The organism is Microbacterium sp. CH1, assembly GCF_001595495.1.
Lineage (GTDB): Bacteria > Actinomycetota > Actinomycetes > Actinomycetales > Microbacteriaceae > Microbacterium.
Genome location: NZ_LOSO01000004.1, coordinates 198,242 through 250,170 on the forward strand (window position 1 = coordinate 198,242; position 51,929 = coordinate 250,170).

Annotated in this window: 46 protein-coding genes (1 of these 46 cut by a window edge); 25 read left to right on the top strand and 21 right to left on the bottom strand. The window is 70.1% G+C overall.

The features are described from left to right. From AUV07_RS02910 to AUV07_RS02935, 6 genes are all read left to right on the top strand, one after another. Positions 1-497, top strand: partial view of a CDP-glycerol glycerophosphotransferase family protein gene (locus tag AUV07_RS02910; RefSeq protein WP_062633712.1) — the 3' portion only. It extends 784 nt beyond the left edge of the window; the window shows 497 of its 1,281 coding nt (coding positions 785-1,281); the start codon falls outside the window, past its left edge; its stop codon occupies positions 495-497. Next, positions 494-1,264 carry a biotin--[acetyl-CoA-carboxylase] ligase gene (locus tag AUV07_RS02915; protein ID WP_062633714.1) on the top strand — a complete coding sequence of 257 codons (771 nt, stop codon included), beginning with the start codon at positions 494-496 and terminating at the stop codon, positions 1,262-1,264. Before AUV07_RS02910 ends, AUV07_RS02915 begins: the two co-directional genes overlap by 4 nt. 58 nt (positions 1,265-1,322) lie before the next feature. Next, on the top strand, positions 1,323-1,871 hold the full coding sequence (locus tag AUV07_RS02920) for a PH domain-containing protein (protein WP_062633716.1): 549 nt from the start codon (positions 1,323-1,325) through the stop codon (positions 1,869-1,871). Positions 1,872-1,937: 66 nt separating this feature from the next. Further along, the gene (locus AUV07_RS02925) at positions 1,938-3,062 is read left to right on the top strand and encodes a 5-(carboxyamino)imidazole ribonucleotide synthase (RefSeq protein ID WP_062633718.1); all 1,125 of its coding nucleotides are present in this window, start codon (positions 1,938-1,940) and stop codon (positions 3,060-3,062) included. A gap of 120 nt (positions 3,063-3,182) precedes the next feature. Continuing rightward, positions 3,183-3,650, top strand: a complete 468-nt coding sequence (purE, locus tag AUV07_RS02930; RefSeq protein WP_062633819.1) for a 5-(carboxyamino)imidazole ribonucleotide mutase — start codon at positions 3,183-3,185, stop codon at positions 3,648-3,650. Next, entirely contained in the window at positions 3,647-5,101 is a 1,455-nt protein-coding gene (locus tag AUV07_RS02935) for an LCP family protein (RefSeq protein WP_062633720.1), read from the top strand. Before purE ends, AUV07_RS02935 begins: the two co-directional genes overlap by 4 nt. Before the next feature lie 178 nt (positions 5,102-5,279). On the opposite strand, the gene AUV07_RS02940 is transcribed toward AUV07_RS02935, so the two are convergent. Both AUV07_RS02940 and AUV07_RS02945 read right to left on the bottom strand, forming a co-directional pair. Then, positions 5,280-5,849, bottom strand: coding sequence for a hypothetical protein (locus AUV07_RS02940; RefSeq protein ID WP_062633722.1), 570 nt, complete (start codon positions 5,847-5,849; stop codon positions 5,280-5,282). A 142-nt stretch (positions 5,850-5,991) separates the two neighbouring features. Continuing rightward, positions 5,992-7,755, bottom strand: a complete 1,764-nt coding sequence (locus AUV07_RS02945; RefSeq protein WP_062633724.1) for a DUF4012 domain-containing protein — start codon at positions 7,753-7,755, stop codon at positions 5,992-5,994. A 122-nt stretch (positions 7,756-7,877) separates the two neighbouring features. Between AUV07_RS02945 and AUV07_RS02950 the strand changes: the two genes are divergently transcribed. Then, positions 7,878-8,951, top strand: coding sequence for a glycosyltransferase (locus tag AUV07_RS02950; protein ID WP_062633726.1), 1,074 nt, complete (start codon positions 7,878-7,880; stop codon positions 8,949-8,951). A gap of 56 nt (positions 8,952-9,007) precedes the next feature. Here AUV07_RS02950 and AUV07_RS02955 read toward each other — a convergent pair whose 3' ends face one another. Further along, complete coding sequence (locus AUV07_RS02955; protein ID WP_062633728.1) at positions 9,008-9,742, bottom strand: ABC transporter ATP-binding protein; 735 nt, start codon at positions 9,740-9,742, stop codon at positions 9,008-9,010. Continuing rightward, positions 9,726-10,595: an ABC transporter permease gene (locus tag AUV07_RS02960; RefSeq protein ID WP_062633730.1), complete on the bottom strand. Its 870-nt coding sequence runs from the start codon at positions 10,593-10,595 to the stop codon at positions 9,726-9,728. The genes AUV07_RS02955 and AUV07_RS02960 overlap by 17 nt, the downstream gene beginning before the upstream one ends. A 184-nt stretch (positions 10,596-10,779) precedes the next feature. Here AUV07_RS02960 and AUV07_RS02965 point away from each other — a divergent pair, with 184 nt between their 5' ends. Beyond that, entirely contained in the window at positions 10,780-12,705 is a 1,926-nt protein-coding gene (locus AUV07_RS02965; protein WP_062633732.1) for a DUF6541 family protein, read from the top strand. Positions 12,706-12,775: 70 nt separating this feature from the next. Here the strand turns inward: AUV07_RS02965 and AUV07_RS02970 are convergent, their stop codons facing one another. Then, entirely contained in the window at positions 12,776-13,660 is an 885-nt protein-coding gene (locus AUV07_RS02970; protein ID WP_062633734.1) for a glycosyltransferase family 2 protein, read from the bottom strand. Positions 13,661-13,760: 100 nt separating this feature from the next. Between AUV07_RS02970 and AUV07_RS02975 the strand changes: the two genes are divergently transcribed. After that, positions 13,761-14,501, top strand: coding sequence for a glycosyltransferase (locus AUV07_RS02975; protein WP_062633736.1), 741 nt, complete (start codon positions 13,761-13,763; stop codon positions 14,499-14,501). 4 nt (positions 14,502-14,505) lie between these two features. Here AUV07_RS02975 and AUV07_RS02980 read toward each other — a convergent pair whose 3' ends face one another. Genes AUV07_RS02980 through AUV07_RS17730 form a run of 5 tightly spaced genes read right to left on the bottom strand, consistent with a single transcriptional unit; the run spans position 14,506 to position 20,113 of the window. Then, positions 14,506-15,765 (bottom strand): hypothetical protein, encoded by a 1,260-nt coding sequence (locus tag AUV07_RS02980; protein ID WP_157523883.1) that lies wholly within the window; start codon positions 15,763-15,765, stop codon positions 14,506-14,508. Then, a complete protein-coding gene (locus tag AUV07_RS02985) occupies positions 15,762-16,691 on the bottom strand; it encodes a glycosyltransferase family 2 protein (protein WP_062633738.1) in 930 nt (309 codons plus the stop codon). The genes AUV07_RS02980 and AUV07_RS02985 overlap by 4 nt, the downstream gene beginning before the upstream one ends. Continuing rightward, complete coding sequence (locus tag AUV07_RS02990) at positions 16,688-17,065, bottom strand: DUF2304 domain-containing protein (protein ID WP_062633739.1); 378 nt, start codon at positions 17,063-17,065, stop codon at positions 16,688-16,690. The genes AUV07_RS02985 and AUV07_RS02990 overlap by 4 nt, the downstream gene beginning before the upstream one ends. Continuing rightward, positions 17,062-17,802 (bottom strand): glycosyltransferase family 2 protein, encoded by a 741-nt coding sequence (locus AUV07_RS02995; protein WP_062633740.1) that lies wholly within the window; start codon positions 17,800-17,802, stop codon positions 17,062-17,064. The genes AUV07_RS02990 and AUV07_RS02995 overlap by 4 nt, the downstream gene beginning before the upstream one ends. A 49-nt stretch (positions 17,803-17,851) precedes the next feature. After that, positions 17,852-20,113, bottom strand: coding sequence for a hypothetical protein (locus AUV07_RS17730; RefSeq protein ID WP_062633741.1), 2,262 nt, complete (start codon positions 20,111-20,113; stop codon positions 17,852-17,854). 107 nt (positions 20,114-20,220) lie between these two features. Between AUV07_RS17730 and rfbA the strand changes: the two genes are divergently transcribed. The 9 genes from rfbA to AUV07_RS03045 all read left to right on the top strand — a co-directional run bounded on the left by rfbA (position 20,221) and on the right by AUV07_RS03045 (position 31,679). Further along, on the top strand, positions 20,221-21,093 hold the full coding sequence (gene rfbA / locus AUV07_RS03005; RefSeq protein ID WP_062633743.1) for a glucose-1-phosphate thymidylyltransferase RfbA: 873 nt from the start codon (positions 20,221-20,223) through the stop codon (positions 21,091-21,093). After that, a complete protein-coding gene (gene rfbB, locus AUV07_RS03010; protein WP_062633745.1) occupies positions 21,090-22,088 on the top strand; it encodes a dTDP-glucose 4,6-dehydratase in 999 nt (332 codons plus the stop codon). The genes rfbA and rfbB overlap by 4 nt, the downstream gene beginning before the upstream one ends. Positions 22,089-22,094: 6 nt before the next feature. Then, positions 22,095-23,510: a sugar nucleotide-binding protein gene (locus AUV07_RS03015; protein WP_062633747.1), complete on the top strand. Its 1,416-nt coding sequence runs from the start codon at positions 22,095-22,097 to the stop codon at positions 23,508-23,510. A 110-nt stretch (positions 23,511-23,620) separates the two neighbouring features. Then, positions 23,621-25,678 carry an acyltransferase family protein gene (locus AUV07_RS03020; protein ID WP_062633749.1) on the top strand — a complete coding sequence of 686 codons (2,058 nt, stop codon included), beginning with the start codon at positions 23,621-23,623 and terminating at the stop codon, positions 25,676-25,678. Positions 25,679-25,748: 70 nt separating this feature from the next. Next, positions 25,749-26,885: a UDP-galactopyranose mutase gene (gene glf, locus AUV07_RS03025; protein ID WP_062633751.1), complete on the top strand. Its 1,137-nt coding sequence runs from the start codon at positions 25,749-25,751 to the stop codon at positions 26,883-26,885. Positions 26,886-26,896: 11 nt separating this feature from the next. Beyond that, complete coding sequence (locus AUV07_RS03030) at positions 26,897-28,798, top strand: glycosyltransferase (protein WP_062633753.1); 1,902 nt, start codon at positions 26,897-26,899, stop codon at positions 28,796-28,798. Between the two features lie 42 nt (positions 28,799-28,840). Continuing rightward, positions 28,841-29,632, top strand: coding sequence for an ABC transporter permease (locus AUV07_RS03035; protein WP_062633755.1), 792 nt, complete (start codon positions 28,841-28,843; stop codon positions 29,630-29,632). After that, a complete protein-coding gene (locus AUV07_RS03040; RefSeq protein ID WP_062633757.1) occupies positions 29,632-30,387 on the top strand; it encodes an ABC transporter ATP-binding protein in 756 nt (251 codons plus the stop codon). Before AUV07_RS03035 ends, AUV07_RS03040 begins: the two co-directional genes overlap by 1 nt. A 98-nt stretch (positions 30,388-30,485) precedes the next feature. Beyond that, a complete protein-coding gene (locus AUV07_RS03045; RefSeq protein WP_157523885.1) occupies positions 30,486-31,679 on the top strand; it encodes a polysaccharide pyruvyl transferase family protein in 1,194 nt (397 codons plus the stop codon). 30 nt (positions 31,680-31,709) lie between these two features. On the opposite strand, the gene AUV07_RS03050 is transcribed toward AUV07_RS03045, so the two are convergent. From AUV07_RS03050 to AUV07_RS03060, 3 genes are read right to left on the bottom strand one after another with little or no spacing between them, the layout of a single operon-like run. After that, a complete protein-coding gene (locus AUV07_RS03050) occupies positions 31,710-32,291 on the bottom strand; it encodes a hypothetical protein (RefSeq protein WP_062633761.1) in 582 nt (193 codons plus the stop codon). Between the two features lie 4 nt (positions 32,292-32,295). Next, positions 32,296-33,258 carry a glycosyltransferase family 2 protein gene (locus AUV07_RS03055; protein WP_062633763.1) on the bottom strand — a complete coding sequence of 321 codons (963 nt, stop codon included), beginning with the start codon at positions 33,256-33,258 and terminating at the stop codon, positions 32,296-32,298. Beyond that, a complete protein-coding gene (locus AUV07_RS03060) occupies positions 33,255-35,165 on the bottom strand; it encodes a glycosyltransferase (protein WP_062633764.1) in 1,911 nt (636 codons plus the stop codon). The genes AUV07_RS03055 and AUV07_RS03060 overlap by 4 nt, the downstream gene beginning before the upstream one ends. A 145-nt stretch (positions 35,166-35,310) precedes the next feature. On the opposite strand from AUV07_RS03060, the gene galE reads away from it, so the two are divergent. Next, positions 35,311-36,300 (top strand): UDP-glucose 4-epimerase GalE, encoded by a 990-nt coding sequence (galE, locus tag AUV07_RS03065; protein WP_062633766.1) that lies wholly within the window; start codon positions 35,311-35,313, stop codon positions 36,298-36,300. 10 nt (positions 36,301-36,310) lie between these two features. Here the strand turns inward: galE and AUV07_RS03070 are convergent, their stop codons facing one another. Next, on the bottom strand, positions 36,311-37,609 hold the full coding sequence (locus AUV07_RS03070; protein ID WP_062633768.1) for an O-antigen ligase family protein: 1,299 nt from the start codon (positions 37,607-37,609) through the stop codon (positions 36,311-36,313). Continuing rightward, positions 37,606-39,021, bottom strand: coding sequence for an O-antigen ligase family protein (locus tag AUV07_RS03075; RefSeq protein ID WP_062633770.1), 1,416 nt, complete (start codon positions 39,019-39,021; stop codon positions 37,606-37,608). The genes AUV07_RS03070 and AUV07_RS03075 overlap by 4 nt, the downstream gene beginning before the upstream one ends. Positions 39,022-39,089: 68 nt before the next feature. On the opposite strand from AUV07_RS03075, the gene manA reads away from it, so the two are divergent. The 4 genes from manA (at position 39,090) to AUV07_RS03095 (ending at position 45,111) form a co-directional block, all read left to right on the top strand. Then, positions 39,090-40,217, top strand: coding sequence for a mannose-6-phosphate isomerase, class I (gene manA, locus AUV07_RS03080; RefSeq protein ID WP_062633772.1), 1,128 nt, complete (start codon positions 39,090-39,092; stop codon positions 40,215-40,217). A 154-nt stretch (positions 40,218-40,371) separates the two neighbouring features. After that, the gene (locus tag AUV07_RS03085) at positions 40,372-40,689 is read left to right on the top strand and encodes a WhiB family transcriptional regulator (protein ID WP_062633774.1); all 318 of its coding nucleotides are present in this window, start codon (positions 40,372-40,374) and stop codon (positions 40,687-40,689) included. An 82-nt stretch (positions 40,690-40,771) separates the two neighbouring features. Next, positions 40,772-43,732, top strand: a complete 2,961-nt coding sequence (locus AUV07_RS03090) for a glycosyltransferase (protein ID WP_062633775.1) — start codon at positions 40,772-40,774, stop codon at positions 43,730-43,732. Next, a complete protein-coding gene (locus AUV07_RS03095) occupies positions 43,729-45,111 on the top strand; it encodes a DUF5719 family protein (RefSeq protein WP_062633777.1) in 1,383 nt (460 codons plus the stop codon). The genes AUV07_RS03090 and AUV07_RS03095 overlap by 4 nt, the downstream gene beginning before the upstream one ends. 18 nt (positions 45,112-45,129) lie before the next feature. Here the strand turns inward: AUV07_RS03095 and AUV07_RS03100 are convergent, their stop codons facing one another. Further along, the gene (locus tag AUV07_RS03100) at positions 45,130-45,555 is read right to left on the bottom strand and encodes a hypothetical protein (RefSeq protein ID WP_231868178.1); all 426 of its coding nucleotides are present in this window, start codon (positions 45,553-45,555) and stop codon (positions 45,130-45,132) included. A gap of 77 nt (positions 45,556-45,632) precedes the next feature. On the opposite strand from AUV07_RS03100, the gene AUV07_RS03105 reads away from it, so the two are divergent. Next, positions 45,633-45,839: a DUF3499 family protein gene (locus AUV07_RS03105; protein WP_025103036.1), complete on the top strand. Its 207-nt coding sequence runs from the start codon at positions 45,633-45,635 to the stop codon at positions 45,837-45,839. Between the two features lie 41 nt (positions 45,840-45,880). Here the strand turns inward: AUV07_RS03105 and AUV07_RS03110 are convergent, their stop codons facing one another. Beyond that, the gene (locus tag AUV07_RS03110; RefSeq protein WP_062633779.1) at positions 45,881-46,690 is read right to left on the bottom strand and encodes an RDD family protein; all 810 of its coding nucleotides are present in this window, start codon (positions 46,688-46,690) and stop codon (positions 45,881-45,883) included. A 16-nt stretch (positions 46,691-46,706) separates the two neighbouring features. Between AUV07_RS03110 and AUV07_RS03115 the strand changes: the two genes are divergently transcribed. Then, a complete protein-coding gene (locus tag AUV07_RS03115) occupies positions 46,707-47,699 on the top strand; it encodes a stage II sporulation protein M (protein ID WP_062633781.1) in 993 nt (330 codons plus the stop codon). An 18-nt stretch (positions 47,700-47,717) separates the two neighbouring features. Here AUV07_RS03115 and AUV07_RS03120 read toward each other — a convergent pair whose 3' ends face one another. The 4 genes from AUV07_RS03120 to AUV07_RS03135 all read right to left on the bottom strand — a co-directional run. Continuing rightward, on the bottom strand, positions 47,718-49,025 hold the full coding sequence (locus tag AUV07_RS03120; RefSeq protein ID WP_062633783.1) for a DUF58 domain-containing protein: 1,308 nt from the start codon (positions 49,023-49,025) through the stop codon (positions 47,718-47,720). Continuing rightward, the gene (locus tag AUV07_RS03125; RefSeq protein ID WP_231729611.1) at positions 49,026-49,949 is read right to left on the bottom strand and encodes an AAA family ATPase; all 924 of its coding nucleotides are present in this window, start codon (positions 49,947-49,949) and stop codon (positions 49,026-49,028) included. It abuts the gene before it with no gap. A 97-nt stretch (positions 49,950-50,046) separates the two neighbouring features. Continuing rightward, a complete protein-coding gene (locus tag AUV07_RS03130; protein ID WP_062633788.1) occupies positions 50,047-51,234 on the bottom strand; it encodes a DUF4350 domain-containing protein in 1,188 nt (395 codons plus the stop codon). Further along, the coding region (locus AUV07_RS03135; protein WP_231868179.1) for a DUF4129 domain-containing protein at positions 51,231-51,929 on the bottom strand (699 nt) is incomplete at its 5' end. The genes AUV07_RS03135 and AUV07_RS03130, both read right to left, overlap by 4 nt.

The following is a 51,929-nucleotide window of genomic DNA, read 5'->3' on the forward strand; positions in this document are numbered from 1 at the left end:
GGGCGGCGCACCGGCGCATCATCGCCGCGATCGCCGCCGCGAACGCGGCCGATCCGGCCGCGCAGCACGTGTACGACGACGGCCCCGAGCTCGGATGGCAACTGGCCGCCGCCGACGTCGCCGTGGTGGACATCTCGGCCATGGTGTACGACCGCCTGGCGGCAGGCAAACCGCTCCTGATCACGCGACCGGTCGACGAGGAGGCCGCTGTCGACACCGCGGGGTATCTCTCCGACTGCGAATGGCTGTCGGCAGAGGCCGCAGACGACATCGTCGCCGAGGTGGAGCGCGTACGACAGGACGAGGCGGCCGTCGCGCGGCTGCAGATGTGGGTGCGCCACTACTTCGGCGACACGACCGCCGGCGTCGCCACGCAGAAGTTCCACGACGCCGTCGACCGTCTCATGAGGGAATGGGAGCGGTGGCGTGAGCGCGAGATCGGGGCCGTCCGCGGTGATGAAGACGACGACGATGAAGCGGGCGACGAGGACGCATGAGCAGCGACTTCCCCCGTTCCGGCGCGCTCACACCACGCCTTGAGGTGGTGGACGCGACGGGGTCTACGAACGCCGACCTGCGCGCGCACGCGGACGACGTCGATGCCTGGCCGCACCTCTCGGTTCTCCTGACCCGTGACCAGACGGCCGGACGGGGGCGGCTCGAGCGCCGTTGGGTCGCTCCTGCGGGTTCGGCGCTCGCGGTGTCCGTGCTGCTGCGCGATCTGCCCACCGAGCCCGCGGCGCGAGGCTGGATTCCGCTCGCGGCGGGCGCGGCCATGACCGAGGCGGTCTCCGCCCAGCTGCCTGAGGCCGCCGTCGTCCTCAAGTGGCCCAACGACGTCCTCGTCGACGGGCGCAAGATCTGCGGCATCCTCGCCGAGGCGAGTCCGCACGCCGTCGTCGTCGGCGCCGGTGTCAACACCGCCATGACTCCGACGCAGCTTCCGGTGCCGACGGCCACCTCGTTCGCGGTGCAAGGCGTCGTCGCCGACGAGGATGAGCTGCTCCGTTCCTACCTGTCGGCGCTCGACCGCTACCTCTCGGCGCTCACCGCAGCGGACGACGCGATCGCGAGCGGCCTGCATGCAGCGGTGACCCGGTGGTGCGCGACGGTCGGTCAGACCGTTCGGGTGTCGCTCCCCGGCGACACCCTGCTCGTGGGCACGGCCGTCGGCATCGACGCCGACGGGCGCCTGCGCGTCGCGGCGGAGGGCACCGTGCACGCGGTCTCCGCCGGGGACGTCGTGCACGCCCGTCCCGCGTGAGGCGGGGACACGCCGCCTCACGGACGGTGTTGGTGGCGATCCCGGGCACAATGGGGGTGTGACCCAGCCCGTGACGCTCGGCGGACGCCCGCTGATGCCGCCGCCCGGCGCTCCCGCCGAGGAGCTGCTGATCGCGCGCTTCCGTGGCCACGCCCGTCGGCTCTTCTGGTCGGCGGTCGTGCTCATCGCCACCTTCGGGGCGACCGCCTACTTCTACGGCAATCTCCCGGCCGGCTTCGAGGACTGGATGCTGCTCGCCGCCGCCGGCGTGGTCATCCTCGTCGCGGCCGTTATCCCGTTCCTCGTCTGGTACTCCCGGACCATGACGATCACCACCCGTCGGGTCATCGCCGCCCAGGGCCTGGGTGCCCGCAACCGCCGCGAGATGTCCCACGCACGCGGCTACACGATCAGCGTGCGTCGCGGCCCGCTGCAGCGGATGTGGGGCTGCGGGACCATCACGCTCTCGAACGGTGTCGACGCTCCCGTGCGTCTCCCGAACGTGCCGAACGTCACCCTCGTGCACGAGACGCTGGCCGACCAGATCGAGGTCGGCCAGATCCTGGCCCACCGCGACGCCCAGGCGAGCGGCGACGACCTGTCCTGACCCACCGGGGTGTCCCCGGTGCCCTCGCGCGTGCGGAAGAATGGGCATGACGAATGGAGGCGGCACATGGCGCTGCGCGTGGGCGTGATCGGCGGAGGACAGCTGGCACGGATGATGATCGCTCCGGCGGTCGAGCTCGGACTCGATCTGCGGGTCCTCGCCGAGGAGGAGGGGATGGCCGCGGGGCTGGCCGCCACGGCGGTCGGCGACTACCGCGATCTCGAGACCGTTCGTGCCTTCGCCGCCGAGGTCGACGTCCTCACCTTCGACCACGAGCACGTGCCGCAGGAGGTCCTGCGGGCCCTCGTCGCCGAGGGCGTCGCCGTGCATCCGGGCCCGGACGCCCTCCAGTTCGCGCAGGACAAGCTCGTCATGCGCGCGCGCCTGGCGGAGCTCGGCGTGCCCCAGCCCGAGTGGGCACCGGTCCGTTCGGCAGAGGACCTGCAGCGCTTCCTCGACGACCACGACGGTGCGGCCGTGGTGAAGACGCCGCGCGGCGGCTACGACGGCAAGGGCGTGCGCGTCGTGCGTTCCGCCGCCGAGGCGCAGGACTGGCTGGACGCCCTGGACGACACCGACGCGCTCCTCGCCGAGGAACTCGTGCCGTTCGTCCGCGAGCTCGCCCAGCAGGTCGCACGGCGCCCCGGGGGAGAGATGATCTCCTATCCGGTCGTGGAGACCGTGCAGCGCGACGGCGTCTGCGCCGAGGTCATCGCCCCGGCCCCCGCCGCCACCGACCGGCTCACCGACGTCGCCGAGGGCATCGGGCGTCGCATCGCCGAGGGCCTCGGCGTGACCGGCATGCTCGCGGTGGAGCTCTTCGAGACCGAGGATGAGCGGATCCTCGTGAACGAGCTCGCGATGCGTCCGCACAACAGCGGCCACTGGAGCCAGGACGGCGCGATCACGGGGCAGTTCGAGCAGCATCTCCGGGCCGTGGCCGATCTGCCGCTGGGGAACACCCAGCCGCGCGCCGCCTGGTCCGTGATGGTGAACATCCTCGGCGGTCCCACGGAGGGCACGCTGGGGGATCGCTTCGAGGCGGCGATGACCGCGCACCCGGACGCGAAGATCCACACCTACGGCAAGGCCCCTCGTCCCGGCCGCAAGGTGGGGCATGTCAACGTCGCCGGGGACGACCTCGACGATGCGGTGTACGAGGCCAGGGCCGCAGCGGCCGCGTTCGACTGAGGCGGCGGCAGGACACGGGAAAGACGTGTGCCGCTCGGGGATTCTCCCAGCGCGAGACCGTAGCCTGATCTGGTGACCGAGCCACTGCACTCCTCCGCCACCCCGTTGGTCGGCGTCGTCATGGGATCCGACTCCGACTGGCGCGTCATGAGCGACGCCTCCCAGGCGCTCACCGACTTCGGGATCCCGCACGAGGTCGAGGTGGTCTCCGCCCACCGCACGCCGGACAAGCTCATGTCGTACGCCCGGGAGGCCCGGTCCCGCGGGCTGCGCGTCATCATCGCCGGCGCCGGCGGTGCCGCTCACCTCCCCGGCATGCTCGCGTCCATGACAGCGCTGCCCGTCGTCGGGGTGCCCGTGCCGCTGGCGTATCTGGACGGCATGGATTCGCTCCTCTCGATCGTGCAGATGCCCGCAGGGATCCCGGTCGCGACGGTCTCCATCGGCGGCGCCCGCAACGCGGGTCTGCTCGCGGCCCGGATCCTCGGTGCCGCGGACGACGAGCTCGCCGACCGCGTCGAGGCCTACGCCGTCGACCTCGAGGCTCAGGTCGAGGAGAAGAACGATCGGCTGAAGGGCTCGCTGTGACCCTTGCGCCCCCGCGCGCGACGCGGCGCCCGCTCATCGAGACGCGGCCGCTGCGGCACCCCGACTCCGGCGATGCCCGGCTCATGTCGAAACGCGCCTGGTGGCTCGTCGGGCTCAACGTCCTGCTCCCTGGGTCGGCCCAGGTCCTGGCCGGGAACCGCCGTCTGGGGCGGTTCGGTCTCGGAGTCACCCTGACCACGTGGGTCCTCGCGATCGTCGCCCTCGGTCTCGCGCTGTTCGCACGCCCCGTCTTCCTCTGGCTCACGATCGGCGGCGGCCTCGTGTCCGCGGCCCTCCTCACCCTCGTGCAGGTCTTGCTCGTCGGCGTCGTCGTCCTCTGGGTCGTGCTCACCTTCGACACGCTCCGCCTCGTCCGGCTCGTGAAGGTCCCCGCCCCGTCGCGGTTCCTGATCCCTGTCGTCGCCCTCGTCCTGCTCGGGCTGGTCGGCGGGGTCACCGGTTATGCGGCGACGGCTGTGGGCTCCGTGCGTGGAAGCGTCGGCGCCATCTTCGGGCAGAGCGGCCCGAGCCTGCCGCCGAGCGACGGCTACTACAACATCCTGCTGCTCGGTGCGGACAGCGGTGACGGGCGCGACTCGATGCGATTCGACAGCATCTCCGTGGTCTCCGTGAACGCCGAGACCGGCGCGGTCACCATCACCGGCATCCCGCGCGAGCTCCCGCACGCCCCGTTCAGCGACGGCAGCCCGATGCAGGAGCTCTATCCGGACGGATTCCAGGGCTACGCGTCGTCATCCTGCGGCTGGAACGGCTGGATGAATCACGTCCGGAACGCCGCCGAGGTGTGCCGCGAGGACAAGGGGACCGGACTCTACCCCGATGCGGAGGCCGCCGGCTCGGCGCCCGGCATCGAGGCGACCAAGGACGCGGCGGAGGGCGTGCTCGGCATCGAGATCCCGTACTACGTGTTCGTCGACATGCACGGCTTCGCCGACCTCGTGGACGCGCTCGGCGGCGTCGACATCACCGTCACGGAGCGCCTGCCCAAGGGCGGCCCGCCCGAGGGCTGGTCGGGAACCGACGTGAACGAATGGGCGATCGGCTGGATCGAGCCGGGTGCGCAGCACATGGACGGCGACACGGCGCAGTGGTACGCCCGCTCGCGGTACACGACCAGCGATTGGGACCGCATGAAGCGGCAGCGAGAGCTGCAGGAGGCGATCCTCGCCCAGTTCACTCCGCAGACCGTCCTCACCCGGTTCAACGAGGTGGCGGCCGCGGGGACGGCGCTCATCAGCACCGATCTCCCCCAGGGCAAGCTGCCGGAGTTCTTCGATCTGATGCTCAAGGCGAAGGAGCAGCCGGTCCAGACCGTCGAGCTCACGCCCGAGAACGGTGTCGACGAGTTGGACCCGAACTACGACTTCATCCACGAGCTCATGCAGGAGAAGCTGCATCCGCCGACGGAGACGCCGACGCCCACTCCGTGAGCGCGCCCCGGGCATGACGCAGCCCACGGGCGATGTTCCCGGGAACATCACCCGTGGGCCGTCCGGTGCATGACCGGATGCGCCAGACGACGGTGATCGGAGGGGGAGGGATCACCGTCGTCCAGCCGACCACCGCACGAGGCGGCAGCCTGGCTCAGGCGTGCGTGCGGCGCGCGGCTCAGGCGCGCTTGCGGCGCGCGGCTCCGACGGCGACGAGGGCACCACCGGCGACCAGAGCGACCGCTCCACCGCCGAGGACCCAGGGCGATACGGATCCACCGGTGAGGGCGAGTTCCATGCCACCGCCGGTGAGCGGGAGCTCCGTGCCGGCGGGCGCGGCGACTCCCGGATCGTGGTCGCAGCTCGATGCGGCCGTGTTCCCGTGCGACACCGTCACCATGGCGGTGTACGGTCGCGAGCCGGCGAAGTCGAGGGCATAGGCCCCCTGTCCGTCGGAGGGCGGGCGGAACGTCACCGTCAGGCTGCCGTCGGAAGCGGCGGTGTTGCCCGAGATGGCGGCGGCACCGGCGTTCCGGCCTGACACGGACACGCCCACGGTCTCCGACGGCTCGAAGAACCCGGCGCCGAAGGCGACGGTGGAGACCTCGCAGGTGTCGATGATCGCGTCACCCACCTTCGCGCTCGGCGGAGACGGGTACGAGTCGCTCGGCGCGGCAGAGGCGACGGTCGGCGCGGCCAGGATGAGCGCGCCAGCGGTAAGGCTGATGGCAGCCAGTTTCTTCAGCATGATTTCTCCCCAGAATTTCACGCGGAATCGCCTCCGGATACACCCCTGCATCCGACTGCGCGAGGCCCCCTGCCCCCACGGCAGGTTCACGGACCCCGGTTATTCCCCAGTGAGATGACAGTACCTCATCCGTCGGCGGATGTCACGAGCCGCAGCGCAGGGTGTCGCGGATCAGCTTCGGATCGACGATCAGCGGCGTGTGCCGCACTTCCGTCAGCCGTTCTCCCGCGCCCTCGCCCTGGAACTCCACCGTGACGGTCGTGGACTCTCCCGGTGCGAGCAGCACCTCGTGCTGCACGACGGCCCGGTCCTCGATGGTGGTCGTCTGGACGCCCTCCTCGGCACCGTCACGATCGATGTGCGAAGGTAGCGCGCCCTGGGGGCCGTAGACGGCGATCAGCGTGCGCACGCTTCCCGGGGGCACCCCGTAGACGCCGTCGCCGGTGACGTACGGCGGCAGCGCGGTGGCGGCATCGGCGGGTGCGGTGTTCGTCCAGGTCACGCGCACCTGCGTCGTCGGCGCTCCCGCGCAGGTCCCGACCGCCGTCGCGATGGAGGCACGGGTGTAGTAGTCCATCTTGCCGCCCGTGCCGTCGTTGAAGAGCACGCCCACTGCCACCGAATCGGCGGCGTCCTGGGGGAGCGCGCCCCCCAGGGCGCTCGCCGCGAGGAGGGCCTCCTCCGGCTCGTGCGCGCTCCAGAGGCGGATGCGTCCTTCCCCGGCGGCGTCCGCGAGGGCGCGGACCAGCTCCTGTGGCTTCGCGTTCGACAGTGCGGCGCCGAAGAGCCCGCCGGCGGCCTGCGCGAAGATGTCGTCCTGGACGGCGGGATCGGGGACCGCGGCGTAGATCTCGGAGAGCAGGATGCCGGTCACGGTGTCCGCCGTCGCGGTGAAGGGGCCGAACGTCAGGTCGCCGGTGGCCTGCATGAGATGCGCCGCCACCAGTGCGTCCACGGCGATCACGCCGTCGACCTTTCCGCCGAACCGGCCTTCCCATCGGGCCGCGATGGTCTCGCCGGCCTCGCGGAAGTCCGGGATGCTCGTGATGTTCTGCAGATAGCGGCCGGGGCGGTCCTCGAAGAGGGCGACGGTGCTGTCGCTGAGCGGCAGCGCGGCGTCCAGCGGGGGGAAGTCGCGCGTCGAGGCTTGCTGCTGCAGGGTGATCCTGCCGTTCTCGGCCCGCAGCAGTGCGATGGAGCCGACGATCCCACCCGACGACCGCAGCTCGGCGTTGTTCTGCATCGCGAGCACGTAGGTGCGCGGACCATCGCCGCCCAGCATCGGTGGCAGGAGCACGGATGCGCCGTGCAGGGCCCCCACCGCTGTCGCGGCCTGGGTGACCACGTCACGCATCTCCCGGACCGCGTCGGCCAGGGGCGGGAGGGTGGCATCGGCGTCGATCCGCCGCGCGCGGTCCTCCGCCGAGGTCACGGCCGCGCTCGCCGTGCCGAGGGGTTCCTCGATCTCCGCGAAGGGGGCGAGATCGATCGCCCCGCCGGAGAGGCCGAGGCTCGAGAGGTCGATGTCGTCGGCGACGTCGAGGAGGGGACCGAGGGCGTCCGAGGAGACCTCGTCGGCGATCACCGCGATCTCGCTCACCGCGCGAAAGTTCGGACCGATCCACGGCAAGACGGCGAAGGCCTGCCATACCGGATCTCCGGTCAGAGACCGCGCGGATTCCGCATTCCGGGCGATGCGATCTGCGACGGGCGCCGCGCCGTCCAGCTCGCCGCCGGCGATGGACTGCTTGAGCTGGCTCGTGGCTTTCGCGACCTGCTGCAGGTTGTCCACCGCGCCGATCCCGCGCACGGTGACCCAGCCGATCGCCAGGACGATCAGCGTGACGAGGAGGCCGATGGTCCACCCGACCCACCGGCGCCGGACGGGAAGTCGACCATCGCTCATGCTGGCATTCAAGCATGCAGGGGCATGGGGGTGAGAGCCCCATGCTGTGGGAACGCTGAGTACTGACCGCCGAAGGCGCTGCGCTCCGCAGATGCTCGGCGTCCCGCCGTTAGCCTGAAGGCATGGGTGCTCGGCTGCGTGTTGTTCTCGATCAGCTGGTGCATGTCGTCGACCCCGACCAGGCATGGGCGTCGAGAGACCTCGCCACGGGTCTCGTCCAGACAGCGCCGCCGAACTGCGCGGTGGATGCGATCGTCCCTGCGGGGGCTGAGGTGGCGCTCCCGGGGATCGGCGATGTGCGCAGCCTCCCGATCGGGCGTCGGGAGCTCGCGGCCTCGTGGCAGCTCGGCATCGCTCCGGGCGTGGGCGGCGGGCTCATCCATGCGCCCACGCTTCTCGCCCCTCTCGTGCGCCACGATCGCGTGCACGACAACGATCAGACCACGGTCACCCTCTGGGACCTGCGTGCCTGGGAGGCGCCCTCCGAGCTGTCTCGCGCCGCGGTGGCCTGGCACCGGGGCATGGTGCGGCGGGCTGTCCGACACGCCGACGCGGTGGTCGTCCCGTCGCATGCGATGGCCGAGCGCCTGTCCGAGCTGACGAAGCTCGGGGATCGCCTTCGCGTCATCGCCGGCGCGTCCCCTCGAGACCTGAGAGTCCCGGTGGACGCCCGGCGGCGTCGCGAGGAGCTGTCGCTTCCCGAGGACTACGTCGTCCTCGCGGGCCCGGAGCAGACCCTGTCCGCCGGCTTCCGCGGGGCGGTCGCTGCAGGGCTGGACGCCGTGGTGCTCGGGGCAGGGGAAGGCGCGGAACCCCGCCTCGCCGAGGTCGCCGCGGCCGCCGGACTCCCGGAGCGCCGCGCCCACATTCGCGGCACCCTGGACGGCGCCGACCGCGCCGCCGTGCTGTCCGGCTCCCGGGCCTTCATCGCCACGGACCCGATCTCCGCCTGGCCATGGCGCGCGGTCGAGGCCATGACCGTGGGCGCGGCCGTCGTCGCCGTCGACAGCGGCGCGCACCGCGACGTGATCGCGGACGGCGGGTTGCTCGTGTCGGCGGAGGACATCCCCGACGCGGTCGCGGATGTCGCGGGCGACGCGGGCGACCGCCTGCGTGTGCTTGCCGCGGACCGTGCGCGCGCGTTTTCCTGGGACAGCTCCGCGGAACGCGTCTGGGCGTTGCACGCCGATCTGTGATGAGGTCCGGACCACCGGTCACGCCGGCGGAGCCGCCTCGCGGCTGATGACGTCGGTCAGGCGCGCATCAGCTCGACGGCGTGCTTGCTGTCGCCGTCGAAGGCGACCTTCCCCTGCTGAATGACGATGCCGCGCTCGCAGAGGTCCGACACCATGTTCAGATCATGGCTCACGACGACGAGGGTCTTGCCGTCGGCGTGGAGCTCACGGACGCGTTGGATGCACTTGCGCTGGAACGGCTCATCGCCGACGGACAGGATCTCGTCGATCAGGAGGATGTCCACCTGCGTGTGGATGGCCACCGAGAAAGCGAGTCGGAGGAACATGCCCGAGGAGTAGTGCTTGACCTCCGTGTCGATGAACGTCTCGATCTCGCTGAACTCGACGATGGCGTCGAACTGCTCCTGCGTCTCCTTCTTCGACATCCCGAGGATCGCCGCGTTCAGGTAGATGTTCTCGCGACCGGAGAGGTCGGGGTGGAATCCCGCGCCGACCTCGATCAGACCGGCGACGCGGCCGCGGGTGCGCACGGACCCCTCATCGGGCCGGAGGACCCCGGAGATCAGCTTCAGCATCGTGGACTTGCCCGAGCCGTTGAAGCCCATGAGGGCCACCGCTTCCCCCTCGCCGATCGAGAAGGAGACGCCGTCGAGTGCCTGGAACTCCGACGTCAGCGGTTTGCGGCGCATGGCCGCGACGAAGGTCTCCTTGATGGAGTGGGTGTGACGGAGCTTGAAGTGCTTGTGCACGTCCTCGACGAGGATGCGAGGCGTGTCAGAGGTCCTGGGCAAATCGACCCTCCAGACGGCGGAAGACGAGCTCCCCGATGATGACGATGACGGTGGAGACGGCGAGCGCGATCAGCGCGTGCTCCCACAGCGCGGGCAGCGGCTGGGCGTTCGCCGGGTCGAGCGCGTGCCAGATGCTGTAGTGGAACAGCTCGACGGCGCCGGTGATGGGGTTCAACGCGTACAGGTTGAACAGCCATTCGGGGACGTTGTCCGCCACCATCTGCCACTGGTACATCACGGGCGACGCCCAGATGGACACCATCACGATGATCTCGACGAAGCTCTGGGCGTCGCGGAACGTGACGTTGATCGCACCGAAGAGCATGCCGAGGCCCGTCGCGAGCAGAGCGATGATCACGAGGCCGAGGAGCAGCGCGGCGATGCCGAGGACCGTCGGCGTCCAGCCGTAGAACAGCGCGATGACGATGACCACGATGATCTGCGGGATGGTGTTGATCGCCGCGACCATGGTGCTCGCGATCGGGAACATCTGCCGCGGGAAGTAGATCTTCTTGATGAGCGCGGCGTTGTCGACGAGCGACCGCGTCGCGTTCGAGAACGACTCGTTGAAGAAGGTGACCGCCGTGATGCCCGACAGCAGGTACAACGGGTAGTACTCGATGCTGTCGTTGAGGCGGAGGAAGACGCCGAGGGCGAAGAAGAAGACCAGGAACTGGATCAGCGGCTTCACATACGACCAGAGCCATCCGAGGACGGACCCGCGATAGCGGATGCCCACCTCCTTGCGGATGATCAGACTCAACAGGTAACGGCGTCGGAAGACGTCGAAGAGCCCGTTGCTCGCTCCTGGCTGCGTCAGCTTCTGGTCCATCGGCGCAGAAATCTGGGACACGGCCGTCTCATCACCTCCGTTGGGCGTTCTGGTCTGTCGAACGCCTCACCAATCATAGGTTGTCGGCGGACGCGGGTTTCTCAGGCAGCATCGGCGCGGAGTGTCGGGCTGTGCTCAGCTGATTCTCGCTAGGATCGACGCCGGCGGTCGATATCCGAGCGTCGAAGAGGAGGGCGCGGCGTACATGGCTTGGATCGATCTCGGGCTCAGCGTGCTCGCCGTCGTCGGCGTGGTCCTCATCCCGGGGCTTCTCGCCTCGTTCGCGCTCGGGTTCCGCGGCCTCGCCGCCGTCGCCCTCGCCGCACCGGCGGGGACCACCGTGATCGTGCTCGCCTCGATCGCGGCCCCGATGCTCGGGCTGCCGTGGGGAGCGCTTCCCGTCGCGATCGTCGCGCTGGGGATCCTCGGTGTCATCATCGTGCTGCGGTTGACCCTGCTTCGTTCCCGTGCGGCGCGTCCGGTGCCGCGCGCCCTCTCTCGCGCCGGTGTCCTCGCGCTCATCGGAGCGGTGCTGATCGCCATCATCCAGTTCCTCATCGTGATCGGCGCACCGGACAACTTCTCGCAGACGTTCGACAACATCTTCCATCTGAACGCCATCCGGTACGCGCTGGACACCGCTTCTGCCTCGCCGTTGACGGTCGGAGCAATGACGACCGCCCCCAGCGGGAACCTTCCGTTCTATCCCACGGGGTGGCACGCGGTCGCGGCCCTTGCGGTGCAGCTGACCGGTGCGAGCATCCCGGTGGCGTCGAACGCCGTCATGATCTTCTTCGGCGCTTTCGTCTGGCCGGTGTCGATGCTCCTCCTGACGCGGTCGCTGTTCGGCGCGTCGACCCCTGTGCTCGTGACGGGGGCTGCCGTCAGCGTCGCGCTGCCGGCCTATCCTCTGCTGCTCGTGGAGTACGGGGTGCTCTTCCCGTACATGATGGCGCTGAGCATGATCGCCGTGCCCGTCGCCTTCATCATCGATGCCTCCGCGATGACGATATGGACCCAGCGGTGGGTCCTTCTCCTCGGCGCGGCGGGCACCATTCCGGCGATCGCCATCGCGCACCCGAGCGGCCTCGTCGCGCTGCTGCTCTTCGTCGCGCTCGTCCTCGCCGTCCGCTGGGTGCAGCTGATGCGTTCGGAGGCGTCATCACGGTCCAAGATCATCGCGACCGTGGCGATCCTGGTGCTCGGAGCCTTGCTCGCCGTCGCGTGGTACGTCCTGCGACCGTCGGCGGACGCGAGGACGTGGGGCACGACGGAGACCGTGGGGCAGGCCGTGGGCGAGGTCTTGACCGTCTCGGTCTGGGCGGCGCCGGTCAACCTCGTGGTCGCGGCGCTCGTCGCCGTCGGCGCGGTCGTCGCGGTGCGCCGTCGCTCGGCGAGCGACATGATCGCGCTGTCCTTCCTCTTCGCCGCCGCCGCGCTCTACATCGTCGTCTCCGCGCTCCCGTACGCGCTCCCGCGGGACATGCTGACCGGCGTCTGGTACAACAACGCACCGCGCCTGGCCGCGCTGCTCCCGATGACCTGGGTGCCGCTGGCGGCGATCGGCGGCCACCGTCTATGGACGCTGATGAGCCCCCGGCTCGCGCGGATGTCTCCCCGTCTCGCTCGCGGAGTCGGGGCGACCGTGGCGGTGCTCGTTCTCGTGGTCGTCCCGCAGGCGGCGACCATGCGGCAGGCGGTGGCGAGCGCGCAGGGCGCGTTCGCGGTCACCGACGGCTCCCGCCTGGTGACGACGGACGAGCTCGCGCTCCTGGAGCGTCTCGACGCCCACGTACCGGAGGACGCCGTGATCCTCGGGAGCCCCTGGACCGGGACAGCGCTCGCGTATGCACTCGCCGATCGTCAGGTCGTCATGCCCCACACGCTCATGGACGTCACCGAGGACATGTCGGTGGTGTTGGACCGACTGGATTCCGCGCGCCCGAGCGACGCGCTGTGCGAAGCGCTCGACCGGCTGGGGGCGGAGTACGTCCTCGATTTCGGCGAGCAGGAGATCAACGACGGCGTGCACGTGTACCGGGGCCTGGACCGGCTGGAGTCCTCAGACGCCGTCGAAGAGGTGGACGCGGTCGGAGACGCGGTTCTCTACGAGATCGTGCTGTGCGACTGAGGACCGCCCTGAGCCGCTGACGAGGCCCGGGGGCGTACGGCGGGTGCCCGTCTCGGACGGGGTCCTGCGCTCAGCGCCAGATGTGCCTCATCAGCGCCTTGACCGAGCCTCCCGGTGTGCGAGCAGCCTTGAGGAGGAGCGACGCGGCGTTGAGGCGAGAGGTGAGGTGACGGCGGGCGAATCGGGCAGCCCGCGGCCAGCCGAGCCGGTCGAAGCTCTCCGCTTCGGACAGGAAGAACGAACGCTCCTCGTCGAAGCGCCGACCATCGAGGGCGCGCACGGACGAATCGGACTGAGAGTGCCGGCGGTAGTCGAAGACGACATCCGTCAGCAGCGCCATCTTGCCGCCCTGCTTGACGATGTCTAGGATCAGCGCGAGATCCTGGACGACATCGAGACCCGTGCGGAACCCGATGCGCTGGACGACCTCGGTGCGCCACACGATGGAGGGGAAGTAGGCCCAGTCGCCGCGCATCAGGCTGGCCGCCAGGTCTTCGCCGCCGATCGCGGCGCCGTGACCCTCGACGCGAGGAGTGATCAGCTTCTTCACCCGGTCCACCAGAGGAAGGACACGCGACCCGTTCTCGTCGATGACCTCGACTCCGGGCTGGATGAGGTCGACGTCGTAGCGCTGCGCGGCATCCGCGACGGTGGCGAGGTAGTCCGGGCGCATCACGTCGTCGGCACCCATCATCACGAACCAGTCGGCCTCGACGAGCTCGACGGCCTTGCGATAGTTGCCGTTCGCGCCGAGGTTCGTCTCGTTGCGAAGGTAGGTGACCCGCGGATCGCGCATCTCGCCGAACCAGCGAGCGGGCTCGGGGTCGGGGTATCCGTCGTCGATGACCACCAGACGCACGTCCGTGAAAGACTGGTCGAGCACACTTCGCACCGCGAGCTTCATGAGCGCGACATCGCCGTAGTACGGGAGCATGACGTCGATGGCAGCGGTCATTGGGGTCTCCTCCTTGGGGGCGCGGGTGCGCTTCGACGCGTAGGCACGCGAACCACTAGTCTAGTGTGTACTTCCTCAATGACCCCGTTGGACAGGACCCATGCTCCACCGCAGTGACCGTCCGATGGTGAGCGTCTGCATGGCCGCGTACAACGGTGCTGCGTTCATCGTCGAGCAGATCTCGTCGATCCTCGCTCAGCTCGCCGAGGGGGACGAGCTCATCGTCATCGACGACTGTTCGCAGGACGAGACCGTGGAGCTGGTGCAGGGTATCGGCGACGCCCGCATCCGATTGATCCGCTCCGAGCGGAACAACGGGTACATGCGCACGTTCGAGCGTGCGATCGCGCTGGCCGAGGGGGACGTCATCTTCCTCTCCGATCAGGACGACGTCTGGCTGCCCGGCCGGGTCGACCGCATGATCGAGGCCCTCGACGACGTCGAACTGGTGGTGTCGAACTTCGGCTCTTTCGGCGGCGCGCTCACCGCGGTGCAGGCTCGACGGCTCAGGGCGGTCGACAGCACCCGGTGGCGCCGCAACATCTTCTGGATCTGGTTCGGGACACGCCCTTACTACGGCTGCTGCATGGCCTTCCGGTCCGATCTGCGCGAGCGCATCCTGCCGTTCCCGTCGTACTTGACCGAGACCCACGATCAGTGGCTCGGCTACGTGGCGAATGCCGACCACTCGGTCCGCCATCTCGAACAGGACACCATCTCGCGGCGCATTCACGACGCCAATTCATCGAAGACCGGCCGGAGCCTCGGGGCCATCCTCCGGGCCCGGATCATGACCGGCCGCGCGATCCTCGAAGCCTTCCGGCGACGCGTCAAGGCCTAGACGGTCACCGGGTTGTCTCGTCGGAGCGCAGGCGGCGCTGACGCAGCGTGCGAAGCAGGACGACGATCTGCACTCCGGCCACGATGAGCTCGGTCGCCGCCACGGCGCTGGCCACGCCGGGGAGCGAGTGCAGCAGCGCGGCAACGGCGACGGCGGGGATGCCGACCACGGCGCCGATGACCGTCGACGTGGCGAGGAAGTCGGTGCGTCCCAGGACGACGAGACAGGCATATCCCACGACAGCCGAGAGAGCGACGCCGAAGAAGGCGAAGCCGAGCGGTACAGACACCTCCAGTGGCACGTCGATGTGGAAGAACGGGGAGACGACGGGCGTGAGGAGCGCGACGCAGATTCCGCCCACTGCTCCGATCACCGAGCCCGCGAGGAAAGCGATCCGCGCGCGGCGGTCGACTTGCGCGGGATCGGCGGGCACCCAGCCCTGGAAGAACTGCTGGATGGGGAGGAAGGCCAGCACCGCGTAACGGAAGAAGCGGTCGGCGATGAGGTACACCGGCAGGCCCTGAGGGAAGAAGGTCGTGAGCAGGAGAACCGGCATCGCCACGTAGACGGCGCTCGTGACGGCGGTCGTCACTGCGTGTCGCTGTTCGGCCAGGGTCTGCCAGAAGCGAAGAGGGGGCGCCTCGGCGTGCGGCGTCCGGCCTCGTCGGACGATGAAGAAGTACGACAGGGCCACGGCGAGCCCGGTGCCGGCCAGCTGGCCGAAAGGCACGACCCAGGCTTGACGTGTCACCGCGGCCATCCACACACCGGCCACCGTGCCGAGGGCGCTCGGCAGCGCCTCGAGCACGAAGAAGGCGCCGGGACGCGCGATGCCCGTGAAGTACCAGCCCGCGCCGAGCGCGGGGAGGACGTAGGCCAAGGCTCCCAGCACGGCGAGGAGCAGATCCCCGCGCAAAAGGAGAGCGAGGAGCACGGTGACGACGGGAACGGTTGCCAGGTAGAGGATGCCGCGGATCCGGAATGACGAGCGGTAGAAGCCCACGCGCTGGTCGGGGGAGAGGCTGGCCACGATGCTGGGGCCGGTGGCCCCCCAGCCGAATGCGACGAACACGGCGGCCAACTGTCCGGTGGTCTGCAGGACACCGATCGAGGCCCAGCCCTCGTCGTCGAGCGCGAGGACAAGGATCGGAATCGTGAAGATGCCGATCACCGAGCTCAGGAGGATCGAAGCGGAGAATCCGCCCATCCGCTGGATCGGCACCAGGGCACGACGAAAGCGCGATGGCGTCTCGGGTGCACTCATCGACGTCGCCGAGCGAGGGCGCGGAGCGTCTTCTCCGGGATGCGCCCGAGTCGCATGCGCATGCCGTCGCCGAGGCCGTGGACGGTCGCGATGAACTGCGCGTCGCGGTCGGAGGAGAGCACGATGCCGAGAGCCGTCACCCAGAACAACGCGAGGGTGCGTCGGGTGAGCCAGCCGAGGTTGCCACGGCGATGGAGCCGCCACAGGACGAGGCCGTTGCGCACGGCGTAGTACGTGCGAAACGGCGCGTGGTAGTAGTGGTTCCGCTTCTTGCCGAAGAGCGTCAGATGCCTGCCGAAGACCATCACCGGGATCTTCTCGCCAAGGCTGTGATCCATATCGGCGCCGGGCAGCACCCAGAATTCGTAGCCGGCGCCGCGGGCCCGCAGCGTGAACTCGGTGTCGACGCCGTCGATGAAGAGGCGCTCGTCGAAACCGCCGACCTCGTCGAACACCGCCATGGGCACGACCTGCCCGGACTGGATCGGGTCGCGTGGGTGCGGCGTCCCCGGTGTGGTGGACACCAGGAACTCTCCGAAGCGGGCCGGGGAGACGGCGGCGACGCGGAATCCGCGCGCCTGGAGCCGGTGGAGATGCTGCAGGGCCTCGCGGACGTACTCCCCGGGGAGGGAGGAGTCCTGGTCCATCGTCAGGACATGAGTGGCGCCCAGCTCTCGGGCCTTGTCCAGTCCCACGTTGAGAGCGGCCGCGATGCCGACGTTCTCCTCCAACTCGATCGTGACCACGTCTGGGTCGCGGAGACCGAGGCGGCCCAGGCTGTGCGAACCATCGTCGACGACGATGACCTTGTCGACCTGCGCGTTGAGGGACGCGATCCGCTCGACCAGATCATCAGGCGCCCGGAAGGCCGTGACGACGGCGACGGGCCTCGGGGGTGTGTCGGTCGTGCCGTTGATGTCCGTCATTCCTCACCCGCCGTGCGCTCGTCGAGAGCGTCCATTCGATCGTGCAGCTGGTCCAGCCGGGCTCGGGCGATGGCAGACTCCTCGGCCAACCTGCGGATCTCGTCCTCCGCGCGGGACAGCTCCCAGGACAGGTGCAGCGTCACGCCGAGGAGGAGCAGGATGGCCAAGGCGAAGAGCAGATTCGCAGGGAGCTGGACGCCGATCAAGGCCGTGGCCCAGAGGAGCAGTTGCGGGAAGAGGCCGAGGATCAACACGCAGAGGGCGATGAGGATCCACAGAACCGCGTACTTCTCCTGGATGCGGCGAGTGAGGAGCATCCAGCCGACCAGTCCCAGAGCGATGAGCGAGAGGACGATGCCCAGGACGACGATCATCGGGCAACGGCCTCCGTGTCGGGAAGGGGTTTCGAACGACGCAACATCGACAGCCCCAAGGCGAAGAGGGAGCGAAGGAGGTAGACCGAAGCGCCGATCGGACCCTGGCTCGGGGTGCCGTGCGCGCGAGGACGCATCGCGACGGGCACCTGCGTCACCCGGAGGCCGGCGTGACAGGCAGCGACGAGCGAGTCGATGGTGTCGCCCAGGTACTCGGCCGGGTAGTACCGCACGTACTGTGCGATGGCCCGGGAGTTCGCGGCGCGGAAGCCGCTGGTGACGTCGGTGAGACGGACCTTGGCCACCCGCGAGACAGCGCCGGCGAGGAAGGTCATCGCCCAGCGGCGCGGCCCCCGCACCGAGTAATCGCCCACGTCCGCGAAGCGGGCGCCGATGGAGATGTCTGCGACCTCCAGACCCGCGAGGACCCGCGAGATGTCCGCGGGGTTGTGCTGACCGTCGGCGTCCACCTGGATCACCCGCGAATACCCCTCGCGCTGCGCGTACGTGAAGCCGGTTCGCATCGCGCCGCCGACCCCCACGTTGAACGGGAGGGAGAGCACCGTCGCCCCGGCCGCGTGGGCGGCAGCGGCGGTGTCGTCCTCCGAACCGTCGTCGACGACGATGACGTCGTAGTGCTCGTCGGTCTCACGGATCGCCTGGACGGTCGAGCCGACGATGCGTCCTTCGTTCCAGGCCGGAACGATGATGAGGACGCGGTCCGACTCAGAGCTCATAGTGCCTCGATCCTATCCGATGCGCGCGTGCACGCCGGAAGGAAGGGGGTCAGGGCAGAGGGGAGCCGATGACGTAGGAGCTCGCGAAAGCGGCGTCGAGACTGAGGATCGGCGGAACCGCGCCACCGCCCAGCCGGACCAGGGTCGCCATGCTCTGAACGTGGTGGAGGGAGGCGTTCGCGTAGCGATAGACCTCTGGGCGGCCTTGGAACTGCACGAAGTCCTCGTTCTCCGTCAGCAGAGGTGCTCCGACGGTGAAGCTCGAGAAGCGGCCGCCGGGGAGCGTGCGGAGCGGTGGCGTCTTGCCGCCGCCGAGGGCGGTGAGCGTCGCGGCGCTGCGCACGTGATGCAGGGCGCCCTGCGTGTACCGGTAGACCTCGGGACGTCCCTGGAAGTTCACGAAGGCGCCCTCGGGCACGTACTCCGCCCCGACGCCGAACCACGACGTCGTCTCCGGCGCCCAGCTCAGGAGCGCCAACGGACGCGACCCGTTCAGCGCGGTCAGATCGGCGGGCGTCCGCACGTAGCGGAGCGCGCCGCTCGCGATCACGTAGACCTCCCCGGTGCCTCGCGGCTGCACGAAGAACGGGGCGCTGACCGTGTCGCTCGCGATCCGGAAGGCGCTGCATTCCGCCTCCGTGACGACGAACGGGACCATCCCACCGAGATCGCTCCCGGTGATGCGATGAAGGGTGCCCGCCGCCGCGAGATAGCGTGTCTGACCGCACTGGATGACCGGGCTGAGGCCGCCGGGCACCCGCTGATGCGCATCGAGCGCGCCGTTGGGGACGGTCGTGAATGTCGATGCCCCGAACTCGGAGGCGAGCCCGAAGGAGGGGACGTAGGCCAGGCGGTCCTGCGGGAGCGTGAGATAGACGCGGTTCTCCGCCGCGGTCCTGACCAGCGTGCCGGCGGGGGCGATAATGCGGCCGTTCGGCACCGCATTCGCGACGGCGGGCGTCATGGAGGCGACGTACGCCGGCGCGCCGCCGGTCACGGAGTTCCACGCGTCGACGGTGGCGATGTAGCGCTTGGTCCCGCCCTCCATCAGGTAGACCTCAGGAGCCGAGCCGGAACGGATGTAGTTCCCGACCTCGGCGCCGGTGCTGAACGCATCAGCGACCGCACCGGTGAGGTTCACATAGGAGGAGAAGTCGTATCCGAAGCGGGCGACCTGGCCGGGGTCGACGAACCGGTGCTTGGTGCCGTCGGCCTCGAGCAGGTACAGCGTGCCGGTGCGGGGGTCGTGGACGTACCGGGTGATCGGCCGTCCCTCCGGCAGTCCGTTCAGGTATGCCGGCGAGACGACGGTGACCCCGCCGTATCGCGCGGAGAACGGGGCGAGATCCTCAGCGGAGCGCACGTGGTACTTCACGCCGCCCATCAGCATGTAGATCTTGTCTCCGCCGGGCACCATGATCGTGCCGACGGTCGGCCTCTTCGAGATCTGCGTCGATCCGAACCAGTCGGTGAAGTAGTTGTGGAAGTTGCGGTTGCCGTAGGCGGAGCATCCGTCGCCTTCGCCGTAGCCGGCGCGCAGCGCGGCCGCGTTGGGCTGGTAGGGCGTGTAGTAGTAGAGGGCCGAGGTCGCCTCGTTCTCGACGTAGACCGGGCCCCGGCCGCATGCGGCGTTGGGGTTGTAGAGGATGTTCCATGTCCTGCCCGGGGCGTAGTACGTGAAGTAGCGGCCCTCGGTGTAGATCTTCATCTGTCGGCCCGCGCCGTAGATCTGATAGAAGAACCCGGCGAAGGCGGGATCGCACGGGGCCGTGTCCGGACAGCCTTGTCCGAGTGCCATCGTGTAGCGCCAGGAGCTCGGCCACGTGTGGGTGACGAGGCCCTGCTCCTTCTGCAGCATGACGATGAAGACCTGCGGGTTGATCCCGCAGGATTGGGCGACCTTGGCGATGATCGTGGCCGCTGACTCGTTGGCGGCGCCCTGGTAGCCGTTGCAGTAGGCATCCGCCGCGCGGTTGGGCGTGTTCTGCCGATAGTCCTTGAGGCAGACGTAGCCGGACTGGCACGACGACACCTTGGAACGGAAGAAGGAGTCGATCGATGCGGCGCTCATCGTCGTCGTGTCATAGAAGACGTCGTTCGAGATGATGTTGCCGGCGCGAAAGCCATCGGTCACGAGAGACTTCACCGGCCCCGCTGCAGCGGTCGCCGTGAGGGATGTCGCCGCGGGTGCGTCGGCGTTCTGAGGGGTCGCGGCACCTGCCGGGGTCGCGATCAGGACGGAGATCGCGAAGACGATCGCTGCGACGCCGGAGAGCAGCGTGCGCGGGCGTGGGGTGGGGGAGCCGTTCACAAGCCCATTGTGACGGAAAGGGGCTGATGGTGCCACTGTGGTTGGCGTGACGCAAGTCAACATGCCGTGTTCCGCGGCTCTTCGTCGAGGTGTGGCACGATGTTGGGGTGAAAGGCATCATTCTCGCGGGAGGATCGGGCACTCGTCTGCACCCGATCACTCTGGGCGTCTCCAAGCAGCTCATCCCCGTCTACGACAAGCCGATGGTCTACTACCCGCTGTCGACGCTGATGCTCGCCGGCATCCGCGACATCCTGGTGATCACGACGCCGCACGATGCCGCTCACTTCGAGCGGCTCCTCGGTGACGGGTCCCAGTTCGGGATCAACCTCACCTTCGCGCAGCAGCCGTCTCCGGACGGCCTGGCCCAGGCGTTCACGATCGGCGCCGACTTCATCGGCGACGACAGCGTGGCCCTGGTGCTCGGCGACAACCTCCTGTACGGACCGGGGCTGGGCAGCCGGCTGCAGCGGTTCCGCGACATCGACGGCGGCGCGATCTTCGCCTACTGGGTCGCGGAGCCCGAGGCGTACGGCGTCGTGGAGTTCGATGCGGACGGCACGGCGGTGTCCCTCGAGGAGAAGCCCGCCCAGCCGAAGAGCAACTATGCGGTGCCCGGTCTGTATTTCTACGACAACGACGTGGTCGAGATCGCCCGCAACCTCGTGCCGTCGGCGCGTGGCGAGTACGAGATCACCGATGTGAACCGTGCGTACCTGGAACGCGGGAAACTGCAGGTCGAGGTGCTCCCCCGGGGGACCGCCTGGCTCGACACCGGCACCTTCGACCAGATGACCGATGCGGCCGAGTACGTCCGCACCATGGAACGACGGACCTCGCTGAAGATCGGCGTTCCGGAGGAGGTCGCCTGGCGACAGGGCTTCCTGAGCGACGACGAGCTCCGGGGGCGCGCCGAAAAGCTCGTCAAGAGCGGCTACGGCGTCTATCTTCTGGACCTTCTCAAGAGAGGACACGCATGACTCGCCTGCTCGTGACGGGAGGTGCCGGGTTCATCGGATCCAACTTCGTGCACTATGTCGTCGAGAACACGGACCACACGGTGACCGTCCTGGACGCGCTGACCTACGCCGGCAATCGCGAGTCGCTCGCCGGGCTGCCGGAGAACCGGGTGGAGTTCGTCCACGGGGACATCACGGACGCCGAACTCGTCGACCGGCTCACCGCCGAAGCGGATGCGGTCGTGCACTACGCGGCGGAGTCGCACAACGACAACTCCCTGCACAGCCCGCGCCCGTTCCTGGACACGAACATCGTCGGCACCTACACGCTGCTGGAGGCCGCGCGTCGTCACGAACGTCGCTTCCACCACATCTCGACCGACGAGGTGTACGGCGACCTGGAGCTCGACGACCCGCAGCGGTTCACGGAGCAGACCCCGTACAACCCCTCGTCTCCGTACTCGTCCACCAAGGCGGGCAGCGACCTGCTGGTGCGCGCCTGGGTGCGGTCCTTCGGGGTGCAGGCGACGATCTCCAACTGCTCGAACAACTACGGCCCGTACCAGCACGTCGAGAAGTTCATCCCGCGGCAGATCACCAACGTCATCCGCGGCATCCGTCCCAAGCTGTACGGCGCAGGGGAGAACGTCCGCGACTGGATCCACGCGAACGACCACTCGTCGGCCGTGCTCACGATCCTCGAGCAGGGACGGATCGGGGAGACCTATCTCATCGGTGCCGACGGCGAGCGCAACAACAAGCAGGTCGTCGAGCTCATCCTCGAGGAGATGGGTCAGCCGCGCGACGCATACGATCACGTCACCGACCGCGCAGGACACGATCTGCGCTATGCCATCGACTCCACCAAGCTCCGCACGGAGCTGGGCTGGACGCCGGAGTACGCGGACTTCGAGTCCGGCCTCGCGGCGACGATCCAGTGGTACCGCGACAACGAGGCGTGGTGGGCGCCGTCCAAGGACGCCACCGAAGCCTTCTACGCGACGAAGGGGCAGTAGGCGACGGTGGGCGACATCGAGTTCGGCAAGAAGCTCGCGCAGATCGAGACCGGAATCCCCGGTCTGGTCCTGTTCGATCTCCCCGTGCACGGGGACTCACGCGGCTGGTTCAAAGAGAACTGGCAGCGCGAGAAGATGACCGCGATCGGACTGCCGGACTTCGGCCCGGTTCAGAACAACGTCTCGTTCAACGACGCGGTCGGGACCACCCGCGGCATCCACGCCGAGCCCTGGGACAAGTGGGTCTCCGTGGCCACCGGACGCATCTTCGGGGCATGGGTCGACCTGCGGGAGGGACCGACGTTCGGTGCCGTGTTCACGGCCGAGATCGATCCCTCGAAGGCCATCTTCGTCCCGCGCGGCGTGGGCAACTCCTACCAGACGCTGGAGCCGGACACGGCGTACACCTACCTGGTCAACGACCATTGGTCGGCCGACGCGTCCTATTCGTTCCTCAACCTCGCCGACGAGAGCGTGGCGATCGATTGGCCGATCCCGCTCTCCGAGGTCGAGATCTCGGAGAAGGATCGGACACACCCCCGCCTGGCTGATGTCACGCCCATCGGCGCCCGCAAGACGCTCGTCGTCGGCGCGGGCGGCCAGGTGGGACGGGCGCTGCGGACCGAGCTCGGCGACCTTCCGCACATCGAGTGGACGACCAGGGCCGAGTTCGACCTCGGTGACCCCGGAATCGCGACATCGCGACGCTGGCGGGACTACGACACGATCATCAACGCCGGCGCCTACACCGCCGTCGACCTCGCCGAGACGGCGGACGGACGGAGGGATGCCTGGGCCGCGAACGCCTCCGGTCCCGCGACATTGGCCCGCATCGCCGGGGAGTACGGTCTCACCCTGGTCCACGTGTCGAGCGACTATGTGTTCGACGGCTCGGCAGACCGCGCGTACCGCGAAGACGACGCGGTGTGCCCGCTGGGTGTGTACGGGCAGTCCAAGGCGGCGGGTGATCTCGCGGTCACCACCGTCCCCCGGCACTACGTCGTGCGTACCTCGTGGGTCATCGGCGACGGGAAGAACTTCGTCCGCACGATGGCGTCGTTGGCAGAACGCGGCATCGCGCCGAAGGTCGTCGACGACCAACGGGGCCGCCTCACCTTCGCGACCGAGATCGCGCGGGCCATCGTCCACCTCCTCTCGACCCGCGCACCGTACGGGATCTACAACGTCAGCGGCGCGGGCGAGCCCCGCACGTGGGCGGAGATCGCGGGCGACATCTTCGCACTCGTGGGCGCCGATCGTTCGCACGTCACCGGAGTGAGCACGGCGGAGTACTTCGCGAGCGCCGAGGGCCCGGTCGCGCCGCGGCCGTCCAACAGCGTGCTCGACCTCGCGAAGATCGAGGCGACCGGCTTCGTCCCGATCGACGCCGGGGCGCAGCTCGAGGACTACCTCCGGGGGTGAGCGCACCCGACGTGAGCGTGTGACGCCGGCGGACGCCTGGGCTAGGCTGGATCGGAGCCTCCACCCACCCGAACCCGTGGAGGCCTCCGCCGTCTGACCGAGGTTTCCGCGTGCCCCCAACGAGGACAGTCCCTGATCTCCGCGGTGCCGGCTACCGCGCCGACATCGACGGTCTGCGCACGCTCGCGATCGTGCTCGTCGTCATCTACCACGTCTGGTTCGGTCGTGTCTCGGGCGGCGTCGACGTCTTCCTGATGATCTCGGCGTTCCTGCTGACCGGCTCGCTCGCCCGCCGGGCGGAGGCCGGGACCCCGCTGGCGTTGCCCCGATTCTGGATCCGGCGATTTCGGCGGCTCGTGCCGGCCGCCGCAGCGACGCTGCTCGCCGTGCTCGCGGCGGCCGCGGCGTTCTTCCCACCCACCCAATGGACGCGCATCTGGAACGAGACCTGGGCCAGCCTCTTCTACGTGCAGAACTGGCAGCTGGCCTTCTCGGCGGTGGACTACTACGCACGCGACAGCTCAGAGACGAGCCCGTTGCAGCACTTCTGGTCCCTGTCGATCCAGGGCCAGGTCTTCCTCCTCTGGCCCCTGCTCATCTTCCTGGTCGCCCTTCTCCTCCGGCGGCGCCGGGACCTCGTGCGGCCGACGCTGGTCGGCGTCTTCCTCGTGATCTTCGTCTGGTCGCTGTGGTTCTCCATCGTCGAGACGCGGGCGGATCAGGCCTTCGCGTACTTCGACACGCGGACCCGGCTGTGGGAGTTCGCCGCGGGATCGCTGCTCGCGCTGCTTCTCCCTGCCATCCGTCTGGGCGTCGTCGCCCGCGCCGTGCTCGGGTGGACGGGCGTCGCGGGGATCGTGCTGTGCGGGATCCTGCTCGACGTCAGCGGCCGGTTCCCCGGCTTCCTGGCCCTGTGGCCCGTGCTGTGCGCCGCCGCGGTGATCGTCTCGGGCGTCGGCGACACGCGGGGCGGGCCGGCGTCGTTCCTGGCCTCGAAGCCGATGACCTTCCTCAGCGGGGACGCCTACGCGCTCTACCTCGTGCACTGGCCGATCCTCGTGACCGGAATGGTCCTGTGGGATGTCGACCGCGTGGGGCTCGGGGCCGGAACCCTGATCATCCTGTGCTCTCTCGTGGCGGCGCGTCTGCTCTCGCGAGGGATCGAGAGGCCGCTCCGCGAATCGTCGAGGACAGGACGCGCCGGTTCCCTCCGAGGTCTGGCGGTGATCGCCGCGTCCGTCGTCGTCGTCGCCGGCGTGACGGGGACATGGCGTGGGACCCAGGAGCTCCGGGCAGCGGAGATCGCCGCCGAGGTCGCGGACTCGCACTATCCCGGCGCCGCGCAGGTCGGCGCGGCGATCGACATCGCCGGCGGCGAGCAGCCGCTGATTCCGCTGCCGACGGCTCTGGAGGACGAGTGGTCGCTGGTCGGACCGGCCTGTGAGGGCGCCCTCGCCCCGAAGTCGGAGATGATCCGAACATCCTGCAACCAGAACGTCGGCGCGGAGACGGCGGAGCACCGCGTGCTCGTGATCGGCGACTCGCATGCGCAGCAGCTGTCGATTCCGCTGAACGCCCTCTTCGAGGACGACGACGACGTGGCCGTGATCACCCTTCTCCACGGCGGCTGCACGGCGGGCCTCTTCGAGGAATCCCGCAGTCTCAGCCTCGACTCCTGCGAGACCTGGGTGCGCGCGGCTTTCGACTATGCGAAGGAGATCTCGCCCGACGCCGTGTACATCGTGGTGACAAGGGCCGACGCGAGCGCGCCGGAACGACTGCTGCGCGGGGTGGAGGACGTCGTCGCGGAGATGCGCATGGCAGGGATCCCCGTCATCGGCGTGCGGGACAACCCTCGATTCTCGATCGACATGTACCAGTGCGCCATCGACGCGTCCGTGGACTGCGCGGTTCCCCGGGAGGAGGTCCTGGCGGCGGAGAATCCGGCGGAAGCGCTCGGGAACGACATCACGCTCGTCGACTTCACTCCGTGGCTGTGTCCGTCCGATGTGTGCGAAGCGGTCATAGGCAATGTCGCCGTCTACATCGACGACAACCATCTTTCCGGGACCTACGCCCGAACCCTCACCCCTGTGCTGGAGCAGATCCTGGCCGAATCCGGCGATGGCAGCCGAGCCCTCAGCGTGATCTCACCCACTGACGGCTAAAATGTGGAAGCGCGTGCCTGTCGCGATGCACGCGCATCACACGTCGCTCAGCATCAGGAAAGTTGTCTCTATGGATCTCCTCGTCGTCGGTTCGGGTTTCTTCGGACTCACCATCGCTGAACGGGCCGCACAGGCAGGACGCAAGGTCACGGTCATCGACCGTCGCCACCACATCGGGGGCAACGCCTACAGCGAGGACGAGCCGGAGACCGGCATCGAGGTCCACCGCTACGGCGCTCATCTCTTCCACACCTCGAACCCGACCGTCTGGGAGTACGTCAACCGCTTCACGACATTCACCGATTACGTGCACCGCGTGTACACGAACCACAAGGGCGTGGTCTTCCCGCTCCCCATCAACCTGGGGACGATCAACCAGTTCTTCAACGCCGCCTACTCGCCGGACGAGGCGCGCGCGCTGGTGCACGAGCTCGCGGGAGAGTTCGACCCGAAGCAGGCGCAGAACCTGGAGGAGCGGGGGATCGGCCTCATCGGACGCCCGCTGTACGAGGCATTCATCCGGGACTACACGGCCAAGCAGTGGCAGACCGACCCGAAGCAGCTCCCCGCGGAGATCATCAGCCGTCTCCCGGTCCGCTACACGTACGACAACCGGTACTTCAACGACACCTGGGAAGGGCTCCCGACCGACGGCTACACGGCGTGGATCGAGCGGATGGCCGACCACCCCAACATCGAGGTGAAGCTCAACGTCGACTTCTTCGACGAGGCGCAGCCGTTGAACAAGAAGGCCGTCGTGGGTCAGCTGCCGATCGTCTACACCGGCCCGGTCGACCGCTACTTCGACTACTCCGAGGGCGCGCTGTCGTGGCGGACCCTCGACTTCGAGGAGGAGGTGCTCCCGACCGGCGACTTCCAGGGCACCTCGGTGATGAACTACGCGGACGAGGACGTGCCCTACACGCGCATCCACGAGTTCCGTCACTTCCACCCGGAGCGCGCCGATCGCTACCCGACGGACAAGACGGTCATCATGCGGGAGTTCTCCCGCTTCGCGACGCGTGACGATGAGCCGTACTATCCCGTGAACACGCAGAGCGACCGCGAGGGTCTTCTCGCCTACCGGGAGCTCACCAAGGGGGAGCAGGACGTGCACTTCGGTGGCCGCCTCGGCACCTACCAGTACCTCGACATGCACATGGCCATCGGCTCCGCCCTGTCGATGTGGAACAACCACCTCGCGTGAGGGAGGACACCATGGCCGAGGAAGCGAAGAACTACGTCGCCGTCAACCACACGGTCTTCCCGGGGGAGGGCGTCGCCGAGGTGTCGGCGCTGTACGTCGATACGGGGTCAGGGGACGGCTCTCAGCCCGGTGAGGCGTACGAGATCGTCAGTCGTCGCAGCATCAAGGTCTATGCGCATCGTCGTGTGTCGCTGAGCACGTTCTTCAACGCCTTCCCCGCGAGTGACTGGCAGCACTCCACGCCGGTCCGTGCGGTGCGGCTGGTGGCGACGGTCGAAGGGCGCGGACTCATCTCCGTGTACAAGTCCAGTGCCCGAGGACGCGCGTCGGCGCTCGCTTCCAAGACCTTCACGGATGAGACCGTCACGTTCGATCTCCCCGTGACGTCGTTCATCGACGGGGGCTTCTACTGGTTCGACATCGCGGCGGGAAGCTCCGACGCCACGCTGGTCTCCGCCGAGTGGCAGGTCGCCGCCCCGGAGGACTGGAAGCCGGGAACCGCCACGGTGGGGATCACCACGTTCAACCGCCCGTCCTACTGCCTCAACCAGATCGTGGCCGTCGGCCAGAATCCGCACGTCCACGAGGTGTTGGACCGTGTCGTGGTGGTCGACCAGGGTACGGACCTCGTCAGCGACCAGCCGGGATTCGCGGAGGCGGCTGCCAGGCTAGGTGACAAGCTGGCGGTCATCCGACAGCCCAACCTCGGCGGGTCCGGAGGGTTCTCGCGAGCGATGCTCGAGTCCCTCGACGACGGCAGCGACTACGTGCTGCTCCTCGACGACGATGCGATCTCCGAACCGGAAGCCATCGTACGGGCGGTGCGCTTCGCCGACTTCGCCACCGTCCCGACCATCGTCGGGGGCGGGATGCTGCACCTCGATGACCGCTCCGTGCTCTACACGCAGGGCGAGGTCTGGGATCAGCGGAAGTCCTGGATGCGGCCGTCGGGGGAGAGCGAGTACGATCACGACTTCGCCGAAGAGCCCCTGCGTTCCACGCCGGAGCTGCATCGCCACCTCGATGCCGACTTCAACGGCTGGTGGATGTGTCTCATCCCCACGAGGATCCTCCGCGAGATCGGACTCTCCCTCCCCGTCTTCCTGAAGTTCGACGACATCGAGTTCTCGCTCCGGGCCCGCGACCACGGCTATCCGACGGTGTGCCTGCCGGGCGTGGCCGTGTGGCACATGGCCTGGCACGACAAGGACCCCACCCGCACCTGGGAGGAGTATTTCATCCACCGCAACCGGGTGGTGACGGGGTTGCTGCACTCCCACGTCCGCAACGGGGGCTCGCTTCCGCTGGTCTCGTTCCTCGGCGACATCAAGCTGCTGTTCATGCTGCAGTACTCCGCGGTGCGCCTGCGGCACGAGGCGCTCCGCGACGTCTTCCGCGGTCCGGGGCAGCTCCCGGACCTGCTGCCGCGGAAGCAGGGCGAGATCCGTGCGCTGCGCGCGCAGTACATCGACTCGAAGGTGGTCGAGGACTTCGCGACCTTGCCGCCGGTTCGCCGGTCCTCCGTCGCTCTGCTCGGCGGCGTCAGCAAGCCGACGAACCCCATCGCGGCGCTGATGCTGGCGGCGCGGGTCGCCGCGCGGCAGCTGTTGGTCCGTCAGGCTCCGGGCAGCCGGCGCAACCCCGAGCGCATCATCTCGGCGCAGGACATCACGTGGTGGCGGTTCGCCGACATCGACTCGGCGCTGGTCACGTCGCCGGACGGCATCGGCGTCGCGTGGTATCAGCGTGACCGCGCGACGATGCGTCGTTTCCTGTGGCGGAGCATCCGACTGCATCTGCGGCTGGCCCGCGGATGGAAGCAGCTCGCCGAGGAATACGCCGACGGCGCCCCGCAGATCACCTCTCCCGCGAAGTGGCGTGAGCTCTTCGACGCCGCGCAGAGCGGCGATTGACGCCGCGAGCCCGCGACGCGACATGACGGACACAGGAACACGATGAGCGTTTCGACGGTGGGGGCGCCCGGCACGCCTCGGCGCTACCTCCACTCGCTGTGGCTGCTGTCCGCGCGCGACCTCCGGGTCCGGTATGCCACCAGCATGCTCGGCTACCTGTGGTCTGTGCTCGACCCGCTGGTCATGAGCGCCATCTACTGGTTCGTCTTCACCGTCGTCTTCCATCGCACCGTGGGGGAGGAGCCCTACATCGTGTTCCTCCTCACGGCGCTCCTGCCGTGGGTGTGGTTCAACACCTCGATGTCCGACTTCACCCGCGCGTTCCGGAAGGACTCACGCCTCGTCAGATCGACCGCGATCCCGCGGTCGATCTGGGTCAACAGGATCGTCCTCAGCAAGGGCATCGAGTTCCTCTTCTCGCTGCCCGTCTTGGCCCTGTTCGCGATCGCCACGGGCGCGCCGGTGGGCTGGGGGCTGCTGTGGTTCCCGCTCGCCGTGGTTCTCCAGGCGACGCTCCTGGTCGGCCTGGGGCTCCTGATCGCACCGCTGTGCGTGCTCTACACCGACCTCGAGCGCACGACCGCGCTCGTTCTGCGGGCCCTCTTCTACGCCACGCCGATCATCTACGGCATCTCGGATCTTCCTGCGCCCTTCGACGTCATCGGCGCGTTCAACCCCCTCGCGGGCATCTTCACGCTCTACCGCAACGGTTTCTTCCCCGATCAGTGGAGCACGGGTCCGGTCCTCATCGGCATCGCGATGACTCTCGCTATCCTCGCGCTCGGCATCTTCGTCTTCCGTCGGCTCGAGCGCACAGTTCTGAAGGAGCTCTGATGGCTGAGGAGCGGACACCGAAGGTGGCGATCGCGGCGGACGGGCTCGGTGTGCGGTTCCGCCGCAATCGACGGGGCCGTCGGAGCTTCAAGGACCTGTTCGCGGGAGCATCGCGACGGTCCCGTCCGGACGAGTTCTGGCCGTTGCGGAACGTCTCCTTCGTCGTGGAGCCGGGAGAGGCGATCGGCGTGGTCGGGCGCAACGGGCAGGGCAAGTCCACGCTGCTGCGCCTCGTCGCGAAAGTCCTCCTCCCGGACGAGGGCACGGTCACCGTCAACGGTGGCGTCGCTCCGCTCATCGAGATCACCGGCGGTTTCGTCGGGGACCTCACCGTGCGGGAGAACGTGCGCCTCACCGCGGGGCTGCACGGCATGTCCCGCGCCGAGGTGTCCCGGCGCTATGACGACATCATCGCGTTCGCGGAGCTCGCGGGTTTCGAGGACACCCCGTACAAGCACCTCTCCAACGGGATGAAAGTGCGCCTCGCTTTCGCCGTCGTCTCCCAGCTCGAAGAGCCGATCCTGCTCGTCGACGAGGTGCTCGCGGTGGGCGACAAGGCGTTCCGCGACAAGTGCTACCGCCGTATCGACGAGCTTCTGGCTGACGGACGGACCCTGTTCTTCGTCTCGCACAACGAGCGCGATCTCCGCCGTTTCTGCACCCGGGGGCTGTACCTGGACCGAGGAGGGCTGGTCCTCGACGGGCCGATCGATACGGTGCTCGATCGCTACAACGCGGATATGGGTCGCGCGTGAGTGCCGCGCTCCGCCCATCCGGACGGTAGGCTCGACGGAGCAGAGACGGGCTCACCCGACCGACTCGCCCTCACCTCCCGACCTGAGGAGATGCTTCCGTGCCGTCGTTACCCGTGCGCGCCGCGCGCACCATCCGCCGTATGGGCGAGCAGGTCTTCCGCGCTCCGCAGGCGCCCCTCTACCTCGTCTCCGCGGGCGGACAACCCAACTTCGGGGATGAGTTCATCACCCGGTCCTGGCTCGACTGGCTCGCCGAGCATCAGCCGTACCGCGAGGTGTGGCTCGACACGATCGAGCCGGGGAGGGCCGCTCACCTCTTCCGGGACACCCACCCCCGTCTGAAGACGACGAACACCCTGTGGCACGCGACGCATACGGGGCCGGCGGACGACCACGAGGCCGCTGCTTCCCGGATGCGCGGATTGATCCGCGAGTTGGGATCGCCCCGATACGACCTCGGTCTGCGGGACCTGCGCGGGATGGCGTCCATCCATCTCCTCGGCGGTGGGTACATGAACTCCATCTGGCCGGAGAACTTCGGGATCATCGAGGCCCTCGTCACGCTCAAGGCGGAGTGGGGCATCCGCCTCTTCGCGACGGGGCAGGGGCTGCTCCCGCATGAGGGGGAGACCAGAGAGTGGCTGCGCGCGCGCCTGCAGCACTTCGATTACGTCGAGGCCCGGGACGAGGCGAGTGCCCAGGCCTTCGGCGTGGTGCAGGGCCTGGATGACGCCTTCCTCGCGTTCGCGAACGACCGGCCGATCTACGCGCCGCCCGAGGGCCTTCCCGACACCATGGTCCTCGTGCAGGGCGACATGGCCGACCCCGACACGGATGAACGGCTGGACCGGCTCGTGACGCGGTTCATGGCCGCGCGGACGGACCCGCTCGCCGTCGGTTTCGCGGAGGGGATCCCTCCCGAGGACCACCGTCGTGCCGCGCCCTTCGTCGCCGACGGGTCGCCGTTCTTCCCGTTCCTGCGGATCTGGGATGAGGGATTCCCCGCCCGGGAGGGGCAGGAGTGGCTGACCACCCGCTTCCACTTCCATCTGCTCGCTGCCGCGGCGGGGGCGAGAGGCACCGTCGTCAACGCTCGACCCGGGTACTACGACATCAAGCATGCGTCGCTCCAGGAACTCGGCACAGGATGGGCGAGCTCCGACCTCGGCGACGGGGGTACGCCCGAGAGCGAGGCCCTCCCGACGCCGACGGGCGATCCCGATTTCCCCGCGCGGGCACAGGAGTTCGGCCTGCGGAAGGCAGAGCTGGCCGCACACCTCTACCTCCGCTGACCGGCGGCACCCGCGGCGCGCGGCCGGGCCCTAGGCGCCGAGGAGCTCCCGGAGATCGTCGAGGCGGGCACGAGCGGCCTCGAGGGCGGCTGCGGATTCGGAGCCCGTGTCCGCCGCGCGCAGCTCGTCCAGCCGGCTGCCGTACGCACCCACCGCCTCACGCCACGAGTCCTTGAGCGATGCCGGAGGATTCGCCTCGGACATGCGCTGCGCATCGATCTGCAGCTGTTCGACGATCGAGGCGACGTCCTGCGCCGTGCCCCCGGCCTCGACGAATCCGAGTCCGGTCGCCGCGTCGTCGAGGAGCGGCGTCATGCGATCACGGAAGAGTGCGAGATCGGGGTCGCTCGGGGGCGGCGGCGACGTCACCGGCGACGGAGAGGGGGCGGTCGGCGTCGCGCTCGGAGACGATGAGGGCGTCGCGGTCGCGGAGGGCGTGGCCGTGGGGGAAGGCTCAGGGGCCGGCGCCGTCGTGCGGGGAAGCAAGAGCGCGAGGAAGACGACGACGATGACCACCAGAACGACCGTCAGCCCCACGATGAGAGCGATTCGGCCGCGATTGCTCGACGCCGTCGCGCGACGGTCGTCGTGGCCGTCCAGATCCGTGCTCATCGCCTCACGCCTCCAGGGGTGCCATCGGCTGCCAGGCGCGGTCTCGGCCCAGCCGCCCGCCGTCGCGGAGCCCGCGGAAGAGGTTGCTCGTTCCTCGCACGGTCCGCTCCACGAAGAACAGCCGGATGAGCTCCTTCGCGAAGGTCATCGTCGTGCCCAGCCCGAACAGGAACGGGTTGTAGACGCCGTGCACGCGGTAATACTGCTTGATGAAGGCCCGGTTGCGCATGATGTAGTAGCGATAGGCGTTGCTCGACGCGTTCATGTGCCGGATGCCCATGTCCCACTGCTTGATCTCGCGCGTGCGGCGCAGGACGAACTCGTCGACGATGACCGCGGTCGTCAGCCGTGACGCGAGCCAGCCGTACATCTGATCGTCCCAGTAGATGAAGAACCGCGGGTCGGGCAGACCGATCTGCTGCACGATCGAGCGGTGGATGAACATCCCCTCGAAGCACCCGCTGTTCATCTCCTTGTAGCCCGAGGAGTCGAACCCTGCGGGGGCGAACGGGATCGGGATGCCCATGCGCTCGGCAATACGGTACTGCCAGTAGAACTCGCTCCCGTCGTAGTCGTAGCGTCGTCCCTGGATGCTCTTGAACCGGGGGGCCCACGCGCCCATGCGCGCGAGGCCGTCGGGGAGCACCTCGACGTCGTCGTCCATCATCCAGACCCATTCGGCGCCGAGGTCGTACGCGGTGCGCATGCCCTCGCTGAAGCCGCCCGAGCCGCCGGTGTTGACGTCGAGTCGGCGATAGACGAGCTCGGTGCCGATGTCGTCGCGGAAGGACTCGACGACGTCGGTGGTGTCGTCCGAGGAGGCGTTGTCGATCACGACGATGTGGCCGGGTTTCGGATCCATCGCGGTGATGCTCGTCAGCAGACCGGAGAGCAGGTGCGAACGATTGAACGTCACGATGACGATCGCGGTGGTGGTGGGGTCGAACGCGGGGGACTCGACGGTCATTCCTTCTCCTCGAAGATCTGCTGCCAGGACGCCGGTGACACGAGGTCGGGCAGCGCCTCGCGGTACTGCTGCTGGAGTTCGGGCCAGCGCCGCCGCAGCGCGGCGTGCAGCCGCACGGACTCGCGCAGCATCCGGCGATACGTGGCCCTGTCTCGGGTGTAGATGTTCTTGCCGGAGCCGTCGGCGGCGCTGACGAGAGCGCTGTCGAAGTGGGGGACGCGCCACCAGTGAGCATCGTCCTTCCCGAACTCGACCTCGGGTCGGGCGACGTTCGCGGGGTGCGGGCGGTGCACCCAGTGCGACAGGAGTGTCTTGAGGGTGAACCAGCGCAGCCGCAGACCGGTCGGGCTGTCGAGCTCGTTCTTCGGAAGGAGTTTGTACACCTGACGTCCCCGACGCGAATGCAGAATCCTGGCGGGATCGCGGTGGACCACCGTCTCGGGGTACTGGTCGGCGAGGGCTCGGGCGGCGGGCATCGCCGTCCCCAGATTCCGGCGCATGTGCTGTGGACCCGAGAGCACGTCCCTGAGCGCCTTCGCGCGCAGGGCCACCGGGTAGTACTGCATCATCATGAGGTGCTTGAGGTCGACACGGCGGCTGTGCACGAGCAGACGTCCGCCCCGCGGCGCGCGAGAGTGCAGCAGCGCGGCGACGATGCGGTTGCGGGCGTGGAAGTAGGCCTGCCAATCGATCGTGTCGTCTTTGTTCACCCAGGACACGTGCCAGAGGGCGACGCCGGGCATCGAGACCGTCGGGAAGCCCGCTTCCCCCGCGCGCAGGCAGAACTCGGCGTCGTCCCACTTGATGAACGCGGGAAGCGACAGCCCGACCGTGCGCACGGCCTCCAGCGGGATGAGGCACATCCACCAGCCGTTATAGTCGGCGTCCATCCGCATGTGCAGCAGCGGGGACTGGCGCAGGTTCGACGCGCCGAAATCGTGCGGCATCTTCTCCTGATAGAGGTTGCGCCACATGAAGGGCGCCTCGTCGACGACTTCGGCCCAGCCGTGCAGCTTCGGCCGATCGAGGAGATCGAACATGTGTCCGCCGACGAGGACGGGTGTGGTCGCGTACTGCCCGAACACGATCGAGCGACGGAGAGACTCCGGCTCGATGCGGACGTCGTCGTCCAAGAGCTGAACGAAATCGGTCTCGGGCCGGCGCAGCGATTCGTGCATCGCGCGGGCGAAGCCGCCCGACCCGCCGAGGTTGCTCTGGCGGATGACCTGCAGCGTGGCGCCGAGTCGTTCGCTCACGGCGGCGAAGCCGTCCTGATCCGTGACGAGCTGGGTGCCCTGGTCGACGAGGAAGATGCGGTCGACGAACTCGAGGGCGTCCGGAGACGCCGCGAGAGCCCGCAGCGTCTCGACGCAGTAGTCCGGCTTGTTGTACGTCGTGATCCCGAGCGATGCCTTGCCGGTGCGGGCGGGCTCGTGCTCGGTGGTCCACTCTGCGCCCTCGAGAACGGCGGGCTTCTCATCGGCGACAATGTCGAACCAGATCCACCCGCCGTCGCTGTACTGGGTGAGGTCGAGATCGAAGGACGTCGTCGCCTCGCCGGTGACCTCGCGGGTAGCGACGCGCTGGCGGATGCCGGAGCCGTTGGAGCGATAGACGAGGAGGGTCGCTGGGCCCGTGGTGCGCACGGTGAGCCGCACGTCGCGCACGCTCGTCCAGTGCTGCCAGTAGGAGGCGGGGAAGGCGTTGAAGTACGTGCCGAGGGAGACGCGACGTCCGGCGACGATGCGCGCGCGGTGACGACCGAGGATGTTCCCCAGGTGCGCACGGCTGGAGACGCGGACGGGCTCGTCCTCGATCACGGACCATGTCTCCGGGTCGGCGTACAGCGGGAGCAGGTCGGGGTCGCGATCGAGCGGGAAGACGACGTTCTGAAGGACGTGGGCCACAGGGAGGTTCTCCGTTGTTGGTGCCGCGGCCGCTGCCGGAGGGCAGCGCAGACTCGACGGACAGTCAGTAGCCTACCGTTGGTCGCCTTCGGATCGGCGGAGAGCCCTGCCCGCGCAGACGGCCGGCGTGGCTAGACTGACCGCGATGAAGGTACTGATCACCGGCGGGACCGGCTACATCGGATCGACCGTGGCGACCGCGTGCCTGGAGGCCGGGATCGAGGTCGTGCTGCTGGACGACCTCTCCACGGGCCTCGCCGCTTTCGGGGCGGGGCGCGAGCTGTACGTGGGCGACATCGCCGACGCGGCGGTCCTCGACCGCCTGCTGGGCGATCATCCGGACATCGACGCGGTCGTGCACTGCGCCGCGCGTGTCGTCGTGCCGGAGTCGGTGGCGGACCCGCTCGGGTACTACGACACCAACGTCGGCCGGTCGATCGTCCTGTTCCGGCGTCTCCGTGATGCCGGCATCCAGCGCATCGTCTTCAGCTCGTCCGCCTCGATCTATGCGGGGGAGACGGGGGACGGGGTCGACGAGAGCGGCCGCATCGCTCCCTCCAGCCCGTACGCCACCACCAAGGCCATGGTCGAGCAGATCCTCGCCGATGCCGCGGCCGCGGGCGACGTCCGGGCCATCGCTCTCCGCTACTTCAATCCGATCGGCGCCGACCCGCAGCTGCGCACTGGCCTGCAGAACCCCGAGCCGACGCATGCGCTCGGGAAGATCATGCAGGCGCGGGCGGCCGGCGAGCCCTTCACGATCACGGGGACGGACTGGCCGACCAGGGACGGCTCGGGCCTGCGCGACTACGTGCACGTCTGGGACCTCGCGCTCGCGCACGTCGCCGCGGTGACGCGGTTCGACGAGGTCGCCACGCCCACCGAGCCCTACCGGGTGATCAACCTCGGCACCGGCGACGGGGTCACTGTCCGTGAGCTCGTGCAGGCGTTCGAGCGGGTGACCGGCGCCCCGCTGCCCGTCGTCGAGACGGAGCGGCGCCCGGGGGACCAGGCCGGAGCCTTCGCGATCGTGGATCGCGCGCGCGAGGTCCTGGGCTGGCGCGCGGAGCGCTCCGTCGACGACGGCGTGCGCGACGCACTGGCCTGGGCCGAGAAGCTCCCGACGGTCCGCTGAGCCCGACGCCTCACTCCTGCGGGCGCAGCGTCGGGATGGCGCCCGTATGGGCGGCGTCGATGTTCTCCCGCCACGACCGGGACTGTCCGGCCCGCAGCGCGCACAGCACGAGCATGAACCAGCCGGCGTCCACGAGCGTGAAGCTCTCGAACATCGAGTCGACCGCCAGGGTGACCAGCGTGATGGGCGTCCACGCGTAGACGACCGAGCGGCGCACGCTCGCGACCAGCCAGGACCGGATCAGCGCGATGCCGCCGAGCAGGAGGAAGAGCACAAGGCCCGCGGTGCCGAGCTGCAGCAGCACGTCGAAGAACGCGTTCAGCGCGCTCTGGTGGCGGTCATCGAGCTGGAAGTTGATGAACGTGAACGGGTACTCGCCCCGCGCCCAGTCGCCGAACCATCCCCACCCCGTGATCGGCTTGACCGCGACGAAGTCCAGGATCATGTTCCAGAGCTCCGCGCGCATGGAGAAGTCCGACCCGGCGTCGAGGAGGGCGATGATCTGGTGGCGCAACGCGAACGCCACGGTGAGGGCGAGCGCGACGAGGATCCCCAGGGTCCACTGCACGACGTTGCGACGCGCCGGCGGGGTGTGCCGGACGATGGTGAGGGCGACGGTGACGACCCCGACCGCGCCGGCGAGCACCAGCACGGTGGGCGACGCGGACAGGAACGCGAGGCCGCAGGCGAGGGCGATCGAGCCGACGGCGAGGGGCGGGTCGACCGACTGCGTGCGCCATTCGATCACGAACGTGATGAGGGCGAGCACGGCGATGAAGCCGAGCATGTTGCGACTGCCGAACAGGCCCTGGATGGGTCCGCCGGCCGCGAGGTTGCCCTGGATGTCGAGGAACGCGAAGGGGAGGTCGAGGAGGATCCCGGACAGGATCTCGACCCCGAGCGAGATGCCGAGGAGCACGCGGAACGTGTCGCCCAGCGCCCGGACGGTCTGCAGCGTGTCGCGGACGTGCCCGATGGTGATGGCGAGGAAGGCGTAGCCGAAGAGCGACAGCCAGCCCAGGATCGTGTCGGAGCGGTCGGTCGTCCACAGCAGGCTCACGAGGGCCCAGGCCAGGAAAGCCACGAGCGAGGACGGCGCGATCCGCAGCGGGGACAGCTCCTCCCGCCGCACCCACAGGATCGCCGCACCGAGCAGGCACAGCGCGGTGATGACGGTGGCGAGCGTGACCGCCGAGGTCATCCGCTCGATCGCGAACGAGCCGAACACGGCCAGCAGCGCCGCGAGCGTGAACGCCCTGGCCATCTCGGCCGACCCGAGGAGGCGGGCGAGGGGATGCCCCGTCGTCACGGCACCCGCCGCGGCGTCGCACCGCGCTCGAAGACGAGGTCCCGTTCGCCGACGCCGACCAGCGGCACCGACTTGAGCTTGAAGGACAGGAGCACCAGGAGCAGCCAGCCCCACAGCATGATCGGGGTGGACTCCGTGAGCCCCTGCACCAGCAGCACCACGGTGAACAGGCTGGGCAGCAGCGTCAGCGGAGAATAGGGGCGCCGCGCGTCGAGATCCCATCGCGGCCGGTCGACGGCGAAGAACCAGGAGCGCCAGAGCAGGCTGCCGTACGCGACGGCCATCAGCACGAGGCCGACGATGCCGAGCTGCAGCAGCACGTCCAACCACATGTTGTGGGCGTGGAAGACGGTGATGCCGTGGTCGACGATCCAGCCGTCGAAGGCCGGGTCGGTGGGCACCCAGGGGCTCGAGAACCCGTTGCCGATCACGGGGTGCTCCGCGACGCGCTCCAGGACCTTCTCCCAGATCGTGCTCGACCGGCCGGTCAGATCCGCGCTGCGGCCGAGCAGGCCGAGCAGCGGTTCGCGCAGCAGCCAGAGCACGAGGGCGCCCACGGCGGTCGACCCGATCGCGACGACGTAGATCCGGGTGCGCCCGCCCGGTGAGGCGGCGCGCCGCATGAGCAGGGCGACGAGGAGCACGACGGCGGCGGCCCCGGCACACACGAGGGCGGTGGCCGACGCCGTGCGGAACAGGAAGTACGCGGCCAGCAGCATCCACAGCGCGAGCGTCGTGCGCCAGCGCGACCTCGCCGCGAACAGCACGCCGAAGGTGAGGAGGGCGAAGAGCGACACGATGCCGAGCAGGTTCGCGTTGCCGAGGATGCCCTGGATGCGCCCTCCGTCGAAGAGGTTGTCGCGGACCCAGTACCACTGCGGGTCGATCTTCCCCGGCGGGAGGTCGACGAAGTTCGGAAGCAGGGGGCCGTGCAGGACGAGCGAGACCCAGAGCTCGAGGGCGAGGGACAGCCCCAGGATCCACTTGAACGCGGAGGACAGCGCGCGGACGATCTCGTGCCACGTGAGCACGTGCGCGATGAAGAGGCCGTTCACGGTGACCGCGGTCAACAGGACGCCCGTCGCCACGGTCGGCACGCGCCACTGCGACCAGACGACGGAGAGGAGGGCCAGGGCCGCGTAGCCGAGGGCCGCCCACGGCAGCCGGCGCCAGCGGAACGGCTGCGGACGGTTCCGGGCCAGCATCGGGATCCCGATCGCCAGCGTGGCCGCGGTGAAGAGCGCGAGCACGATCGCCGCGCCGACCTCCCCCAGCAGGTTGTAGACCGCGGAGTGGGCGAACGCCACGAAGAGGACGGCGATGACGTACCCGCGCAGCAGGAGGTGCCCCGTGGATTCGCGCTCGGGCGCGGTGGGCGGGGCGGCCACCGGGTGCTTGGTGTACTGGGCCATCGCGACTCAGGCTACCTCGACGGACCCGGATCCGACCCGTCCGTCGCCCCGGGCTCTACGCTGGGGGCATGCTGCGCAGCCTCACGAACGTGCCCCGCGACTACGCCTGGGGGTCGCCGTCTCTCCTCGCCGAACTCGAAGGGCGCATCCCGTCCGGGGCGCCGGAGGCCGAGGTGTGGTTCGGCGACCACCCGGGCGACCCTGCCGACGTCGACGGCGGAGGGACGCTGGACGAGGTGACCGGTGGCACGCTGCCGTACCTGCTGAAGCTGCTCGCGGCCGCGCGGCCGCTGTCGATCCAGGTGCACCCGACGAAGGAGCAGGCGAGGGCCGGCTGGGCGCGGGAGAGCGCCCTGCCGCTCGACGACCCGCGACGCAACTACCGCGATGACAACCATAAGCCGGAGCTCCTCGTCGCCCTCAGTGAGCGCTTCGAGTCGCTCAGCGGTCTGCGTCCGGTCGCCGACACCCTGCGTCTGCTCGACGCCCTCGACGACGTTCCGGGGGTGCGGTCCCTGCGCGAGCGGCTCTCGGGCGCGGCAGACCCGCTCGGAGACGCGATCGGGTGGCTGCTCGGGGGAGAGGCGCAGACCGCGGTGGACGAGGTCATCGCCGCCGTCCGCCGTGCCGCGGACGGACCAGCGGGAGCGGAGCACCCGTCGCTGCGCGCCGTCGCCGCCATCGCCGAGACCTCGCCCGGAGATCCGGGGGTCGTGGTCGCTCTGCTCATGAACCATCTCGTGCTGCGTCGCGGCGAGGGCGTCTTCCTGCGGGCGGGCCTGCTGCACGCGTACCTCTCCGGTCTCGGCGTGGAGATCATGGCGGCCAGCGACAACGTGCTCCGCGGCGGCCTGACGCCCAAGCGCATCGATGTGCCGGAGCTGCTCGCGATCCTGGACACCACGCCGGGCGAGGTGCCGGTGCTGCGGCCGGCGGGCGACGAGGCCGTGACGACGTACTCCGTGCCGGTGCCGGACTTCGCCCTCCGGCGGGTGCGCCTCGACGGCGCACCGATCGCCGTGGAGGTGGAGGGCCCGACGATGGTGCTGGCCACCCGTGGTGCGGTCCGCGTGACCGCGGAGTCGGGAGCGGACATCGCGCTCCGGATCGGCGCGGTGGCCTTCGCGGATGCCGATGAGCGCCGCCTGACGCTCTCGGGCACGGGGGAGGCCTTCGTGGCCACCCCCGGGCACTGATCCGCGCGGGGGCGACACGCCGAGAGACGTCCATGAACCTTCAAGAATCGCTTGAGGGTTTACGATCCGCGACTTGACCGGAGCGAATGACACGGGTGTAATTAGGTGAGCACGGCCCGCCAGGGGGGCGGTTTTTGAAGGGTTGGAGGTCGAGATGACGGGATACCGTTCCGATGTGCCGGAGAACTGGTTCGTCGATCCGGTCAACCTCGGTGTCCCCGGGGTCCGCCGGTCCGACCCGGACGACGACAACGCCCTCGCGTGGCAGAGCGACGCCCTGTGCTCGCAGACCGACCCCGAGGCCTTCTTCCCGGAGAAGGGCGGCTCCACGCGCGACGCCAAGCGCATCTGCACCTCGTGCGACGTGCGCGGCGAGTGCCTCGAGTACGCGCTGGCCAACGACGAGCGCTTCGGCATCTGGGGCGGCCTCTCCGAGCGCGAGCGTCGCAAGCTCAAGCGCCAAGCCAGCTGAGCTCCCGTCAGCCCGCGGCTTCGTGGGCGCGCCGGGTCAGGTGCGCTTCCCTGCCTGACCGCGCGCATAGGCTGGCCACGTCATGCCAGCCCGAGTCCATGCCCTCATCGTCGCGCGCCCCGGCCCCTCCGCCCGCGCCCAGCTCCTCCGCACGCTCGATGCCGTGCGCGCCCAGACCCTTCCCCCTGCGGCTGTCACGCTGATCATGTGCGGCGACGCCGCCACCGCCCGGGAGAGCGGAGCGGTCGCCGCCACCGTCGAGGGCATCATCGAGGCGCGGCCCTCGACCTCCTTCGCCGAGGCCATCGACCTGGCACGGCCTCGCATCCTCGACGGCTCCGCGATCTGGATCCTCGCACAGGACACAGCGCCCCACCCGCGCGCGCTGGAGCGCCTCACCGGCATGCTGGAGCGCTCGCCGTCCGCCGCGATCGTCGCCCCGAAGCTCGTCGCGACCGACAACGACCGCGAGATCGTATCCCTGGGCGTGAGCATGACCACGTTCGGTCGCGCGGTGGAGCTCGCGGCGGGGGAGTTGGACCAGGGGCAGCACGATCGGATGGACGAGGCCCTCGGCGCCGACATCCGCGGCATGCTCATCCGCGGCGAGGTGCGCGAGGCTCTGCGCCCCGATCCCGCCCTGGCCGGCGCGGACGAGGGTCTCGATCTCGGCGTGCGCGCTCGGCTCGGAGGCGGTCGCGTCGTCCTCGCTCCGGCGGCCAGGGTCTCGGCGGCACCGGACGGCCCGGCAGCGCTGCCGACCGGACGATCCCGCCGTGCCTTCGTCACCCGCCTCGCGCAGCTGCATCGGCGTCTCGCGTACGCCCCGACAGTTGCGGTCCCCCTGCACTGGCTGACCTTCCTGCCCCTCGCGCTCTGGCGCTCCCTCACCCATCTCGTCGGCAAGCGGCCGGAAGCGGTGTTCCCGGAGTGGGGCGCGGCGCTCACCGCCATGGTCCGGTTCGGGGCCGTGGCGCGTTCCCGCGCGCGGATCCGCTCCTTCCGCTCCTCCACCTGGGCCAGTATCGCCCCCTTGCGGGTCACGCCCGCGCAGCTGCGACGGCGGCTCGACGACGGGCACGGCAGCGAGCACGGAGCCGTCAGCGAGCTGCGGTTCTTCTCCGGTGGCGGTGCGTGGGCGGTCCTGGCCGCACTCGTGGTGAGCATCGTCTCCTTCACCAGCCTCCTCGCCTGGCCGGCGCTGGGCGGGGGCGGCCTGCTTCCCCTGCGGGAGACGGTCGGGGCGCTGTGGAGGGACGCCGCCTGGGGGATGCGCGGGGTCGGCCTCGACGTCGTCGGACCCGCCGATCCGTTCGCCGCCGTCGTCGCCCTGCTCGGCTCGTTGTGGCCGGGTGCGCCCTCCTTCGCGGTGGTCCTGCTGTGGATCCTCGCGCTGCCGCTCGCCGTCCTCGGCGGGTGGTTCGCGGCGACACGCGTGACCGATCGTGCCGGCCTGCGCATCTTCGCCGGTATCGCGTGGGCTCTCGCGCCGACCTTCCTCACCGCGCTCGTCGACGGCCGGCCGGCCGCGGTCCTCGTGCATCTGCTTCTGCCGTGGCTGTTCCACTCCGCCGTCGTCGCACACCGCTCGTGGGGCGCCGCCGGCAGCGCGTCCCTGCTCCTCGCGGCCGTCCTCGCGTGTGCGCCGGTCCTCGCGCCGGCGCTCGCCGTGCTGTGGGTCGTGGCGCTCGGGATCGTGCTCGGCACCGCCCAGTTCCGCGGCGCCGGCCGCCTCCTCTGGCTGCCGCTGCCCACGGCTGCCCTGTTCGCGCCTCTGGTCTTCTGGCAGCTCGCGCACGGCACGCCGCTCGGCCTTCTCGCGGATCCGGGGCTGACCTGGCTCGGGCCGCAGGCCGCAGCCGATGTCGCCGGGCGTCTCGCTCTCGCCACCGGCTTCCCGACCGACGACCTCGCCGGCTGGGCGACGGTCGTCCCCGGGACCTGGGCGGCACTGCTGTGCGCCCCGCTCGCGCTCCTCGCCCTCGGGTCCGCCGTGTCCCCGCGGTGGCGCGCCGGCATCACCCTCCTGGTCATCACCCTGACCGGGCTGGGGACCGCGTTCCTCGCGGTGGGCATCAGCGTCGCGTTCACGCAGGGAACCGCCGTCCCGATCTGGCCGGGCACCGGACTGAGCCTCGCCTGGATCGGCGTGGTGGGCGCGGCGACGGTCACCCTGGACACGGCCTTCCCGCTGCCGCGGCTCCGCGTCGCCGCGACGGGCGTGGCGGCTCTCGCCCTCGTCGCCTGCGCCGTGCCCGCCCTCACCGCGCTCCACACCGATCGATCCGCGCTGACCAACGGTCCCGAGTCGACGCTTCCGGCGTACGTGCGCGCGCAGGCGGCCGGGGACCAGCCCGTCGCGACCCTCATCCTCACGCCGCAGAACGACGGCGGGCTCGCGGTCGAGGTCGTTCACGGGGCCAGCGAGACCCTGGGCGCCCAGACGACGATGCTCTCGACCGCGGTCGAGCCCCAGGGCGACGACGTCTCCACCCTCGCGGTGGACCTCATCTCCGCGCGCGACTTCGACGCCCCCTCGGAGCTGCTCGACCGGGGGATCAGTTACGTGCTCCTCGCGGCGGTGCAGGACGAGGGGGATCGGGCGCGGTCGCTGCGAACGGCGTCCGTGGCCGCGATCGACCAGCGCGCCGGGCTCACGCAGGCCGGGTCCACCGACCGCGGCGTGCTCTGGCGCCTGGAGGGGGAGCCTGCCGCCCCCGCCGAGCTGACGGCCGGAGAGGAGGGCACGGCGCGCCTCGTCGTGACCGTCCAGCTGCTGGTCGTCCTCGCCGCCCTGCTGCTGTCCATCCCGACCCGTGCGTCGCGGCGCGCCGCGCGGGCGCGGTCCCGTATCGTCGGCCGAGCACCCGAGGAGCCGCTGGTGCTCCCGCGGCACGCGGAGGACCGCGAGCCGGAGACAGGGGACGAGCCCCAGGTGGGCGCCGTGGAGGAGCCGCAGGACGAACCGGCCCGCAGCGATGAGGCCCTCGCCCCTGTCGCCCCACGCCAGGACGACGCCCGCACCACGGAGGAGGACCGATGACCGGCACGCGCGCATTCCGAGTCGTCGCCACGAGCGCGCGCCTCGCCACCGGCGTGGTGGTCGCCGCAGCGTGCGTCGTCGGGGTGGTCGCGGCGGTGCACGCCCCGTGGCCCACCGTGACCCAGGAGCCCGCACAGGAGCAGGTGACGCCGCTTCCCGGGGACAGCGTCCTGCTGTGCTCCGGCGATTTCCGCGCCCTCGGCCGGAACACGGCGGCGCCCCTGGAGATGCGTGCCGCGGGCACGCCACAGGTGACGGCGGGAGGCACGTCGGGTGAACCGACGCCGTCCGGGCTCGCCACCCCCGACCTCGTGGACGGAGACGACGTCCCCGTGCTCACCGGCGCGGTGGAGGGCCGGTCGGCGCCGCTGATCGCCGGAGCGGAGTCCGTGATGCTCGGCGCCGACGACCTCGCGGGTCTCGCGGCCTCGCCGTGCGGGGTGCCGCGGCTGGAGTCCTGGTTGGTCGGCGGGTCCGTCGGCACCGGCGCTGAGGACGTCGTGCTGCTCGGGAACGCCTCCGATGTCGCCGCGACCGTGACGCTCGCCGTCTACGGGACCGCTCGGGGCGGCCGCACCGTGATCGTGCCGCCGCGCACGCAGACCGCCCTTCCGCTGACAGCCGTCGCAGCGGGTAACGACGTACCCGTCGTCAAGGTCAGCGCCGTCGGCGCCCCCGTACGTGCCGTGCTGCAGTCCGCGCTGATGCGGGTGCTCGATCCCGTGGGCGCGGACCAGCAGGAGGCGGTCGCCGGCCCGCAGCAGCACCTCGTCCTCCCGGGGGTGCAGGCCTTCGCCGCGGAGGGCGATCAGGGCGACATGACCGTCCTCCGCCTGCTCGCCCCCGGAGCGGACGCCACCGCGCACGTGCGGGTGACGGGGCCGAGCGGCGCTGTCGGACTCGACGAGTTCACCGTGCCGCTCACCGCCGACGAGCCGACCCAGGTGTCGCTGAACGGGCTGGAGCCCGGGACCTACACCGTCGAGATCGAGGCGGACGCGCCGGTCGTCGCCGGTGTCCGGCAGCAGGACGGCTTCGGGGCCGGCTCCGACTTCGCCTGGGTGACACCCGCTCCGCAGATCGACACCGACGTGGCCTTCGCGGTTCCCGCGGGGCCGAGCCCGAAGCTGCAGCTGGCCAATCCCTCGGACGAAGAGGTCACGGTCACCCTCCGCACGATCGGGGGCGACGCTGTGGAGGAGATCACCGTTCCGGCAGGCGGCACCGGCGAGGTCGAGGTGCGCGCCGATCGGTCCTACCTGCTCCAGCCCGCGGGGCCGGTGCACGCGGCGGTGACGCTGACGGGAGCCGGGGCGCTGGCCGTCCTGCCCGTCCCCGCGCCCGCCGGGGTGGAGAGTTCGATCACCGTCTACCCCTGAGCGGGGCGGGCGGCGCGCTCAGTGATCGTGCCCCAGGTCCCACGGCTCGCGGCCGACGTATTCGGCCGCGGCGCGGAAGACGGCGCTCTCGATCGCCAGCCGGCGGTGGGTGGCGTCGTCGTGGCCGGGCGGCAGGAGGCGCTCGATCGGGATGCGGAAGAGCACGATCCTCCGCCGGTCCCGGTCCAGGTGCCAGCGCGGCACCTCGCCGTCGACCTCGGCGGTGGGCAGCGCGCCGATCTCGAAGCGGACGTCCTGGAGCTCCGGCCACGTGCCGCGGAGGAACTCGACGGCGGTGCCGACGGTGAGGTCGAAGCGGTCGATGCGCCCGTCCAACGGGGCGAGCGGGGGCTTCACGACCTCGCTGCGACCGAGCCGTCCGTGCCGGCCGTGTCGGGCGCCGCGACGGACACCGGAGACGGAGGCGGAGCGACGACGGGGCATGCCGAAAGTCTAGGCGCTGCGTGCCCGCCCGGCGCGGCACCGCCGCCCGCGCGGCCGGGAGCCGTACGCTGACGGTAATGGACGGACGACTGTGCTCGAAGGTCGGCTGCGCGCGCGAGGCGGTGGCCACCCTCACATATGACTACGGCGACCAGATGGCCGCGCTCGGCCCGCTCGGCGCGGCCAACGACCCGCAGGCGCACGATCTGTGCGCCCCGCATGCCGATCGGCTGTCGGTTCCCGCGGGATGGTTGGTCGTGCGCCACGAGGCCCTTCGCGCCTGACCGAAGGCCGCCGCTCGAGGAGAGCCTCGGAGCGAGCGACGTCAGACGCCCAGTCGTCGTCCGGTGAGTTTCTCGGCCCGGCGGTCCGCGTTCTCCAGCGCCCGCCGCTCCCGCTCCCGCCGCAGGACGGTGATGCCGACCAGCACGAGTTCCGCCGGCGCGGCCGGCACGGGGGAGACGTACGGTGTCGCCTCGGCCAGCAGGTCGGCCGCCACGCGCTCGCGCGCCGCCGGGAGCATGCGCGGGGCGCTCACGAGGAACTGCGAGATGCGGCGGGCGAGGCGGTCGGGGAGACGGGCCACGTCGGCGACCTGCGCCCACCCCGCCAGCGCGGGAGGCAGGACGGGAGCCGGGGCGAACAGCTTCGGTGTGCGCACGCGCTGGCTGTAGGTGCCGGCGACGAGGTCGCCCAACCGCTGGGATCGCGCCGTGAAGGCGCCGACCAGGACCGCGAGGCCACCGAACGTGAGGTAGATCTCCAGCACCCCGAGCAGCGCGCGGATGAACGCATGCCGGAACCCCGCCGCGCCGCCGTCCATCCGCACGATCCGCCCGCCGACCGCGAGCTTGCCGAGGCTGCGGCCCTTGAGGGCCACCTCCATCGTGATCGGCAGGACGACGAAGCTGACGACGAGGGAGGCCACGAGGGCGATGCGATCCGTGGCCGGGTCGAGCACGCCGATGTCGAGGAGCCAGAGGCGCAGGAAGATCGATCCGACGAAGACGGCGTAGCCCAGCAGCATGTCGATCACGGCCCCCGCCGCCCGGAGGAGGAACCCCACGGGCTGCACGTCGATCGCGACCGCCTCTCCGGAGAGCACCTCGTCGGAGACGTCGATCTGCGCGGACATGAGTACAGTAAATCAGGTGGATGCCGATGCCCTCGCCGATGCGCGCCGGTCCGAATGGGAGCGGTTGGACGCCCTGAGCCGGGCTCGTCTCGACGGCGCCGGCGTCGACGAGCTCATCGTGCGCTATCGCGCCGCCTCGGCCGACCTCGCGGAGCTGAAGACCTCCGTCGGGGAGTCGCCGCAGGGCGCCTACCTCTCCACGATCCTCGTGCGCGCGCGGCTCCGTCTCACCGGCGCCGCGGACAGCATCCTCACCCAGACGGCGCGCTTCTTCCGGCTGCAGCTGCCGGCGGCGCTGTACCGGCTGCGATGGACGACCCTCGTCATCGCTCTCGCCTTCGTGGCCGTCGCCGTCGGGACCGCCGCCTGGATCGCGAGCGATCCCGCTCTCGTCGCCACCCTCGGGCCGCCCGACGCCCTCCAGCAGTATGCCGACGAGAGCTTCACCGGGTACTACACGGAGAACCCCGCTGCGGTGTTCATGGGCATGGTCTGGACGAACAACGCCTGGATCGCGATGCAGTGCGTGCTGTTCGGCGTGACCGGGATCTGGCCCGTCTACATGCTCGTGCAGAACGCCTTGGGCCTCGGTACGTCCGGGGCGGTGATGGCGATCCACGACAAGGCCGACCTCATGGTCCTCTACATCCTGCCGCACGGCATGCTGGAGATGACGTGCATCTTCGTCGCCGCGGCCGCCGGCCTGCACATGTTCTGGGCCTGGGTGGTCCCGGGCCCCCGCACGCGTGGTGAAGCGCTCGCCGTGGAGGGCAGGGCGCTGGCCACGGTCGCCCTCGGACTCGTGTTCGCGCTCTTCCTCTCCGGACTCGTGGAGGGCTTCGTCACCGGCTGGGCGCTGCCCTGGCCGGTCAAGATCGGCATCGGGGCGGCGGCGCTCGCGGTGTTCCTCATCTACATGCTCGTCGTGGGCCGCCGGGCGCACCTGCGGGGAGAGACCGGCGATCTCGTGGAGTACGAGTCGGGCACGCCCCGGCTCGTCGCGGGCTGACGCCTCCGCTGACCGCGGTCAGAGCCGTCCCGCCGCCTTGAGCTCGAGGTAGCGGTCAGCGATCCGGGGCGGTAGGTCCTCCGGGTCGGCGGCGATGGCCTCCCCGCCCGCCCGGCGGATCGCGTCCGCGACGTTCTCGGCGTCGCGAAGCGTGCGCTCGGCGGCGGCGGCGAGGTAGACCTCCTCGCGGGACCCGCGGGCACGGGCGAGCGCGGCGATGCCGTCATCGGTCACCGACCCGACGAGCACCGTGGTGGCCCGCGAGGCATCGGGGAAGGCCCCGAGGAAGCCCCGGGCGGACTCGGCCGCGTCCTGAGCGGTGAGCACGACGATGAGGGAGGGGCGGGTCGTCAGGGTGCGCACCGCCGCGAAGGCCGCGTGCCAGTCGGTGTCGACGAGGCGGGCATGCACCGGGGCCATGGCGTCGGTCAGCGCGGGTAGGAGCCCGGTGCCGTCCACGCCGGTGACCCGCGCCCGGGTGACACGGTCGTGCATGAGCAGGTGTACGTGATCACCGGCGCGGGAGGCGAGCGCGGAGAGCAGCAGGGCCGCCTCCAGCGCGGCGTCGAGTCTCGTGCCGTCGCCGACACGTGCGGCGGCCGTCCGACCGGTGTCGACGATGAGGACGACGTGCCGATCGCGCTCAGGGCGCCAGGTGCGGAGCATCGTGGTGCCCGCGCGTGCCGTCGCCCGCCAGTCGATCGAGCGCACATCGTCGCCGCGCACGTACTCGCGCAGCGAGTCGAACTCCGTGCCCTGGCCGCGTACCTGGATGCTCGTGTTCCCGTCGAGCTCGCGTAGACGCGCGAGCCGCGACGGCAGGTGCTTGCGCGAGGAGAACGCCGGCAGCACGCGGATCGCGCCGCGGACGGGGTGCCGCGCCTGGCGGCCGGCGAGGCCCAGCGGGCCGCGGGAGCGGAGCACGACGAAGGCGCTGACCAGCTCGCCGCGGCGTCGCGGACGGAGCGGGATGTCCACGCGCCGGCGCTCGCCAGGGGGAATGCGCAGATGCTGTCGCGACTCCGGCGCGCCGGCGGTGGGCTGCCAGGCGTCGCGGAGGAGGACGTCGAGCAGTCGGGCGCCGCGGTTCTCCACCGCCACGCTGACCGGGATCTGCTCGCCCAGACGCGCACGCGCCGGGACGCGCCGCGTGACGGTCGCCGCGCGGGGGTCACCCGCGAAGACGAGGTCGACCACGACGAGGAGCACGCAGAGCCCGATCCATCCGCCCATTACGGCGTACGGCGGGTATCCCGCCAGTCCCGCGAGGACCAGCGGCACGATGCCGACGGCGAGGGCGACGGCGAGGCGGCCCGTGACGAACACCTAGATCGGCACCCGGGTCTGCTGGACCACCGACGTCAGCACGGCGTCGGCGGACACGCCCTCCATCTGGGCGTCGGGGCGGAGCTGCAGGCGATGCCGCCACACCGGGACGAGCATCGTCTGGACGTGGTCCGGGGTCACGGCGGTGGAGGCGTTGAGCCACGCCCAGGCCTTCGCCGCGGCGAGCAGGCCGGTCGAGGCCCGGGGACTGGCGCCGAGCTCGACGGAGGGGGACTGCCGGGTCGCGCGGGCGAGGTCGACCACGTAGCCCAGGACATCGTCCGTCACGTCGACCCGCGCAGCCGCCTGCTGCGCGGCACGGATCTCGTCGGCGCCGATCACTGCCTCGACGCCGGTGAGCTCCCGCGGGGAGAAGCCCTGGGCGTGACGTCGCAGCACGGACACCTCCGCGTCGCGCTCCGGCATGCCCACGACGAGCTTCATCAGGAAGCGGTCGAGCTGCGCCTCCGGCAGCGAGTACGTCCCCTCGTGCTCGATCGGGTTCTGCGTCGCCGCGACGAGGAAGGGATCGGGCAGCGCGCGGCTGACGCCGTCCGCGGAGACCTGGCGTTCCTCCATCGCCTCCAGCAGCGCCGCCTGGGTCTTGGGAGGCGTGCGGTTGATCTCGTCCGCGAGCAGGATGTGCGTGAACACCGGTCCGGCGCGGAAGTCGAACTCCCCGGTCCTGGCGTCGTACACGAGGGATCCCGTGACGTCGCCCGGCATCAGGTCGGGGGTGAACTGGACCCGCTTGGTGTCGAGACCCAGAGCCCGCGCGAACGAGCGCACCACGAGGGTCTTCGCCACTCCGGGCACCCCCTCGAGCAGGACGTGGCCGCGGGCCAGGAGTGACACGAGCAGGCCGGTGACCGTACCGGCCTGGCCGACCACCGCCTTGTCGACCTCGGTGCGGACGCGGTGCATGGCCTGGCGCAGCGCGGCGTCGTCGGCGGGACAGTTCTCGTCGGTCACGGGGTCTCCTCGGCTTCGGTCGGGAAAGGGATGCGGGGTGGGCAGGTGCTCATGCGTCGCTCCGTGGGGTCTGCGCGCTCGTCTCCACGGCGGTCTCCAGCTCGTCGAGGCGTCGGGCGAGGGTGACCAGTGCCGCGTCGTCGGTGGGCGGCGGTCCCGCCAGCAGGCTCTGCAGCGTGCCTCGCGGGATCCGCAGCCGGTCGGCGGCGGCGTCCGCCACCTCGTCCGCGCTCGCGTGCACGGCCAGTCCCAACCGCCGCGCCAAACGCCGACGGGTGCCCTCTCGGAGCGCCTCGGCGGCGTGCGGGGCGTCGGCCGCCCTCGCCGTCAGACGGGCGCGTCCGTGCATCGTCTCCGAGGCGCGCACGGTGACCGGCAGGGTCTCGGCGACGAGCGGACCGAATCGTCGCCCCTGGGCCACGGCCACGGCCAGGCCCGCGGTGAGCAGCAGCAGGATCGCCGGGGTGACCCAGTCCGGGGTGAGGGTGCCGAGCGTATCGGGGGTCGCGCCCTGGATGTCGGTGTCCTCGTAGGACGGCACGTACCAGACCACGCGCGCGGTCTGTCCGAGCAGGGCCAGACCGAGCGCGGCGTTGCCGTCCTCGGCGAGGGTCGCATTGCTGAAGAGCTTGACGCCCTCGACGACGGCTCGGTGTCCGTCGCGGTCGTCCACGAGCACGGCGGCCGCATCGCCGTCGGCGAAGCAGCCGGTGACGCCGTCGGCGGGGGAGAAGAGTCGATCGGGACGGATGTCGCCGACCTCGGCGAACGCGGGCACGGCGCACGCGGCCGGGCGTGGGGCCGCCGATCCGGAGGCGTTCTCGCCGATCGCCAGCTCGGAGAGGAGGTGCGTGCCGGTGGAGAGGAAGACCACACGGTCGGCCGGGGCGAGCAGATCCGCCAGAGCCTCGTCGGAGAGCGTATAGGGGTTGGTCAGGGCGAGCGTGCTGTCCTCGTCGAGGGCGGCCGCGGCTGCCGCCCGGGAGCGGACGACCTCGACCTCGACGCCCTGATCCCGGAGGAGCTCGGCGAGCGCCAGGGCGCCGGTGTCGGATCGGCTCTCCGGGTCGAGCGCGCCCCGCGCACCGGGACCGGTCGCGGCGAGCTGCGAAGCCGCGAGGGCCACGGCGATCACGAGCACCGCGACGAGGAGCCATCCCCACAAGGACGCGGTGCGACGCTTCGGCCGCTCCGCGGTGGTGTCGACGGCCTCGTCGGGAGGGGCGGTCGTCGTCATGCCGGCACCGCCTCTGGGCGGTGGGCGCGGAGCCGCTCGTCGGTCGCGGCCAGGTGGCGGTAGTCGTCTTCGGCGGCGGGATGGCGCAGGTACCGCACATCGTCGAAGGACGCGGCGGCGCGGCGCAGGGACTCGGCCTCCTCCGCGAACACCGCGCTCGCGGACCGGGCGATCGACTGCGCGGTCGCGCCGGGTGCCGGATCGATGAGATCGCGCTCGAGCAGGCTGCGGGCGATCGCCCGATAGCGCAGCACGACAGCCGTGTCCCAGTCGTTCTGCCGTGCGCTGCGCTCGGCATCGGCGCGGAGCTGCGCGGCGCTGCGATCGTCGGCGGAGCCGAGCAGGTCGCCCTGGGGGCGGCGGATCGCTCGCGACCGTCGGGGGCGTCCCCAGACGAGCAGAGCGGTGACCAGGGCCGCGGCGATGAGCACCGTGACGACGATGAGCGCGGTAGGGCCGACGTTCGCGCCGTTGTCCCCGCTGAAGAGGTCGCCGAGGAAGCGCATCACGTCGCGCGCGAACAGATCGAACCAGGTGGGCTTCGCGTCCGCGTACCGCGGGTTGGACAGCTCCTCCTCGGCCCAGCGTCGTGCCTCCTCCCCGTCCGGGACGAAGACGTCGTCGAAGCGCCGCATCATGGCTGCGGGGGGCTGCCCGGAGCCGTCCATCCGCCTCCCGCATCGGCATCGGCGGGG

Coding starts and splice junctions, on each gene's coding strand:
- AUV07_RS02940 (WP_062633722.1), bottom strand. CDS start 5,849: ATGCTGAAGAAACTGGCTGCCATCAGCCTTACCGCTGGCGCGCTCATC.
- AUV07_RS03050 (WP_062633761.1), bottom strand. CDS start 32,291: ATGAGCACGGATCTGGACGGCCACGACGACCGTCGCGCGACGGCGTCG.
- AUV07_RS03110 (WP_062633779.1), bottom strand. CDS start 46,690: ATGTCCGCGCAGATCGACGTCTCCGACGAGGTGCTCTCCGGAGAGGCG.
- AUV07_RS02925 (WP_062633718.1), top strand. CDS start 1,938: ATGGCGCTGCGCGTGGGCGTGATCGGCGGAGGACAGCTGGCACGGATG.
- rfbB (WP_062633745.1), top strand. CDS start 21,090: ATGACTCGCCTGCTCGTGACGGGAGGTGCCGGGTTCATCGGATCCAAC.
- AUV07_RS02945 (WP_062633724.1), bottom strand. CDS start 7,755: ATGAGCGATGGTCGACTTCCCGTCCGGCGCCGGTGGGTCGGGTGGACC.
- AUV07_RS02950 (WP_062633726.1), top strand. CDS start 7,878: ATGGGTGCTCGGCTGCGTGTTGTTCTCGATCAGCTGGTGCATGTCGTC.
- AUV07_RS02980 (WP_157523883.1), bottom strand. CDS start 15,765: ATGAGTGCACCCGAGACGCCATCGCGCTTTCGTCGTGCCCTGGTGCCG.
- AUV07_RS03090 (WP_062633775.1), top strand. CDS start 40,772: ATGCCAGCCCGAGTCCATGCCCTCATCGTCGCGCGCCCCGGCCCCTCC.
- AUV07_RS02985 (WP_062633738.1), bottom strand. CDS start 16,691: ATGACGGACATCAACGGCACGACCGACACACCCCCGAGGCCCGTCGCC.
- AUV07_RS02965 (WP_062633732.1), top strand. CDS start 10,780: ATGGCTTGGATCGATCTCGGGCTCAGCGTGCTCGCCGTCGTCGGCGTG.
- purE (WP_062633819.1), top strand. CDS start 3,183: ATGGGATCCGACTCCGACTGGCGCGTCATGAGCGACGCCTCCCAGGCG.
- AUV07_RS03100 (WP_231868178.1), bottom strand. CDS start 45,555: ATGCCCCGTCGTCGCTCCGCCTCCGTCTCCGGTGTCCGTCGCGGCGCC.
- AUV07_RS02975 (WP_062633736.1), top strand. CDS start 13,761: ATGCTCCACCGCAGTGACCGTCCGATGGTGAGCGTCTGCATGGCCGCG.
- AUV07_RS03130 (WP_062633788.1), bottom strand. CDS start 51,234: ATGACGACGACCGCCCCTCCCGACGAGGCCGTCGACACCACCGCGGAG.
- AUV07_RS03105 (WP_025103036.1), top strand. CDS start 45,633: ATGGACGGACGACTGTGCTCGAAGGTCGGCTGCGCGCGCGAGGCGGTG.
- AUV07_RS03055 (WP_062633763.1), bottom strand. CDS start 33,258: ATGACCGTCGAGTCCCCCGCGTTCGACCCCACCACCACCGCGATCGTC.
- AUV07_RS03030 (WP_062633753.1), top strand. CDS start 26,897: ATGGCCGAGGAAGCGAAGAACTACGTCGCCGTCAACCACACGGTCTTC.
- AUV07_RS03040 (WP_062633757.1), top strand. CDS start 29,632: ATGGCTGAGGAGCGGACACCGAAGGTGGCGATCGCGGCGGACGGGCTC.
- glf (WP_062633751.1), top strand. CDS start 25,749: ATGGATCTCCTCGTCGTCGGTTCGGGTTTCTTCGGACTCACCATCGCT.
- AUV07_RS03035 (WP_062633755.1), top strand. CDS start 28,841: ATGAGCGTTTCGACGGTGGGGGCGCCCGGCACGCCTCGGCGCTACCTC.
- AUV07_RS02995 (WP_062633740.1), bottom strand. CDS start 17,802: ATGAGCTCTGAGTCGGACCGCGTCCTCATCATCGTTCCGGCCTGGAAC.
- AUV07_RS02915 (WP_062633714.1), top strand. CDS start 494: ATGAGCAGCGACTTCCCCCGTTCCGGCGCGCTCACACCACGCCTTGAG.
- AUV07_RS02990 (WP_062633739.1), bottom strand. CDS start 17,065: ATGATCGTCGTCCTGGGCATCGTCCTCTCGCTCATCGCTCTGGGACTG.
- AUV07_RS03125 (WP_231729611.1), bottom strand. CDS start 49,949: ATGCACCGCGTCCGCACCGAGGTCGACAAGGCGGTGGTCGGCCAGGCC.
- galE (WP_062633766.1), top strand. CDS start 35,311: ATGAAGGTACTGATCACCGGCGGGACCGGCTACATCGGATCGACCGTG.
- AUV07_RS03085 (WP_062633774.1), top strand. CDS start 40,372: ATGACGGGATACCGTTCCGATGTGCCGGAGAACTGGTTCGTCGATCCG.
- AUV07_RS02970 (WP_062633734.1), bottom strand. CDS start 13,660: ATGACCGCTGCCATCGACGTCATGCTCCCGTACTACGGCGATGTCGCG.
- AUV07_RS03095 (WP_062633777.1), top strand. CDS start 43,729: ATGACCGGCACGCGCGCATTCCGAGTCGTCGCCACGAGCGCGCGCCTC.
- manA (WP_062633772.1), top strand. CDS start 39,090: ATGCTGCGCAGCCTCACGAACGTGCCCCGCGACTACGCCTGGGGGTCG.
- AUV07_RS03075 (WP_062633770.1), bottom strand. CDS start 39,021: ATGGCCCAGTACACCAAGCACCCGGTGGCCGCCCCGCCCACCGCGCCC.